The organism is Mycobacterium sp. HM-7 (assembly GCF_053852335.1).
Genome location: NZ_CM132657.1, coordinates 3794115 through 3849305 on the forward strand (window position 1 = coordinate 3794115; position 55191 = coordinate 3849305).

Genomic DNA, 55191 nt, shown 5'->3' on the forward strand with positions numbered 1-55191 from the left:
CGCCGGATGGACGAGTGCGTCGGCGCCGGCGATGTCCATCGCGAGCTCGGATGCGGTCTGTACCGCTTCCGAGCCCAGGAGTTTCAGCACCGACATCCGCGCCACATCTTCCTCGCCCCGTGCGGCGCGCGCCAGCGCCGCGGATCCGAGCAGGCGCAGTGACTGGTTGTCCATGATCAGGGTGGCGAACCGGGAGCGATCCCGCTCGGTCTCCGGCGCGAGGTCCTCGACGAAGTCCTGCAGCCGGTCGGCGAATCCCATCCACAACATCGTGCGCTCGTGACCGAGTGAGCCATTGGCGACCCGCCAGCCCTCGTTCAGCGGCCCGAGAAGGTTCTCGACGGGGACCCGAGCGTCGGTGAAGAACACTTCGTTGAAGTCGAGATCGTCGACGTCGCAAGCGGAGGCGAACGGCCGCCGCACCACACCCTCGGTGTCGGTCGGTACCAGCAGCACGCTGATGCCCTTGTGCTTGGGTGCGTCCGGGTCGGTACGGACGAAGGCCAAGATGACGTCCGCATCGTGCGCGCCGGAGGTCCACACCTTCTGCCCGTTGAGCACGAAGTGGTCCCCGTCGCGGACCGCACGCGTGGAAACGGACGCGAGATCGGACCCCGCGCCGGGCTCGCTCATCCCCAGCGCGGCCGTCATCTCGGCACGAAGAATCGGTACAGCCCAACGCTGTTTTTGTTCCGGAGTGCCGAACGTCAACAGCGACGCCGCGATGATGCCGACGCCCTGCGGGTTGAAGCTGTGATGGATCCGGCGCTTGGACATCTCCTCCTGGTGCACGTACTGCTGCAGCAGGGTGGCGTTGCGTCCGCCGAACTCGGGCGGATTGCCGGGTAGCAGCCAGCCGTTGTCGAACAGCAGGCATTGCCACCGGCGCGCCCAGTCCGGGATGTGCGCGGTCGACCGTGGCCGTTCGACGGACTCCGCCTCCGAAGGCAGATTCGCTTCCAGAAAGCCGATGAACTCCGATCGGAAGGCCTCGACATCCGCATCGAACGTCAACTGCATCTCAGCAAACCCCTTCCAGCAACCAGCACTTGAGAATACCATTCTCTTCATGGGACAGTTACAATCTCTGACACGGAGCATGAGAAGGCCCGTGGCGAGCAGTTACCAGGCCCTTCTCAGGTACAGTTCATGCATGTTCTCCGCTGATGACATGGGTGCGCTGTGACCAGCCCGACGGAAGATCCGGCCTGGAAGCAGCGCGCCGTCGAACGCTCCATCAAGACGGCGAAACTCCGGGCGGCCCAGCGAGTCCAACGATTCCTGGACGCGGCTCAGTCGATCATCATCGAAAAGGGCAGCACGGACTTCACCGTCCAGGAGGTCGTCGACCGCTCGCGACAGTCATTGCGGAGCTTCTACCTGCAGTTCGACGGCAAGCATGAACTCCTCCTGGCGCTGTTCGAAGACGCGCTGAGCCGTTCGGCCGACCAGATCCGGGCCGCCACCGAGGGCGAGACCGACCCGCTGCAGCGGCTGAAGGTCGCCATCGAACTGCTCTACGAACTGTGCCGACCGGACCCGGCGGCGAAGCGCCCGTTGTTCACCGACTTCGCGCCCCGCCTGCTCGTCACCCACCCGGCCGAGGTGAAGATCGCCCATGCACCATTGCTGGCGCTGCTCACCGAATTGATGGAAAGTGCCAGCGCCGCAGGCGAACTGCGCTCGACCGTCAACCCTCGACGCATGGCGGCGATGGCCATGCAGACGGTGATGTTCATCGCGCAGTCCAGCGGTGGCGCCGACGATGCAACCACGCACCCCATCGCCACCGACGAAGTCTGGGACTTCGTCGCGAACGGATTTGCGGCGCAAAAGTGAGAATAGGGTTCTCGCTTTCAAGAATTTGACTTACACTGCGTAGGTGCCCGACCTGTGGACCGATCTTCTCGATTGTCTGAATCTGGCTCCGCAGTCGCCTGACGACGCCGGCCACTTCACCGGACGTAACCAAACGCTGGAGTACCACCGGGTTTTCGGCGGCCAGCTACTCGGACAGTTCGTCCGCGCGGCCGGCCTGGCTACACCCGACAAGGCGATCAAATCCATCCATACGGTGTTTCCCCGTGAGGGTCGTGCCGACGAGCCGGTCACCTACCAGGTGACGCGCCACCACGAAGGCCGCTCGTTCGCGACGCTGTCGCTCGTCGCCTCGCAGAGCAAGGGCGCGATCGCGACCGCGTCGGTCTCGATGCACGCCCCTGAAGACGGACACGATCAGCAGTTCGTCGACGACGTCCCAACCGTTCTGGGACCCGAGTACGAGGCAACGATCGATCTGATCCCCTGGGAGACCCGCTCCGCCGACAGTCTCGACACGACCGCGGTCGGCCCGGCCGAGTACTCGCTCTGGATGCGCACCCCCGCCGTCGACACCGAACTCGCCCCGGCCCTGGCCGCGTACGCCACCGACCTGACGTTGATCGGCACCGCCATCCGGCCCCTGGACGGTGTGAGCCAGCGCGGCAACGGAACCGCCTTCACGTCCGCGGTGACATCACACACCCTGTGGTTCCATCGCCCGTTCCGCACCGATGACTGGCTGCTGCTGCGTCAGCACAGCCCGCTGGCAGCGCAGGGTCGCTGCTTCGGTCGCGGCGACATCCTGACTGCCGGGGGCACTCTGGTCGCCTCCTATGCGCAGGAAGCTCTACTCCGGCTCTAGTGCCGGTCCCGACAAACGGTAAATATCCACTGCAAGTGAGGAATTGAGGCATCACATGACCGGAAGAGTCGAAGGCAAGGTCGCGTTCATCACCGGAGCGGCCCGCGGCCAGGGTCGCGCGCACGCGCTCTTGCAAGCCTCGGAGGGCGCCGACATCATCGCGGTCGACATCTGCGGGCCGATCAGGCCGGGCGAAGAGTCCGCCATCCCGCCGTCGTCGCCCGAAGATCTCGCCCAGACCGCAGAGTTGGTCAAGGGCCTCGGCCGCCGGGTTTTCACCGCACAGGTCGATGTGCGCGATTACGACGCGCTGAAGTCCGCGGTGGATGCAGGAGTCGAAGAACTCGGACGTCTCGACACCATCATCGCCAACGCCGGCATCGGCAACGGTGGCAACCTGTTGCACGAAACCAGCATGCTGGACTGGGATGAGATGATCGACACCAACCTCTCAGGCGTCTGGAAGACCGTGAAAGCGGCTGTGCCACATATCATCGCCGGCGGACGTGGCGGATCCATCGTGCTCACCAGTTCGGTCGGAGGATTGAAGGCATACCCGATGTGCGGCAACTACGTGGCCGCCAAACACGGAGTCGTCGGCCTCATGCGGGGATTCGCGGTCGAATTGGGATCCCACAACATCCGCGTCAACTCCGTGCACCCCACCCACGTCGCGACCGACATGTTGCACAACGAGGGCACCTTCAAGATGTTCCGGCCCGACCTGGAGAACCCGGGTGCCGACGACATGGCGCCCATCTGCCAGATGTTCCACACCCTGCCGATTCCGTGGGTCTACGCCGAGGACATCGCCAATGCGGCGCTCTTCCTGACTTCCGACGACGCCCGCTACATCACCGGTGTCACGCTGCCGGTCGATGCCGGTAGCTGCCTGAAGTAGGCATTCGCGAGGGTCCGGACAATGACGTCCGACGCCGTACTGGTCACCGGCGCCTTCGGCCTGGTGGGCGGGCAGACCGTACAGCGGGTCGCGGCGTGTGGCCGGCCGGTGGTGGCAACCAGCCGCGACTCGAAGGCCAATCGCAAAGCGGCACGGCACTTTCCGCCCAACGTCACGGTCTATTGGGCCGACCTGACCGATGCCGAAGCCACCCGGCAGATGATCGTGGCGGTGGCACCTGCCGCCATCATCCATCTCGCGGCCGTCATCCCGCCCGACATCTACCGCAGCCCAGGACTGGCCCGTCGCGTCAACGTCGAGGCCACCGGCACCGTCGTCCGCTCCGCGGAAGAACTGCCGCACCGCCCACGTTTCGTCCACGCGTCGAGCATGGGCGTGTACGGCCCACGCAATCCACATCGCTGTCACGAGTTGCTGCGTACCGACACTCCCCTGCGGCCGTTCGAAACCTACGGGCGCCAGAAGGCCGAAGCCGAACAGATCGTGCGCTCCTCGCAGCTGCACTGGACCATACTGCGACTCGGGGGCGTACTGAGCCACGAGCCCGGCGCGATGGGGAGGGGACCGGACAATGCCTACTTTTCGAGTCTGCTACCCACCGACAGCCGACTGCACACCATCGACGCGCGTGATGCGGCGTGGGCGCTGGCCGCAGCCACGACGGCGGACGTCGTCGGTGAGACCTTGTTGGTCGCAGGCGACGAATCCCACAAGATCCTCAATGGCGAAGTCAGTGCGGCGATGATGCGAGCCGCAGGGCTGGGCGGCACGCCGCCGCCAGGCCGGCCCGGCAATCCCGACAGCGATGACGACTGGTATCCGGCCGCCGACTGGATGGACACCAGCAGAGCGCAAGAAGCCCTCGGCTTCCAACATATTTCGTGGGAGCAGATGATCGCCGACTACCGGCGGGAAGTCGGCTGGGCCCACTATCCCCTGCGCTTGGCCGCACCTCTGGCTCGAGCGGTCATGAAGCGCAACGACGCGTTTCGTGGCCAACCTGGCCGATATACCGACCGTGGACTGCCATTCGCGCCAGATGGGGCGAACCGCTGGTCGACGGCTAACGGCCCCGAAGCCACCGGCCCGCGGCATCACGGATACGCGGCGAGATCCGTAACGAGAAAACACCATTGAAGACATCTTCACGCAGCCGGGTCAGCTTCGACGTCTTGATCCGCCACTGACCGTCGGACTTCTCATACGTCTCGTGATAGTGGCCGTAACCCTGCAGGTTCACTCCCGGCGCCAGCCGCACCACGTCGTTCAGCGCCCAGATCCCCGTCGCGGTCGACGGTGATGTCAGTTCGATCTCCGGAGTGTGGACCTGATGCACGGTCGGTTGCGATGGCTTGCCCAGCGTACGCTGCAGGAAGGCCACGAATTCGTCTGCACCGCTGATGATCTTGCCGCCCGCCTGGCTGGTGTCACTGACGAAGTCGTCGGCGAAAAGGCCCCGCCAGGCCACCCAGTCCTTGGTATCCAGCAAGCGGCAGTACCGGGCTTTCAACTGCTTGATGGCTTCGACGTCGGCCCAGGCGGCCGGGTCGGTGACGCATTCACCAGACATAGCTGACAACGATCGCACCGAACAGCGCCACGAGCCAGCCGTCGGTGGCCAGCCGGAGCCACAATGGTGCGGTCCGCACCTCCATGAACTCCTGAATGATGAGGCGGGTCTTGATGACCGCCAGCGCCAGCACCCCGAGGGTTATCGGTGTGCTCGCCGCGACCGGCTGGGCGTGATGAGCAGGGGCCAGGAACCAGGACACCACCGTGATCGCCGATAGTCCGGCCCAGACGGCGGTGGTGCGTACGGCAGCAGTCATCTCACCTCATCACGTAGAGCAGCGCGAAGATGACGACCCAGAGCAGGTCGACCATGTGCCAGTAGGTCGCTCCGGTCTCGACCGGTCCGACTCGTCTGCGATGGCGCAGTTCGAAGTAGGACACACCGAGGAACACCAGGCCGATGGCGACGTGAAACAGGTGCACGCCGGTGAGCATGTAGTAGTACATGAAGAAGTTGTTGCTCGGAAAGGTTTGTCCCTGAGCGATTTTCGCTGACCACTCGTAGGCCTTGATAACCATGAACACGAGCCCGCACAACCCACCGCCGACGATCATCGTCCGGGCCCGCTCGAATTCGCCGGCGCGGGTCAGCTGCACGGCCCGCGCCACGAACCACGAACTGGCCAGCAGCACCAGGGTGTTCACGACACCGATGTTCAGGCTCAGATGCCGCTGCGACTCGATGAACAGGTCCCGCTCCTGGTGGCGGGAGACCATGAAGATGACGAAGTAGCTGCCGAAGATCACGAAGTCGCCCAGAACGAAGACCCAGAGGTCCTTGTTGGCGGGCAGGTGCCTCGGCACCGAGGGAGCCGAGGTAGCCGACCTAGCAGTCATGGTTCAGTCCTGGATCTGTTCATTCGGGGACTGCTTCTCGATGGCTGTGTAAAGCAGGCGGATCATGCAGAACTCCCACACCACGAAAACCACCGTGCCGAGATAGAAGCTGATGGAACCGTTCCAGGCCAGGGGCCCGGACCGGAAGACGAACACCGGGCTGGCGAGCAATTCGGTGACGATCATCCAAATGGACATATAGGCAAGCCATTTCGGCAAGATGTCGTTACGGTCGAGGAAGATCGCCAGCGCCAGCACCATGTTCTGAGTGCAGAAGCACCCGAGCGAGCCGACGAACGACAGCAGGCACCAGTCGTACAGCATGACCATGATCTGCGGGTCGCGGTCGGGTCGTAGCGCCGCCGCCACGAACGCGAACGCCGGAATCAGACAGCCCGGCAGGCCGCCGACCACCAGTGCGCCGATATACGCATACGCGAACACGGGACTGACCGACATCCGCTTCATCTGCAGCGCGATCAGTCCATTCGCAACGCTGGCGAAACCGATGAAGAACATCAGCAAGGCGAAGCCGATCCGGATGGTCAGCGAGTGATCGACGAAGAACTGCACGATCTGGGTCTGCGTGATGTCGGGCCGCGGCGGTGGCATCACGCGGGTCAGCACCACGAAGATGAGCCCGAAGATGTTGTAGAAGACCGGGATGGTCCACCACGCGATCCATTGGTCGATTTTCGGCTTCCGCGTCCACGCCGGCGCCGTCCACACCGGGGCCACCGTCATGGTTCCCTGGCCTGGGCACTGATTGCCGACCGCACCACCGCGAACATGACGACGAGATAGAGGACGAAAGCGCCCAGCCGCAGCCAGAACGACACGGCACCGTTCCAGGCCAGTGGACCGTCAGTGACGAGCACCGCGCACACCGCAGGTGTCATGGCCGCCGCGGTGAGTACGTTGAAGCCGGCGACCCAGCGTGGGAAGACCGGTACCGGTCGACGATCGAGATAAACCGCCAGTCCCAGAGCGAGATTCATCACGACGACCGCACCCACCGGCGCGGTGAACACGAGCCAGGCCATGTCGTTGAGCAGCAGGATCAGCTGCGGGTCCCGCCCGGGCCGGTAGGCCGCGATCAGCCAGAAGATGTCGGCGATGGCGAACAGCGTCGCGCCGGTCGCGGCGGCTCCGAGGTAGCTGTACGCCAAGACGTGGCTGGGCAACGACATTCGCTTCATCTGCACGGCGATCGTCATGAAGAACGGGATCAGCATGATCGCGCACAGGTTGAACGTCACCATCGAGAACCGGATGGCCGCCGTGTGTTGCGCGTAGAAGTCGGCGACCTGCACGGCGGTCATGCTCGGCGGCATCGGCGGCAGGAAACCGGGAAAGGCGACGAACGCCATCGCCATGATGGCGCCGAAAAGCGGCACCAGCCATAGGCTTATCCATTGGGGCCGTAAGTCCACCCGGACTCCCTCCATCCACCAACCGGTTGCCGATCGGCTACTTCGGACGGTAGCCGATCGGCAACCTTGCGGTCAATGCTCCGCTACGCTTTGACGTGTGGGGAGATTCAGCGACATCACACGCAGCGCGGCACAGACCCGTGTGCTCGATGCCGCGCTGGCCCTGATCGCAGAGCACGGCGTCAGCGGCACGTCGCTGCAGATGATCGCCGACGCCATGGGCGTGACCAAAGCCGCTGTCTACAAGCAGTTCAAGACCAAGGAAGAGATCGTCGTCGCCATCACCGAGCGCGAACTCGGCAAGTTGGAGGACGCGCTGGACGCCGCCGAGGCCACCGGCCAGGCCACCCAGGCCCGGGACGTGTTGTTGGGCAGGGTCATCGACCTGGCCATCGACCGCCGTGGCGCGCTCAACGTGCTGGAATTCGACCCGGTGATCATCCGCCTGCAGGCCGAACACGAACCGTTTCAGCGGTTCGTCGAGCGCCTCTACGGCGCACTCCTGGGCACCGACGACAGTGTCGCAGCCAGGCTGCACGCCGCGATGTTGTCGAGCGCGATCAGCGTGGCGGTGATGCACCCGTTGGTCGCGGACATCGACGACGACACCCTGCGCACGCAACTCCTGGAGATGACGCGACGAATGCTCGGTCTCTAGGGTTCGCCGCCGAACAGTCGTTCCGCGGCCGAGTACGGGTCGTCGTCGCCGTTCGCGACCGCGGCGGCGAGCCGATCGAGGTCGGCGTGGTTGTGCAGACGGGTCAGCGCCAGCGACAGAATCTGCGCGCGGGCACGGGCGGCCCGCCGGCCCGGGCTGTCGGCGCGGTGATGCGCATCGATCGCTTCGACCAGCTCGGGCAATCCTTTACCCTGCGCGGCAACGAGTTTGAGGATCGGCGCCGCGGTCTCGGCATGTAGATCACGCACCGTCTGATCGGCGCCGTCCCGATCAGCCTTGTTCACGACGACGATGTCGGCGACTTCGAGCAACCCGGCCTTGGCAGCCTGGACCGCATCGCCGGCACCGGGGTTGAGGATCACGATCGTCGGGTCCGCGATGGCGGCGACCTCGACTTCCGATTGCCCCACGCCCACGGTTTCGAGCACGATCAGGTCATAGGCCAACGCCGCGAGCACCCGGATGGCCGCCGGCACCGCGGCGGCCAGACCGCCGAGATGACCGCGGGTGGCGACCGACCGGATCAACACGTCCGGATCGTTGATGTGGGCGGCCATCCGGATCCGGTCACCCAGCAATGCGCCACCGCTGTAGGGCGAAGACGGGTCGACGGCCAGCACCGCCACCCGCATCCCCTGCTCTCGGTACGCACCGACGAGCGCTCCGACGGTCGTCGACTTGCCGGCGCCGGGGGGCCCGGTGATACCCAGCACCCGTGGCGGGGACGCGGTGCCGAGGGCGTCGAGAACCTCACTCCGGCGCGGACTCTCGACCAGGCTCAGCAGCCGTCCGGCGGCGCGGAGGGAACCGCCGCGGGCCGCCGCGATGAGCTCATCGACCGTCATCGTCCGAACTCTATCCGACCCACCCCCTTGATTGAGAATGTTATTCTCCAATGAAGAGAGTATTCCTTGCACGAAGGGTAGGCGGTATGGAGATCAGCGGAAGTTCGGCCATCGTCGTCGGGGGCACCGGCGGACTCGGCGAAGCGACAGTGCGGCGCCTCGTCACCGCGGGCGCGAAGGTCGTGGTCGCCGACGTCGCCGACGACAAGGGCAAGGCGCTGCAGGACGAGTTGGGCATCCGCTACGTCCACACCGACGCCACCTCGGAGGAGTCGGTGCAAGCCGCCATTGCGGAAGCTGAATCGCTTGGCCCGCTCCGTATTTCGGTCGACACACACGGTGGTCCCGCGGCCGGCGGACGCCTGATCGGCAAGGACGGCTCGCCGCTCGGACTGGACGGCTTCGAGACGACCATCAAGTTCTATCTGACCGCGGTGTTCAATGTGATGCGCCTGGCGGCGGCCGCGATCGCCAAGACCGATCCGCTCGAGGAAGGCGCCCGCGGCGTCATCATCAACACCGCGTCCATCGCCGGCATGGAGGGCCAGATCGGCCAGCTGCCCTACTCCGCCGCCAAGGGCGGCGTGCTCGGCATGACGCTGGTCGCCGCGCGCGACCTGTCTCCGCTCGGCATCCGGGTCGTCAGCATCGCGCCCGGCACCATCAGCACGCCCGCCTACGGTCAGTCGGCCGACCAACTCGAGAAGTACTGGGCCCCGCAGATCCCGTTCCCCAAGCGTATGGGCCGCTCGACGGAGTACGCGCAGCTGGCCCAGAGCATCATCGAGAATGACTATCTCAACGGCGAGGTCATCCGGCTCGACGGCGCGCTGCGCTTCCCGCCGCGGTAGCCCGAGCACCACTTGCGCGAGCAGGCGCGAAACTGTCATCTCCCACGGGAGAATTCGACAGTTTTGCGCCTGCTCGCGGTGGTCGGTGACTAGTGTCCTGAGTCGTTAATTCACCTTCTCTTGTTAGGGTGGGTCATGCCCTCGCCCCACGCTGTCGAGATTGTGTTGACCGATGACGAGCGTGCGGAGTTGGTGGGCTGGACGCGTCGGCGCACCAGTGCCGCGGGTCTGGCGCTTCGGGCCAGGATTGTGCTGGCCGCTGCCGACGGCGGCACCAATGTGGAGTTGGCTGATCGCCTAGAGCTCGATCGGGGCACGATCCGTAAGTGGCGCAACAGGTTTGTCGAGCTGCGCTTGGACGGGCTGCTCGATGAGCCCCGGCCAGGTCGGCCACGGGTGGTCGGTGACGAGCAGATCAAGGAGTTGATCACCACGACCCTGGAGACCACTCCGCCGCAGGCCACGCACTGGTCGACCCGGTCGATGGCCGAGCATCTCGGACTGTCGCAATCGATGGTCTCGCGGGTGTGGCGGGCATTCGGGCTGGCGCCGCACAAGCAGGACTCGTGGAAGCTGTCCAAGGACCCGCTGTTCGTGGAAAAGGTCCGTGACGTGGTGGGCCTGTACCTGGATCCGCCCGAACGGGCGGTGGTGCTGTGCGTGGATGAGAAAACCCAGATCCAAGCCCTCAACCGCACCCAGCCGGTGTTCCCGATGCTGCCGGGAACCCCAGCGCGAGCCAGCCACGATTACGTCCGCCACGGCACCTCAAGCCTGTATGCGGCACTAGATCTGGCCTCGGGCAAGGTCATTGGGTCCTTACATGCCCGGCACCGGTCCCAGGAGTTTCTGGCGTTCCTGAAAAAGATCGATGCCAATGTCCCGGCAGACCTCGATTGTCACGTCGTGCTCGACAACGCCTCGACCCACAAAACCCCGGCCGTCAAACGCTGGCTGCTGGCCCATCCACGTTTCACGCTGCACTTCACCCCGACCAGCTCCTCATGGCTCAACCTCGTCGAGCGCTGGTTCGCCGAACTGACCACCAAGAAACTGCGCCGCGGCACCCACACCTCAGTACGTCAGCTCAACACCGACATCCGTGCCTGGATCGACACCTGGAACGACAACCCCCGCCCCTACGTGTGGACCAAGACCGCCGACCAAATCATCGAATCCATCGCCAACTACTGCAGACGAATTAACGACTCAGGACACTAGCCCTTGGCGATCAGCCCGTCGACGATCTTGTTGAAGTCGGCGGTGCCGAACGACACGTACTCGGCCAGATTCGCGTAGTCGAGCGACGCCATCACCGAACGTTCCAACTGGATGTTCATCAAGCGCTTGGTGGCCTCGACGGCCTGCTTCGGCAGCTCGGCGAGCTGCTTGGCACAGGCGATGGCCTCGGCCACCGGATCAGCGACGACGTGATTGGCCAAGCCGAGCTCCAGGGCACGGGCCGCCTTGATGCGCACGCCCGTCAAGGCAAACTCCTTGGCCTGCAACAGGCTTATCTGCGAACCCCAGACCAACGGGCCGCCGTCGGCCGCGACGAGCCCGATCTGCACGTGCGGGTCGGCGAAGAACGCGTTCTCGGCCATGTAGACGATGTCCGACAGCGCGGCCAGGCTGCACCCCAGGCCGACGGCCGGACCGTTCACCGCGGCGATCACCGGGATGCGGCAGCGGACCATCCCGATGACGAGGTCCCGGCCGTGCTTGATGGTCTTCTGCCGCAAGGCTTCATCGCTGCGCAGCTCGTCGAGATAGTTGAAGTCACCGCCCGCCGAGAAGGCGCGGCCGGCACCGGTGATCACCGCGGCGCGCGCGTCGGCGTCCTCGTTGAGTGCCTCCCAGATACTCGCCAGGCCGACGTGCAGCGCGTCGTTGACCGCGTTGAGCTCCTCCGGGCGGTTCAGTGTGATGATCCGCAGCGGACCCTCGGCGCGGACGTCGATTTCGGTTGGCATGCCGTACAAGTCAGTTCCTTCCGTTCTTCGCGCAAGCGCTCATCACAATCCCAAACCCAAGATGCGTTGCGCGATGATGTTCTTCTGTATCTGCGAGGTGCCGCCCATGACGCTCTGTGCGCGGCTGTACATGTAGGCGCCGAACAGCTCGGGATCGCTGGTCCCCACGGTCGCCAGTGCCGCGTGGCCGACGGACTGTTCGGTCCACGTCATGAGCAGCTTGTCGAGTGATCCGTTCGGGCCGTGAGTGATCCCGTCGAGCTGCTCGGACAACCGCCTACGCACGTGCAGACGCAGCATCTCGGTCTGCACCCAGGCCCAGGACAGCGCTTCCGGCGGTGTGCCGTCGACCCGGGCCGCCAACTGCCGCACCAATTTTCCATACCGCGCCGAGAACCCCAACGTCGAGGGCTCGCGCTCGTGGCTGACGACCGTCATCGCCAGCTTCCAGCCCTCCCCCGGCGCGCCGACCATGTTCTCCACGGGCACGCGCGCGCCGTCGAACAACACCTGGCCGAATTCCTTGGTGACACCGCTGATCATCTTCAACGGCCGCTGCTCGATGCCCGGCTGGTGCATCGACACGATGAACGCGGAGATGCCTTTATGTTTGGCCACGTCCTTGTCGGTGCGGGCCAGCACCAGACACCAGTCGGCCACATCGGAATAACTCGTCCAGACCTTGTGTCCGCGGATGACGTAGGTATTGGGGTCGTCGCCACACTGGGTGGCCGTGGTGGTCAGCGACGCGAGGTCAGAACCCGCACCGGGCTCCGAGAACCCCTGGCACCAGCGCTCGGTGCCGTTGATCATCCCCGGCAGAAACCGTTGCTGCAGTTCCTTACTGCCGTGATGGCCCAGGCCCACCACGAGGTAGCCAAGGCTCGGCCGCGCCGGCGCACCCGCCTTCGCGATCTCCTCGTCGACGATCACGTCGTACACCGGCGGCAGCTCCTGCCCTCCGAATTCCTTCGGCCACGACGTGCCGAAGAAGCCGGCGCCGTAGAGCGCGCGGTGCCAATCACCTTGGGCGGCCCAGTATTCGTCGCCCGAGGTCGGGAACTTACCCTTCTGCTCGGTCAGCCACGCGCGAAGCCGGTCCCGAAAGGCGGCTTCCTCCGGCGAATCACGAAAGTCCAATGGTCAGCTCCTCCAACTTGGCGGGCCACAGTTCGGTGGCCGTCAGTACACGGCGCAGATACACGTGCGCAAGGCATTCCCAGGTGTTGCCGATCCCGCCGTGCACCTGGATCGACGTCTCGCACACCGTCGATGCCGCACGCGCACAGTAGATCTTGGCGATGCGTGCCGCCTCGACCGCTTCCGCAGCGGGCAGCGCGTCGACGGCCCAGGCCGCGTGCCGCAGCACGCTGGTCGATCCCTCGATGAGCGCGAGGCTTTCCGCCAGCAGATGTGCGACGGCCTGGTAGGCACCGATGGCCGCACCGTATTGTTCGCGCACCTTGGCGTAGTCGACGGCCAGCGCGTGCGCCCCGCGCGCGGCACCGACGAGGTCGGCGCACGTGACGGTGAGGGCGAGTGCCTGCCAGCGGCCGGCATCCTCGGCGGACAGTTCGCTCAACTCGGGCGGCGATTCGGCCACCCCCGCAACGCATCCCGTCAGGTCGACCGAATCCGGCCGCCCGCCTGCCACCCCGGGCTCACGGCCGAGTACACGCCTGAGCTCATCGACGAGGACCGGACCCAGGAACGGCACGTCCACGAGTCCCCGGGCGAATTCCTCGGCGACGACGGCGACCTCGACGCCGGAGGCCCCGTCGGACCGCAGGGTGCGAAAGCCTGTGCTGTCGACGGCCTTCTCCAGTTGCGCAACACGATTCGCGTCGTCGAGATCGGCGACGGAGTGCAGGCCGAAGTCAGCGGCCAATTCAGCTGCTGATTCGGCGAGTTGCCGTTGTTCGGCGGTCAGACGGACGTCCACAGGCGCTCCTTGAGCACTCGGCGCAACACCTTCCCGGAAGGCAGCCGCGGGATTTCGGGTACGAACACAACACGGCTCGGCCGCTTGTAGGAGGCCAGCCTGCCGGCGACCAAGTCGATCAATTCGCCTTCGGAGACAGCGGCGTTCGTGGATACCGCAGCCACCACCGTCTCACCGTCGCGGGGGTCGGGCAGCCCGAACACCGCACAGTCGGCCACGGCCGGATGCGAGTGCAGGACCGTCTCGATCTCGGCGGGTGCCACCTGGAAACCGCGCACTTTGATCATCTCTTTGCGGCGGTCGGTGATCCGCAGCCGCCCTGCCGCATCGAGATGTCCGATATCGCCGGTGTGGAACCAGCCGTCGACGATGACCGTCGAAGTTTCCGCCGCGGGCAGGTAGCCGGCCATCACTGCCTCCGAGCGCACCTGAATCTCACCTGCCTCCCCGATGCGTACGTCGACGCCGGCGACCGGCCTGCCGACGGTGTCCAGCTGTCCGCCGCTGAGGTCATCGCAGGCAATGACAACCAATTCAGTTGCCCCATATGCGGTTACCCAGCCCACGCCGGTCCGGCGCGTCACCTCCTCGGCGACGGAGACGGTCACGGGCGTGGCGCACCACATGAGGTACCGCAGCGACGAGAGGTCGTAGGTTTCCAGCCGTGGGTGAGCCGCGAGGGCCAAAGCGATCGGCGCCACGGTCATTTCGATGGTGATCCGGTCGGATTCGATGTGGTGCAACATGGTGTCGACGTCGAATCGCGGGTGCAGTCGGAGCCAGGCACCGGTGTCCAGAACGGTCATGATGTTCAGCAGGCCGAGGATGTGCGACGGTGGAGTCATCACCTGCAGGCGGTCCGCGGCAGACAGCCCGAGCGCGGCACGCCACTGCCGCACTGCCGCGGCCAGCCCTCGGTGCGTGTGGCGAACCGCCTTGGGCATCCCGGTGGTGCCGGAGCTGAAGGCGAGCACGGCATCGGAATCCAGCGCGGGTGCGACGGCGGAAGGGTCCCCGGCGACGATGGGCTCGTCGAGATGCACCATCGGCATCAATTGCGCCAGCACCGTGTTGTCACCGATCGCGTACGACGGCCCCGTCAGCGCCAGCGCGTGCTCAACCTCGGCCTGGCGCCACGACGGGCTGAGCAGCACCGCGGCCGCGCCCAGGCGCCAGATCGCGTGCAGCGCGACCACGAATTCCGGGCGGGTCGAGGACATCAGCGCGACGCGGTCGCCGGCACCGACGCCACGAGCCGCCAAGACGGTGGCCAGCCCGCCGGCGAGAGCGTCGAGCTCCCCCCGGCTGTACTCCCGCTGATCGAAGGCGAGCACCGCACCGTCAGCCACGTCGCGCCCGCCCCTTTCTCGGTAGTGAGAGGATTTCCGGTTGATACCGAGAATCATATTCTCCTATAGTTAGAACGACAATACGCGACGATAGGACAACGATGGGGCCAGCCTCGACAACGGCTCAGACCGGCACGGACGCGGGCACGGGCACGATCACCATCTACCTGGACCGGCAGAAAGTCTCGGTCGACCGCGTCGGCGACGAGACACTCCTGGACAGCGCGCGGCGGGCCGGACTGGCCCCACCGTTCTCGTGCGAAGCCGGCAACTGCGGGACCTGCATCGCCAAGCTCACCGAGGGCAGCGCGACCATGCGCAACAACGAGGCCCTCGATGACGACGAAGTCGCAGAAGGCTACGTGTTGACCTGCCAGGCGGTCCCGGACACCGGCTCGGTGACCGTGGTCTACGACGATTGAGCCGGGGGAGGCCGGTACTGCGGCCGATAGCCGGCGATCCGGATCGGGCTGCCGACCAGACGGAAATCTCCTGCAGCCACGACCATTTCAGGTGTGGCCTCCAGCGCCTCGGGTAGCGTCCGGACCGCGGCCGCGGGAATCCCGAGTGACTGCAGCCGCTTCTCCCACCCTGCGGCGGTATCGGTGGACAGCGCCTTCTCGACCACCGCGAGCACCTCGTCCCGGCGTCCGGACCGTTCGGCCATGGTGGCGAACGGAATCGGATCGCCGCCGATACCCGCCTCCCCCACGAACGATTTCCAGAAACCATCGTGGGTGATGAACAACGCCAGGTAGCCGTCCGCGGTCGCAAAGAGCTGCGCCGGGACGTAGAACGAATGCGCGCCGTTCGGATGGCGGCGAGGATGCTTGCCGTCGTTGAGGTACGCAGCCCCATGGTAATTCAGCTGCGACAGCATCACATCGCGCAGGCACACCTCGACCTGACCGCCGCGACCGGACACGATCTGGGCCAGCAGGCCGAGTGCGGCGGCCAGACCCGTGGAATTGTCCGCGGACGAGTAGCCCGGCAACGTCGGCGGTCCGTCGGGGTCGCCGGTCATCGCCGCCACCCCGGTCGCCGCTTGGATGACGTAGTCGAACGCGGGGTCGTCGCCACCGTCCAGCCCGAAGCCCGTCATCGCCACGCAGACGATGCGCTCGTTGAATTCCTTCAGCGCCTCATAGGTCAGCCCCAGCCGGCGGATCACCGACGGCTTCATATTCACCAGCAGCGCATGGGATTCCGCGACAAGCTCGTGAAGCCGCACCTTACCGGCCTCCGACGTCAGGTCCAGATTGATACTGGTCTTGTTGCGGTTGAGGCTGGCGAAGTAGCTGTCGCTGACCTGCCGGGAGAGCTCGCCACCGGGCGGCTCGATCTTGATCACCTCGGCGCCCAGATCTGCCAGCAGCATCGTCGCGTACGGGCCGGCAAGCATGACGCCGACCTCGAGGATGCGGATACCCGCAAGCGGTCCGGTCATGACCGTCACCGTACCTGCTTTGCCAGCTCCGCGATCACGTCCCGCGTGCGATTCTTCGAAGCGATCAGCTCGTCGCGGTTCTCCCCGATCGGCAGCAGCCGTACCGACAGATCCGTGACGCCGGCATCGGCGAACTGCTTGAACCGCTTGAGAATCGACTCTTCGTCACCGGCCGCACACAGGTCGCCGACGCTGCGGGCTTCCCCGCGATCCAGCAGCTTCTGGTAGTTGGGCGACGTCTCCGCCTCGGCGAGGATCCGGTTGGCCCGGTCCTTGGCGGCGTCGATCTCGGAGTTGGCGCACAGCGTGACGGGGATGCCGGCAACGATGCGCGGCGCGGTCCTGCCGGCTTCGGCGGCGGCCTTGTTGATCTTCGGGGCGATGTGCTCGCCGATCGCCCTCTCGTCGGCCATCCACAGCGAGGTGCCGTCCGCCTGCTCGCCGGCGATCTGGAGCATCACGGGACCAAGCGCGGACACCAGCACCGGCATCGGGGTGTCGGCGGCGAGCACCGTCGGGTTGTGCACGGTGAACGAATCATTCTCCACGTCAACAGGTCCCGGTCCGGCGATCGCAGTGTTCAGCACCTGCAGGTAGTCGCGGGTGTAGGCGGCGGGCTTGTCGTAGGGCAGGCCCAGCATGTCGCGCACGATCCAATGGTGCGAGGGCCCGACGCCCAGCGCCAGCCGACCTCCCGACATGGCATGTACCGAAAGCGCCTGGCGGGCAAGGGCGACCGGGTGCTGCGCCTGCAGCGGTACCACCGCCGTGCCGAGCTCGATGCGCGCGGTGTTCGCTGCCATCAGGGCCACCATGGTCAGGCAATCGAAGTCGTTGGGGACCTGCGGCATCCACGCGCTGTCCAGCCCCGCGCTCTCCGCCCACTGGATATCGGAGACCAGCTTGGAGACCTTGCGCGCCATGTCGCCACGCTCGGCCCCGATCATCACACCGAGACGCATCTCAGCCCACCGCACTTTCCGACGTCAGCTTTCGCACTTCCGCCACCAGGGTGTCCAGGCCAGTACCGGTCGGAAATACCGCCGCCGCACCGACTTCCAGCAGTTTCGGCACATCCCCCAGTGGGATGGTGCCGCCCACCACCACGGCGATGTCACCGGCGTCCGCGGCGCGCAGGGCGTCCACGGTCCGGGCCGTCAACGCCAAATGCGCGCCGGACAGGATAGACAGCCCGACGAGGGCGACGTCCTCCTGCAAGGCGATCGACACGATGTCCTCGATCCGCTGCCGGATGCCGGTGTAGATCACCTCGAAGCCGGCGTCCCGCAAGGTTCGGGCGACGATCTTGGCGCCCCGGTCATGTCCGTCCAGGCCCGGCTTGGCCACAAGAACCCGAACTGCCATCAGTTTGCTCCTCGTGTGCGCAGCATCAGAACACCACCGGCTGCCGGAACTCGCCCCACACCGATTTCAACGTCGACACCATTTCTCCCACCGTGCAGTATGCGTTCGCGCAGTCGATGAGGCGATGCATCAGGTTGTCGTCCCCATCGGCCGAACGTGCCAGTGCCGCAAGGGTTTCCTTGACCGCGACGTCGTCGCGCTCGGCCTTGACCTTGGCCAGCCGTTTGAGCTGCTTGTCGCGGCCCTCGGCGTCGAGTTCGTAGGTGGCCAGATCCGGCGCCGGTTCCTCGACGACGAACTTGTTCACCCCGACCACGGGCCGCTCCCCCGACTCCGTTTCCTGGTGGATCTTGAATGCCTCGTCGGCGATCAGACCCTGCAGGTAGCCGTCCTCGATGCAGCGGACCATGCCGCCGTGGGACTCGAGATCGCGCATGATCTCGATGATCTTCTCCTCGGTGGCATCGGTGAGCGCTTCGACGAAATAGGAACCGCCCAACGGATCGGCCACCTTCGCGACGCCGGTCTCGTAGGCCAGGATCTGTTGGGTCCGCAGTGCGAGCGTCGCAGACTCCTCGCTGGGCAGCGCGAACGGCTCGTCCCATGCCGCGGTGAACATGGACTGCACGCCGCCCAATACCGATGCCAGCGCCTCGTAGGCGACGCGGACCAGGTTGTTCTGCGCTTGCGGCGCATACAGGGACGCACCACCGGAAACACAGCCGAAGCGGAACATCGAAGCCTTGTCCGAGCCGGCGCCGTACCGCTCACGCACGATAGTGGCCCAACGGCGCCGTCCGGCACGGTATTTGGCGATCTCCTCGAAGAAGTCGCCGTGGGTGTAGAAGAAGAACGAAATCTGCGGCGCGAACTTGTCGATGGTCATGCGCCCGCGCTCGACGACGGTGTCGCAGTAGGTGACGCCGTCGGCCAGCGTGAACGCCATCTCCTGTACGGCATTGGCGCCCGCATCGCGGAAGTGCGCACCCGCCACCGAGATCGCGTTGAACCTCGGTACCTCGGCGGCACAGAACTCGATGGTGTCGGCGATGAGACGCAGCGACGGCTCGGGCGGCCAGATCCAGGTGCCGCGCGAGGCGTACTCCTTGAGGATGTCGTTCTGGATTGTGCCGGTGAGCTTTTCGCGCGGCACACCCTTCTTCTCCGCAGCGGCGACATAGAAGGCCAGCAGGATGGCCGCGGTGCCGTTGATCGTGAAGCTCGTGCTGATCTTGTCCAGCGGGATGTCGTCGAACAGGACCTCGGCGTCAGCCAAGGTGTCGACGGCGACACCGACACGGCCGACCTCCTCGCCGTATTCCTCGTCGTCGGAGTCGTAGCCGCACTGGGTGGGCAGGTCCAGCGCCACCGAGAGCCCGGTCCCGCCCTGCCCCAGCAGATAGCGGTAGCGCTGATTCGACTCCTCAGCGGTGCCGAAGCCCGAGTACTGGCGGAAGGTCCACAGCTTGCCGCGGTACCCGGACGCGAAATTGCCCCGGGTGAAGGGGAACTCACCCGGCTGGGGCGGATCGACCTGTCGATCCGCGGGTCCGTAGACCGATTTCAGCGGTATTCCGGACGGAGTCTGGCCATCGTTATCCATCAATGGATAACGTACTTGCAAAAAAAGAGAATGCCAATACCATTCCCGGTAACAGCTCCTGAGGAGGATGATGACGGACCGCGCACTCGCCGACAAGACCATGGTGATCTCCGGCGCAAGTAGGGGTATCGGACTCGCGATAGCCATCGCCGCCGCCGGACAGGGCGCCAACGTCGTGCTCCTCGCAAAGACCGCCGAGCCGCACCCCCGGCTGCCCGGCACCGTCTACACGGCCGCCGAAGACATCGAGGCCGCCGGCGGTAAAGCCGCGGCCGTGGTGGGCGACATCCGCTCAGAGGATGACGTCAATCGCGCCGTCGACGTGGCGGTCGAGCGGTTCGGCGGCGTCGACATCTGCGTCAACAACGCGAGTGCCATCGGCGTGGAGCCGACGGAGACGTTGTCCGCCAAGAAGTTCGACCTCATGCAACAGGTCAACATCCGGGGCAGCTTCCTCCTGACGAAGGCCGCCCTGCCACATCTGCGCAAGTCGGACAACGCCCACGTGCTGACCATCGCGCCGCCGTTGAACCTGAGCCCGCGCTGGCTGGGTGCGCACCCCTCGTACACGCTGTCGAAGTACGGGATGACACTGCTGTCCATGGGTTGGGCCGCCGAATACGCCGATGCCGGCATCGCGTTCAACTGCCTGTGGCCCGAGACCTATATCGCCACGTCAGCGGTGGCCAACATGGCCGATGGCACGGCGCTGCTGGACTCGTCGCGCAGCCCCGCGATCATGGGAGACGCGGCAGTCCAGATCGTGACCCGTCGGGCCACCGACTGCACAGGGGGCTGCTTCATCGACGCCGACGTACTCACCGCGGCGGGCCGGGACCTGGCCCCCTACGGCGGCGGAGCCAACCCGATCCCGGATCTGTTCCTCGGTTAGAAGTTCGAGTTGGGGTTGTCGTAGTTGTCGCCGCGAATCCACCGCGACGTCCCCGTGCCACTGCGATCCAGCTTGGGGCCGCAGAACAGGAACAGCCCGTCGGGCGCCTGGGCCATCTGGTTGAACGGCTGATCGCAGGGCGTGCCGAATTCGCGGATACCGACGACGGGCAGCGCCCGGAAGTAGCGCGGCGACAACCCGCGCGCCGAATCACAGAAGACGACCCGACCCCAGTCCGTCGTGGCGAACACGAAGTAGGTGACGTTGTCACAGTCGGCGCCCAGCCCGACAACACGATTGATTCCCGGTACGCACGACGGGTCATCACACCGAACCGGGTCGGCCGACGCAGCCGCCGGCCAGTGCAATCCGAGAAGGGCCAACGCACCCACCGCACACGAAAATCGCCGCATCAGGTGAGCGTACCCTGTCTCCACTCTCCGTTTTCGGTAATACCACTCTCAATAGCGCACAATGTGCATATCAAGACCAGGAGATTGCCCCTGTGAGTACCGTCGACGATGTATCACCCCGCCTGACGACGCTGAAGCAACTGTTCGATCACCTCGGCCTGGCCGAGGCGGATTCCCCCGAAGGCACACTGGCAATGGAACTTCCGGTGACGCAGGCTGTCGTCAACACCAACGGTGGACTACAAGGCGGACTGATCGCCACCATCGCCGACGTCGCCGGCGGCCTCCTGGTCTCGCGGACCTCGTCGTTCGGAAACGGCATCACCACCACGGATCTGCACATCCGCTACCTACGCCGGATCGACACCGGACCGGCTCGCGCGGTGGCCCGGATCGTGCACCAGGGGCGCCGCTCAGCTGTGGTTCAGGTCGAAATCCTCCGCGGCAACGGCGATCTCGCCGCGACGGCAACCGTCAACTTCGCCGCGTTGCAAGCGCCAGTGTGATCAGTCTCCGCCGCGCACCTGGTCCTTGACCGCAGGTACCACGGGCGGTGCGGTGCGCCAGTTCGGCAGACCGTCTTCCTCCAGGCCCACCGGGAATCCGTTCTCGTGCACCTGCGCCCAATGACTGTGATTGAGCTCGTGCAACGTGAAGCAGGCATTCAGGGAGTTGTAGAAGCCCATGTTGTCCTGCGTCTGATTCACCGATTCTTTGATCAGCAGCGCGGCCATGGTCGGCACGGCAGCGATGCGGCGGGCGAATTCCACTGTGCGGTCGGCGAGTTCGTCGGCAGGGAACACCTTGCTCACCATGCCCATGCGGTGAGCCTCGTCCACCGACAGGCTGTCGCCGGTCAGCATCAGCTCTTTCGTCTTGCGGGGACCGAATTCCCACGGGTGCGCGAAGTATTCGACGCCGCACATACCCAAGCGGGTGCCCACCACATCCGCGAAGGTGGTGTCGTCGGCCGCGACGATCAGGTCGCACGCCCACATCAGCATCAGCGAGGCGGCGTAGACATCACCGTGTACCTGGGCGACCGTGATCTTGCGGAGATTGCGCCACCGTCGGGTGTTCTCGAAGTAGTAGTGCCATTCCTGGAGCATCAGCATCTCCGCCCCCTGACGGGTGGCGCCGTTGATCCGGAAGCTCGGGTGCTGGTCGGGACCGGGCATGCGTTCCGCCCGGGACTGCGACGAGCCGAGATCGTGACCGGAGGAGAACATCGGACCCAGGCCGCCGAGAATGACGACCCGTACCGTGTCGTCGGCCTCGGCCTGCAGGAACGCCTCGTGCAGCTCGGTGAGCATGCCACGACTCTGCGCATTGCGGGTGTCCGGACGGTTCAACATGATCCGGGCGATGGTGCCCTCGTCGAGGGTTTCGTACGTGACGTACTTGTACTCGGTCACAGATGGCACCTTTCCTTACTCCGCGAGTAGACGCAAAACTGTCAAGAATTCGCAATATGCGACAGTTTTGCGTCTGCTCGCGAGAAAAACTAGAGAGACAGGATGGTCGCGGAGGCCGTGCCCGGCGCGCCGTACACCTGAGCGAGGCCGACGCGCGGATTACCCGGCACCTGCCGCTCCCCTGCCTCGCCGCGCAGCTGGCGCACCAACTCGTGCATCTGGCGCAGGCCCGATGCCCCGATCGGCTCCCCGTTGGCGATCAATCCGCCATCGGTGTTGATCGGCAGCGACCCGTGAATCTCGGTCGCCCCATCGGCCAGCAACTTCTCCTGCTCGCCGTCGGCGCACAATCCGGTTTCGGCCATGTGGATGACCTCGGCGCCGGCGTCGGTGTCCTGCAGCTGCGCGATGTCGACGTCTTCCGGTCCGATACCGGCGACTTCGTAAGCAGCTTTGGCCGCGTAGACGGTGGGTGAGACATCCTCGTCGAGCGGAGCGGACGTGGCGTGCACCTCGTAGGCACCGTAGGTGCGGGTACGAATCTCGCTGGCGCGCACGTAGACCGGCTTGTCGGTGTAACGGTGGGCGATGTCTGCCCGGCACATGATGACCGCGGCGGCACCCTCGTCGGGTGCGCAGAACATGTACTGGCGCAACGGATAGTTGAGCACCGGCGAGGCCATGATCTCTTCGACGGTGATCTCCTTGCGCCGGAACGCATTCGGGTTCAGGATGCCGTTGCGGAAGTTCTTGTTGGCGACACGCGCCAGCGTCTCCTCGGAGATGCCGTGCTTGTTGATGTAGTGGTTGGCCTTCATCCCGAAGAACTTCGTGGTGACGAACTGACCATTGTTGGCGTACCACTGCGGCAGCGCGAGCTTGGCGGGGTCGTCAGTGAAGGCGCCACGCGGGTGCTTGTCCAGACCGATGGCGATACCGATGTCGTACTTCCCCAGCCGGATGGTGTCGGCGGTCTGTTGTATCGCGCTGGCTGCGGTGGCACAGGCGTTGAACACGTTGGTGAACGTGATGCCCGTCAGCCCCACCAGACGGGTGACCGCATCGGGATTCGACACCTCATAGCTGCCGCCGAAGCCGAACTGGATGTCCTTCCACTCCAGCTTGGCGTCGGTCAGCGCACTCTGGATCGCTTCGGCACCCATCTCCATGGCGGTCTTGTCGAACCGGCCGAACGGGTGGATACCGACACCGATGATCGCTACGTCGTTGCTCATTGCGCCACCGGCTTGAACCAGAACGTGACCAGCTCATCGCCGTCGGCATCGGTGCCGAAGGGCGCCATCGTGAGCTCGACCTCCATGCCGAATTCCAGCTTGGCAGGGTCGTTTTCGGTGAGCCGCCCCTCGACGCGGATCACGTCACCGAGCTGCACGAGCCCGACGCCGAACGGCACGAAATCCTTGCCGGTGGGACCGGCGTACGGTGCGCCGGGCGGGAATCCTTGTGTGGTCCAGGCGATCACCGTGCCGCGGCGAGGCAACAGCACCTCGGACATCTCGGCCTTGCTGCACTTGGGGCACCGGTCCTGGCGCGGGAACGTCGTCGCCGAACAGGCACCGCACCGGCTACCGATCAGCTGCGGCTCCGCGTCCGGCCAGGTGGATATCTCGGGGGCAAGCGCCTTCTGCATCGTCACTCCTAATCGCTCGCTGGGAGGGGTTTGGCTTCTTTGAGCACCAGCGGGGTCGAACCCACACTGAGCGTGCCCGCGCCGGCCTTGGTGACCAGCACCTCCGCCGCGGTGTCGTCGACATAGCGCTTACCCATCACGGTGCCGCTGCACAGCGCGGGATCCGGAGCCACCGCATCGCCGACCTCGGCATCGAGCGCCACCATCGGGGCGCCTCCGCACCGCAGGTCGTCCAGGCTGTCACCGGTACGGACGACGATCACCTGGGTGTCGCACACCTGACTCCGCAGGCGACTACCTGTTTTGACCATGAGAAGCACATTATCAGATAGGAGAACGTCACTTCCCAGAAGTCAGTGAGTACCTTATCGGCAGGTGCTTGAGGCCGCCGACGAAGACGGTCGCGACGTGCTGTGGCGGGCCCGCCAACTCGATCGACCGCAGCCTCGGGATCAACTCCGAGAAAAAGCTGGTGACCTCCATGCGCGCGAGCGCCGCGCCGAGGCAGAAGTGGACGCCATAGCCGAACGCCACGTGCTTATTGGGTTCACGACCGACATCGAAGCGGAACGGATCGGCGAAGACATCTTCGTCGCGGTTGGCCGACACGTACGACAGCAACACCGACTCCCCCGCCGCGATCGGCATCCCGCGCACTGTGGTGTCCTCGCGCGCGGTGCGCATGAACTCCTTCACCGGCGTCACCCACCGGATCATCTCCTCGGTGGCCAGAGGCATCAGCTCGGGGTTCGCCCGCAGCCGCTCGAGCTGATCCGGATTCTCGATCAGCGCGTGCAGGCCACCGGAGACCACGGCGCTCGTGGTGTCATGGCCGGCGGTCGCGATGATGACGTAGTACGAGACGGTGTCGATGTCCCCCAACGGTTCGCCATCGAGTCGGGCGTTGGCGATGGCCGACGCCAGGTCGTCGGTGGGGTTCTCGCGCCGTGCGGCGGTCAACGCGGTGAAATAGTTGAACATCTCGAACAGCGCGGCCCCCTTCTCCTCGGGCGTCACGCCGCGCGAGAACTCCGAATCGTCGGCGCCGAACAGTTCCTGGGTGTACGCGAGCATCCGGGGAAAGTCGGATTCGGGCAGCCCGAGGAGTGACATGATCACGTACAACGGGTAATTCACCGCCACCTCTTGAACGAAGTCGCACTCGCCGCCCAACTCCATCATCCGGTCGACGTAACGCTTGGCGAGTTCATCGACACGAACACGCAAGTCTCGCATCGCCTTCGGCCGGAACCAGTCGGCGCCGATCGCCCGCACCAGCCGATGCTGTGGATCATCCATGTGGATCAGGGTGCTGATGCCGAGCGTGGCCTGATGCTCGTCCGCCTCCGCGGTCATCAGCACCGGCCGCGGCGAATTGGTGAACAGTGTGTTGGCACGTTCGATCGCCATGACATCGGCATGTCTGGTGATCGCCCAGAATGGTCGGTAACCGGCGACATCGACTTTCGAAACGGGTGCGTTGGCCCGCAGAAAAGACAGTGCCGCATGGAGTTTCGGCTCATCGGCATAGGCAGACGGGTCAGCGAACACACCGGCTGCGTCGGCGGTGGTCGGGGCACTCATGGGCGGCTCCTCACTGATGCAATTCTGCGAGTACGGCTTTGACGGTCTCCTCGGACAGCTGCGGCGGCAGACCGATGGTGACCCGGTCGATGACGCCGGCGCACCGTTCGCGGATCGCGGCGGCCAGCTCGGCCACCGGCGCGACGACGGCGATCTCGGCCAACATCGTTTCGTCGATGCGGTCCGCCATCGCATCCCACTCGCCGCGCAGAGACAGCTGACGCAGCTCGGGCTGCAGGTCGCCCCAGCCGTGCAGCTCGAGGACCCGGCGGTAGGCGGGAGTCGAAGCGTAGAAGGCGATCTGCTTGCGAGCCCGTACCGCAGCCGCGGCCATCTGATCGTCGTCACCGCCGGTGACCACCATGACAGGGAAGGCCAGCTCGAACTCGCCGCGGTCGCGGCCGGCCCGCTCCAGCCCACGCCGCACCGCCGGCTCGGTCACCTCCAGGAGGTAGCGCCGGGTGGTGAACGCATGACCGACCAGACCGGCGCACACCTCGGCGCTCAGCTCTGTCATCGCATCGCCGACGGCGGCGACGAACACCTTCGGAAATCCGTACTCGTGCGGTTCCGGGACGAACATCGGGGTCATCAGCTTGTGCGTGTAGAAATCACCTTCGAACCGGAGGGCACCACCGTCGCGCCAGCACGTCCAAATCGCTTGCAGCGCAGCAATGAACTCCCGCATGCGGCGGACCGGGTGGCTCCACGGCATGCTGAACCGGTTCTCGATGTGCGGCTGGATCTGCGACCCGAGACCGAGGAGAAACCGGCCCCGGGAATAGCCCTGCAGGTCCCACCCCACGTTGGCGACCGTCATGGGCGACCGGGCGAAAGCCACGGCGATGCCGGTGCCGAGCTCGATACTGGAGGTGTGTTCGGCGGCCAGTGCCAACGGCAGGAACGGATCGTGGTTCACCTCAGCGGTCCAGCAGCCGCCGTAACCACGCCGCTCCAGAGTGCTTGCCGCCTGCGGCACGTCGGCGAGAGCGCAGTTCACGCCCCCGTCGACCGTGAGGCCAACGCGGTCGCCAACCATGTTGTAGACGCTACAGTAAGCAATTCAGTATGGTCAACGTGACAAGCCATCAGTGAGGAACTGCGATGACGGATCGGCCCGACTGGAAGCAAACTCTCGAGGACCTCGAGGGACTGCGGGAACGGACCCGTGCGATGGGCGGCCCGGAGCGACTGGCCAAGCAACACGACAAGGGCAAGCTCGACGCCCGGGGACGACTGAAGCACCTCTTGGACCCCGGGACATTCCACGAATTCGGCACTCTGGTGGGCGGTGAGATCGCCGCCGACGGCATCGTCACCGGCTCGGGTCTCATCAACGGTGCACCGGTCATGGTGGGCGCAGAGGACTTCACCACGCTGGCGGGCAGCATCGGACCGGGCGGCAACGCAAAGCGGTACCGTCTCGCCGAACTTGCTCTGCACGACCGCATTCCGCTCGTGATGTTGTTGGAAGGCGCGGGATTCCGGCCCAGTGGCGAACATTACGGCCGCACGCCCACCGACCTGATCGCACAGGCCCGCTGCTCGGGCCGGGTACCGACCATCTCCGCGGTACTGGGCCCCTCCGCCGGACACGGCGCACTCGTCGCGCCGGTGTGCGACTGGACCGTCATGAGTCAGCAGGGCGCGATCTTCACCGCCGGTCCGCCCGTCGTGAAAGAGTCCACGGGCGAGGAGATTTCGAAAGAGGAGCTCGGCGGCCCCGGCGTCGCGCTCGCCAGTGGCGTCATCCACAACGGCGCCGCCGACGACGAGTCCGCCCTCGACGACATCCGGCGATACCTGTCCTACTTCCCCTCCAGCGCCTGGTCATATCCGCCGACGCTGCCGGCGAACGACGGATGCGCGCCACGGCCGACGCCTGAACTGCTCGATCTGGTGCCGCGCGACAACCGCCGCGCGTACAACATGCGCAGCGTGCTCGACGTCGTGTTCGACGCCCCTGATTGGTTCGAGGTGCAGCCCAAGTTCGGGCCGGCCATCATCTGCGCGCTGGCCCACCTCGGCGGTCATCCCGTCGCCGTTGTCGCAAACCAACCGAACGTGCTCGCCGGATCGATCGATGCCGATGCCGCCGACAAGGCAGCCCATTTCATCACGGTGGCCGATTCGTTCCACCTGCCGATCATCTTCCTGGCCGACAACCCTGGGATGCTGCCTGGCAGCCGCTCCGAGCGCACCGGGGTGCTGCGCAGCGGCGCCCGCATGTTCGCCGCCCAGACCGCGGCGACGACGTTGAAGCTGCACCTGACGTTGCGCAAGGCCTACGGCTTCGGCTCGATGGTGATGTCGCTGTTGGGTTTCGACAACCAGGGCGCGACATTCGCCTATCCGGGGGCGACCATGGGCGCGATGAGCGCGGCCGCACTCAGCCGGGCGTCCCACGCCCAGGAAGATGTCGAGGCCAAGTTACGCCGCATGGAACTGGAAGCGTCGTTCCGATCCGCAGGCCATCTCGGCTTCGACGAACTCATCTCGCCGGTCGAGACGCGAGATGCCCTGTTGCACGCACTCGAGCGCGGCGTGCGCGCCCGGCAGGCCGCACCCGAGCCGGTGTCGCGTACCACGATCATGCCGTAACAGACCTCCCAGGAGCTGGCAGCAGTGAAGTACACCCTCGAATATCCCCTCGAATCACCCACGGCCACAGATGATTTTCTGCACCCCGAAGCCATCCGGCAGGTATGCCGGCAAGCCGAGGCGTCGTGGTTCTCCGCTGTGGCACTCAGCGAACACCCGGCGCCCTCGGCCAAATGGCGCCGCCGCGGTGGGCACGACACCCTCGATCCGATCGCGGCGCTCGGGTTCATGGCGGGTGTGACGTCGACGATCCGGCTGTTGACCAACTTGTTCGTGCTGCCGTTTCGCAATCCGTATCTGTCCGCCAAGGCGCTCACTTCCCTGGACCTGGTGTCGGGCGGCCGGCTCATCGCCGGTGTCGGCGCCGGATACCTGCGGTCCGAATTCGCCGCCCTAGGGGTCGATTTCGATCGCCGCGCCGAGCTGCTCGACGATGCCCTCGCCGCGCTGTGGTCGATCTGGATGGACCCCGAGATTCCGGTGTCGGGCACGAATTTCGCTGCTGTCGATGAACTCTGGCTCCAACGCCCCGCGCAACGGCCACACCCGCCGCTCTGGATCGGCGGCAACGGTCGCGCCGCGATGCGCCGAGTCGTCGAGTACGGGTCCGGCTGGATGCCGGTGATCTCACCCCCGGAATACGCGGCGAGCATGCGCACCGTCGCCATCTGCGACGCGCGCCAGTTCGGCGCCGCGGTGGAGCAGTTGCGCGTCGGGCTCGAGGCCGCCGGGCGCGACCCGAACGACCTGGACGTCCAGATCCTGTGCCCCGAGGTCGATCTCGACGACGAGTTCTCGGTACGGCGCACGCGCGACCTGCTCGACGAACTGGCCGGCTACGGCGCCACCTGGGCCGTCGTCCACGTCGACGGATCGAGCGTCGGCGCTGCGGTCGACTACATCAAGGAGTTCGGCGAATCCGTCATTGCGGAGGCAACGTGAGAGTCCCGTTCACCTGGAAGGTCACCGGCTGGTTCATGATCGGCTGGTCGCCGGAGTTCGCCGTGGGAGAGGTCCGGCCGCTGCGGTATTTCGGCGAAGATCTGGTCGCATATCGCGACGAATCGGGTGCACTGCATCTGCTTTCGGCGCATTGCCGGCACCTCGGGGCCCACATCGGCCACGGCGGCAAGGTCGTCGGTGACTGCGTGGAGTGTCCCTTCCACGGGTGGCGGTGGGGCCCCGACGGTACCAATCGCTACATCCCGTACCAGCCGGACCGGCCCAACAAGGCGCTGCGGCTCCGGGTATTTCCGGTCCGTGAACAGTACGGCTGCGTGTTCGCCTGGTATCAGCCCGACGGCAGAGAGCCGCAATGGGATCTGCCTGACCTGTTCGGCAAATTCCCCCAGTTCCCCACCGACCGCGACGCGTATTACCGTCCGTACCCGGAGTTTTCGCGTCGCGCCGAACACGAGCCTGTGCACCCCCAGATCGTCGCCGAGAACGGACCGGACAGCGCGCACTTTCACTACGTGCACGGCGCCACCGTCACGCCCGTGTGCCTCAGCTGGGAGGTCGTCGAAGAAGAATGGCGATTCCTCACCGGCTGGCCGGATACCCGCAGCGACGATCCGGACAAGATGGCGCTCTACATCCACAGCCACTTCTCCGGTCTCGGCTTCGCGGTCAGCGCGTTCGAGGGCTCGTCCAACCACCGGCTGATCTTCGCCTGCACGCCCGTCGAGGACGGCTATTCGGACATGTTCTATTCGATCTGGTGGCCCCGCCGGCCCGATGACACATCAGACGTACCGCCGAACGAGGTGCGTGAGCATGTCGAGAAACGTTTCCTGCAGACCGTGTGGGAAGACCTCGACATCTGGCGCCACCAGGAGTACATCGAGCACCCGGCGCTGTCGAAGGCAGATGCGAAACCCTATATGGCCATGCGTAAATGGGCGACGCAGTTCTACGAGGCGCCGGCCTGACCCGGCCTGAGCCGGCGCCGGTTTCTCCGGTGCACCAGCCAGAGGGACAGGTCTGTGCCCGACCGCATCGGCTTTGTGAAGGGCGGCGCCGCACGGCCGGTGACGCTGAACGGCAGGTCGGTGCCCACCACCGAACGGTGATGACTGAAGGTGTCGAAACCAGCCTTGCCGTGGTAGGCGCCCATGCCACTGGTGCCGACACCGCCGAACGGCAGCGCCGACGGGATCATCTGGGCCGCAAAGTCATTTCGGGCCACTCCGCCGCTGCGCGTGGCACGCACGAAGGCCCGGAATTCATCGTCATCCGGTCCGAACCAGTACGTGACCAGCGGCGCGGGCTTCCCATTGAGATAGTCGACCACGTCGCTGACGGTCGAGTACGCCCGCACCACCAGCACCGGACCGAAGATCTCCTCGGCACTGATGCGCATCCGGTCGTCGACATCGCGGACGATGGTCGGAGCGATCTTGCGGGTGTGCCGGTCGGGCAGTGCTTCACCGGGCGGAGCGACAGCCTCGACCACCGCGCCCTTTTCCTTTGCATCGTCGATCAGTGCCAGCACCCGGTCGAAGTTGGCGTCATTGACCGAGGAGCAGTAGTCACCGTTGCCGACGATCGATCCGAACATGGACCGCAACGTGTTTCGCGCCACCTCGATGAACTCGCCGAGCCGCTCGTCGGGGACGAAGACGTGATCCGGGCTGACGCATACCTGTCCCCCATTGATCATCCGTCCCTGCGCGATCCGGGCTGCCGCGCGGTGGAGGTCCGCCGCTCGCGACACCACCACGGGATTCTTGCCCCCGAGCTCGAGCGTCACGGGTACCAGGTTGCGGCCGGCGGCCTCCGCCACCTTGGCACCCACCGCGGGCGAGCCAGTGAAGAACAGATGGTCGAACGGCAGCTCGGAGAAGGCTCCCGCCACCTCGGGTCCGCCGGTCACGACGGCCAGCTCCGCCTCATCGAAGTACTTCGGGGCGAGTGCCATCATCAACGCCGCGGTCTGGGCGGTGATCTCCGACATCTTGATCATCACCCGATTACCGGCAGCAAAGGCGGCCACCGCCGGTAGCACCACAAGATTGAGCGGGAAGTTCCACGGCCCGATGACGCCGACCACCCCCAACGGGCAGGGCGCCACCTCGGCACGCAGGCCCAGCACCCGCGCTGCGCGCATCGCCTTGGTCGATCGCATCCATTGCGGCACATGCGATCTGGTGTGCTCGATCACGGACATCATGCCGAGCACCTCGGTGAACAACGATCCGGCCCTGGCCCTGGTGCCGTAGTCGGCCGCCATCGCCTCGGCGAAGGTATCGGCGTTGTCCAGTACGAGCGCCACCAGTCGGTCGATGCGGTTGCGGCGCAGCGCGGCCTCGGGGTATCCGTCAGACAGGAAGGCCTGCCGCTGCCGGTCCAGAATCGCCCGCAACTGCTCCGGCTCGCCACCGTCACCCATGGGCGGACAGTAGCACTTCAGGAAACCACCTCACGCCCTAACGACACCTACTGTAAGCTTTACGGTATTAGCAGCCGGATGCCCATCAGTTTGAGGTGGTGAGTCTCGTTCAGGACGCCGACGTCGACGAGGGTGTCGATCTCCTCCGTGACCCGTACGTCTTCTTCGCTCAGAAGCGCAAGGAGGGCGGTGCCTTTCAGGGCAGCGTCATGGACTGGTCCGGCACACCCGAGGCTTTCAAACCCCAGCACCTGTACGCCGCGGTGTCTTTCGACGCCGTCAACCGGGTGTTCCGGGACGGCCGCGTCTTCAATTCGCACATCTACGACAGCACCATCGGGCTGTTCATCGGGCCCACCATCCTGGCGATGGAAGGCAAGACCCACTGGCAACACCGCAATCTGGTGTCCGCCGCGTTCAAGTCGAAGTCGTTGGCGCGGTGGGAACCCGAGATCGTGCGGCCCGTCGTCAACGAGCTCGTCGATGAATTCATCAAAACCGGCACCGCTGACCTGGTCGCCGACTTCACGCTGGAATTCCCCACCCGCGTCATCTCGAAGTTGTTGGGGCTGCCCGAAGAAGACCTCCCCTGGTTCCGGCAGCGCGCGGTCGAACTGATCAGCTACTCGGTGAAATACCAGCGGGCGTTCGAGGCATCGGCCGCACTCAAGGACTATTTCCTGCAGCAGATCGACGCGCGGCGCAGCAATCCGACCGAAGACATCATCGGCGACCTCGTCACCGCGGAGATCGACGGCGAGAAGCTCACGGATGAAGCCATCTACTCGTTCCTGCGTCTCCTGCTGCCCGCGGGGCTCGAGACCACCTACCGCTCGTCGGGAAATCTGTTGTACCTGTTGCTCACTCACCGAGATCAGTTCCAGGCCGTGCAGAATGATCACGCCCTCATCGCCGATGCCATCGAGGAAGGCCTGCGGTTCGAGACACCGCTGACCACGGTGCAGCGGTATGCGGCCGAGGACGCCGAGCTCGAGGGCGTCGAGGTACCGGCGGGCGCCGTCATCGACGTGTGCATCGGCTCGGCGAACCGCGACGAACGCCGGTGGGAGCGCTCCGAGGAATTCGACATCTTCCGGAAACGCCTGCCGCACATCTCCTTTGCCGCGGGCGAGCATACCTGCATGGGCCTGCACCTGGCCCGGATGGAGACCCGGGTGGCGCTGGAATGCCTGCTCACCCGCCTTGACGACATCGAACTCGTGACCGCCGGCGACCCGCACATCTCCGGCAACCCGTTCCGTTCGCCCACGGCGCTGCCGGTCACGTTCAGCGCAGCGGAGTGATGACATGGTCAAGGTGATGCAGGGCGTCCGCGTCCTCGAAGTCGCGCAGTTCACGTTCGTGCCGGCCGCCGGCGCGATCCTCGCCGACTGGGGCGCCGACGTCATCAAGGTCGAGCACCCACTGCGCGGCGACACCCAGCGCGGCTTCATCAATATGGGCGGGTTCCAGCTCGACCCCGACCGGCACCCCCTGATCGAGCACCCCAACCGCGGCAAGCGCAGTGTCGGCATCGACGTGTCGACCGCCGGCGGCCAGGAGGTCCTCTACGAGATCGCCAAGACGGCCGATGTCTTCCTGACCAACTACCTTCCTGCGCAACGGCAGAAGAACAAGTTCGACATCGAACACATCCGCGCCGTGAACCCGAACATCATCTACGCCCGCGGCAGTGCCTACGGCGACAAGGGCCCCGAACGCGACGTCGGCGGATTCGACGGCACCGCGTTCTGGACCCGCAGCGGGGTCGGTCATTCGCTGACGCCCGAAGGTCTCGGTGGTGCGTTGTCACAAGGCATTCCGGCATTCGGTGACTCGATCGGCGGCGCCAACATCGCCGGCGGAATCTCGGCGGCGTTGTTCCACCGCGAACGCACCGGCGAGGCTGTCGAGCTCGATGTCTCCCTGCTGAGCACTGCCTGGTGGGCAGCCGGCGCGAGTATGACGCAAGGGATGGAGACGGGTGAGACGATGCGCTCGCTGATGCCGGACGCCACGGGTCCGAGTGTGAACCCCTTCATGGCCAACTATCTGACGTCGGACGGCGAAACGATCAATCTGTGCATCGTCAGCCCGACGGGGTACATCCGCGACGCTTTCGAGCACCTGGGACTGCCCGAGCTGGCCGACGACCCGCGATTCAACGACGTCCTGCCGCTCATCGAGAACGCCTCGGCCGCTGCAGAACTCATCGGTGCGTCGATCCGGAGCAAGCCGTTCGAATACTGGCGACGGCACCTCAAGACCATGAAAGGTCAATGGGCACCGTTCCAGAGCTTCCTCGACCTCGCGACGGACGAACAGGCCATCGCCAACGACATGATCGTCGAAGTCGAGGCCGGCGCCGGCGAGCAGCCGTTCCGGGTGGTCCGCGGGCCGGTGCAGTTCAACCACGAGCCGTTGCGGACGACCCGCGCCCCGCAGGCCTCGGAGCACACCGAGCTGGTCCTGTCCGAACTCGGGATCGGCTGGGACCGCATCGAAACGCTCAAGAAGGCGGGAGCCATCGCGTGAGGCACGACGTCGCGATCATCGGTGTCGGCTTGCACCCGTTCGGCCGGTTCGAGGGCAAGTCAGCGATGCAGATGGGCGTCGACGCGATCTTCGCCGCCGTCGCCGACGCCGGCGTCGAATGGCGCGACATCGGTGCGGCGACCGGCGGCAGCTGGACCGTCGCGAATCCCGATGCGATCGTCGGCATGGTGGGCTTGAGCGGCATTCCGTTCACCAACGTCTTCAACGCGTGCGCGACCGCGGCCAGCGCGGTCAAAGCCTGTGCTGACGGAATCCGGCTGGGCGACTACGAGATCGGCATCGCTGTCGGACTGGACAAGCATCCCCGGGGCGCCTTCACCGAAGACCCCGCCCTGGTCGGCATGCCGAGCTGGTACGCCGAGAACGGCCAGTATCTGACCACCCAGTTCTTCGGCATGAAGGCCAACCGGTATCTGCACGACCACGGGATTTCGCAACAGACGCTGGCCAGGGTGGCGGCCAAGAACTTTCGCAATGGTGCGCTGAATCCGAATGCGTTCCGGCGCAAGCCGATTTCAGAGGACGACATCCTGGGTTCGGCGATGCTGAACTACCCACTCACGCAATACATGTTCTGCGCACCCGACGAGGGTGCCGCGGCGGTGGTGATGTGTCGCGCCGAGATCGCCCACCGCTACACGGACAAGCCCGTCTACCTGCGCGCCGTCGAAATCCGGACGCGCACCTACGGCGCATACGAGGTGAACACCACCTGCGCGCCGGTAGCGGAAGACGTCGCACCTACCGTGTACGCGGCCCGCGCCGCCTTCGAAAAAGCCGATGTCGCGCCGGAAGACGTCGGCGTGATCCAGCTGCAGGACACCGATGCCGGCGCGGAGGTCATCCACATGGCCGAGTGCGGATTCTGCGGGCACGGCGACCAGGAGAAGCTCCTCGCCGACGGTGCCACCGAGATCGGCGGCCGCATGCCGGTCAACACCGACGGTGGGCTGATCGCCAACGGTGAGCCCATCGGCGCATCGGGGCTGCGGCAGATCCACGAATTGGTCCGCCAGCTACGCGGACAGGCCGGGGACCGCCAGGTACCCGGAGAACCGAAAGTCGGCTTCGCGCAGCTGTACGGTGCGCCGGGCACCGCCGCCGCCACGATCCTCACGAGGTGACCATGATGTCGAGAACCGTAGTGATCGGCGCGTCGAGCGGGCTGGGCCGCTGTATCGGCGTCGGCCTGGCGCAGCGCGGCGCCCAGGTCGCGCTACTGGCGCGGCGGCTGGCGCGACTGGAGAACGCCGCGAAAGAGGCTGGCGCCCAGGCGGTCGCCCTCGAATGCGACGTCACCGACGAAGCTTCCGTCCGATCGGCCATCGACGCCGCCGCCGATGCCCTGGGCGGCATCGACAACCTCATCTACACCCCCGCGATCGGCCCGGTGGTGCGACTCGTCGACACCGACGCCGACGTGTGGCGGCGCATCTTCGACACCAACGTGATCGGCGCGTCGCTCGCCACGACGGCGGCCATCCCGCACCTCACGGCCGCGAGCGGCAAGGCCGTGTACCTGTCTTCGGACGCAGGCACTTTCGGGCCGCCGTGGCCCGGGCTCGGCGCCTACGGCGTGAGCAAGGCGGCGCTCGAGCGGCTCGTCGAGGCCTGGCGGGCCGAGCATCCCGACATCGGCTTCACCTGTCTGGTCGTCGGCGAATGCGGTGGCGGCACGGGCGACGGCCAGACCGGGATGAACGCCGGCTGGGACATGGAACTGGCCGCGAAGGCGGTGCCGCTGTGGATGTCCGGCGGCTGTCTGCCCGGAAAGTTGATGCCGGTCGAAGATCTGGTCAACGTGGTGCAGACAATCCTGAGCACCAGTTCGTCGACGTCGATGCCGAAGGTGATCGCCCGCGGTGCGTCCAAGGGGACGGCAACGCTGCCATGACGCGCTTCACCGCGTCGCCGATCTTCGACGCCGACCAGCACATGTACGAAACGGCCGAGGCGCTGACCAAGTACCTGCCCGAAAAATACTCACGGGCCGTGCAATTCGCGAAGTTCGGGAAGCAGACCCGCATCGTGATCAACGGGCGGGTCAACGACTTCATCCCCAACCCGACCTTCGAGCGCGTCGCCGCACCCGGGGCCCACGAGAAATTCTTCGCCGGCGAGAACACGGAGGGCCTCACGCTGCGCGAATTGCAGGGCGCCGCAATCGAAGCACCCGAGGCCACCCGCAATCCCGCCGACCGCGTCCAGGAACTCGATCGGCAGGGCGTGGTCGAGGCCTTGAACTACCCGACGCTGGCCAGCCTCATCGAACACGCCACCGCCGACGATCCCGAACTGTCGCTGGCGGTGATCCACGCGCTGAACCAATGGATGCTCGAGCACTGGACCTACAACTACGAGGACCGGGTCTATTCCACACCGATCATCAACCTGTCCGAGGTGGACGGCGCGCAACGCGAACTCGAATATCTGCTGACGGGCGGCGTCCGCGTCGCGCTCATCAAACCGGGTCCGGTCAACGGTATTCGCGGCTGGCGCTCCCCCGCACTCCCCGAGTTCGACCCGTTCTGGCGCGACCTGGAGGCCGCCGGTCTGCCGGTGGTGCTGCACGCGAGCTACCCGCCGCTGGACGCGTACGTCAACCAGTGGGAGCCGCCGCACACCCAGAGCTTCATGGCGCAGAGCGCCTTCCGCTGGATGGTCCTGGGCCACCGCGAGATCGCGGACATGATCACCAGCCTGATCTGCCACGGCACCCTGACCCGGTTCCCGAAACTGCGCATCGCCAGCGTCGAGAACGGCAGCGCGTGGATCTACCCGTTGTTCCACGATTTCGCGGACCTGTACAAGAAGATGCCGCAGAACTTTCCAGAACATCCGCACGACGTTTTCCGGCGCAACATCTGGGTGAGCCCCTTCTGGGAGGGCTGCGTGGCCGACGTCGTGAACACCGTCGGCTGGGACCGGGTGATGTTCGGGTCGGACTACCCCCATCCCGAAGGCCTTGCCGAACCGAAAGGCTTCTGGCGTTATGCCGAGGGCATGGATGAGCGCCGCACCTACGACTTCATGGGCGACAACGCACGCCGGTTCATGGGGCTACCCATCGCCAACCCTGATCCCGCCGCAACGCAGCCGCCGAAGCTAGCGGAGATCACCCGCCCCTGATCTGGCCTGACCGGTCGCCAAAGCCCCCGGGCCGTAGTTCTTCTCGATCAGCGACCACGGGTCGGCATACCGTCCGCGGTGCTCGACCTTGCGCTGGACGGCGAGGACGGTCCGCAGCACCGGACGTATCAACGGTCCGAGCAACCGCAGCACCGGGCGGAGCCGTCCCAGGGAGTCCGCCACCCAGGCCAGCGTCTCGGACCACGAATGCTCCTGGAACTCCAGTAACGCCTGCGCTTCGCTCGTATCGAAGAAACCGGTGAAGCCCCAGCCCCGGTCGTCATCGGGGTCGCCGGGCAGACTCGCCGAGGGGCCGAGCCGCCCGAGGCCGACCGCCTGCATGATGTCGTCCTCGACGTCGCGGAAAGAATGCAGATGCGTGTCGTCGCCGCCGATCAGCAGCATCTTGCCGTTGACCGCATCGCGACGGTCGACGGCGTTGGCGAACGCGAGTGCCACGTCACGGGCGTCGACGGTATGCAGTTGGTTGTCCCGCGGTGTCGCGCGCATCAGCACCAGGTAGTCGGTGTTGAAGTTCATCGAAACGTCGGTCGAGATCACCCCGCCCAGCCGCAGCAGTGCATATGGCAATCCGCTGGCCCGTACCACCTCTTCGGCGAGCACCTTGTCTTCGCCGTACTGATCAATCGGGTTCACCGGAGTCTCCGCGGTGATGCGTTCGGGATGCGTGTGCCGATTGCGTGAGCCATAGACCGACGCGCTCGACGCGTCGACGAACAGTGGCGGTTCGGGAAGGGCACGCGCCGCGGCCACCAGGTTGTGGGTGCCCTCGACATTGATCTTGCGCGCCAGCACGGGGTTTCGGTAGGACGCAGGGGCCAGCATCGCCGCCAGGTGCACGATGGCCGCGGGCCGATGCCGGCTCACGCATTCGGCGATCGCGTCGGCGTCGAGCAGATCGGCGTACGCGACGACGAGGGTTCCGGCGTGGGATCGGGCCGCGAGCTCGTCGGCGACGGCGGTGGTCTTGTCGTTCTGCAGGTCCATCGCGATGACGGTTCGTCCTCGCCCGAGCAGAATGTCGGCGCAGCGCTTTCCGACTTGCCCGAAGGCTCCGGTGATCAATACAACGTGCGCCGTTCGGTCACTGGCAATCTGTTCTGTCACTTCATCCTTTCTGTGCACCCAGGGGTGCGTACGCCGGTTTTCCGAGCCCGAGAACGTGCTGGGCGATCATGTTGCGGAACACCTCGAGGGTGCCGCCGTAGATGCCGACCAGCGGTGCGAACCGGTACACGTATTCGGCCGCTCCGTCGTCGGCCGCGCCCTCGGTGCCGACGGGCAATGCCGACGCCGCACCGAGGATGTCCATGAGGTCCGGGGAGATGTCGCGCATCGCCTGCGCGAGTGCGACGCGGCCGAAGATGCTCGGGGCACTCAACGCCGCCTCCATGCGAGCGGCGCTGCGGCCCAGGCGGTATGCCACCGACGCGTCATCGATGAGCCGACGCCCGTCGGCACCCTCCGCCGCGGTCCGTGCGGCGGCTTTGTCGACGGCGGTGGCCATGAACCCGGCCTGGTGCATCATGATCGACACGTCCTGCAGGCCATCGGGATCGGTTGCGACGGCGCCGTGTTCGGTGTTGAGCGGTTCCCGCAGCACCGTCCAGCCGCCGTTCACCTCACCGAGCCGGTAGCGGTCGTCGACGCGCACGTCGCTGTAGTACACGATGTTGGTGCGGTCGCCGTCGACGGTCCGGATGCCCTGGATCTCGATGCCCGGAGTGTCCAGCGGCACCAGGAACATGGTCAGGCTCTTGTGTTTCGGTGCATCGGGGTCGGTGTTGGTGATGAGGAAGACATAGCGGCAGTTGTGCGCGCCGGTGGTGAACATCTTGGACCCGTTGATGATCCACCCGGAACCGTCGCGCACCGCACGCGTCTTGCACGTCGCCACGTCGGAGCCGCCCTCGGGTTCGGTGTATCCCAGACACAGCCGGACCTGACCGTTGAAGACGCCGGGCAGCACCTCGTCACGCAGTTCGGGCGAGCCGAACGTAGCCACGGAACGCGCCACCATGGCCGTCGTCCCCCAGGTCACCCAGGGCACGTGGTAGCGGCGCTTCTCCAGCTGCCAGATTCGGCGACGCACCGGGGTGAAACCGCCTTCGGCTTCCGACTTCCATTCGGCCTCGAGGTACCCGGCGGCGCCCAACGCCAGGTGGACTCCCTCGTCGAAGTTGTCGCCGGTTTCCCGGTCACGCCGGATCACCTCGTCGGTGACGATGGTGCGCAACAGCTTTCGGACATCGTCGCGGAACGTCCGGTCTTCGTCGGACAATTCCACCGTCGAGAAATCCATGTCAGTTCCGCCCTTTCCCGTCGCTGCGCTCGCCCCAGCGCCCTTCCCGCGCGGCGAGAATCTCACCGATGCGCTTGGCACTGGCGCCGGGATCGCCTGCGGCCAGCGCCCACCCGCGCGCCCGCACCAGATAGGCGGTGGCGGCAGCTTCATCGGATACCCCCAGTCCACCCTGCACATGCACAGCCATGGTCGCGGCGCGAGGAGCTTCATCAGCCATGAACACGAAGGCAGCCGGCGCCAACTCTGCTCTGGCGTCGGGTTCGTTGTCGAGGAACCACGCGGCGCGGCGTGCGAGGTTCCGGCCACTCTGGACGATGATCGCGATGTTGGCCAGTGGATGCGAAATCGCCTGCAACGACGCGATCGGAACTCCCAGGGTGAAGCGGGTCTTGGCGAACTCCGCCGCGATGGTCATGGTCGCCTCGACCAGTCCGGCGAGCGCGGCGGCGGTCAGCAGTCGCCATTCATCTAGTGCCCGTTGGTATTCCGCACAAGCGGTGGCGCCGCGCGCCACGACAGCTCTGGTGTCGGCGGCCTCGGGGTCGACCCAGGCCATCGGCAGCCGGCCGATGTTCTCGACCTTCTCGGGCCGGATGCCGTAGGTCAGCCGCACGATCTGCTCACCGTCACGCACCAGAACATGGTCGGCGATCGAACCACTCGGAATCAGCTTGGCGCCGGGCCTGTTCTCCTGGCCCGGGTCGAATGAGACGAGCTGCCGTCCGCTGACGATGTCGGCGTCCAGCGCGCCGAGCCGGCCGAGCAGACGCGCGGCGCAGACATGGTCGATCCACGGTACCGGCGCCACCACGCGCCCGATCTCCTCTGCCACCAGCGTCAGGTCGACCAGCGTCGCGCCGTCGCCGCCGGCAGATTCGGGCACGGCCATTGTCGTTGCGCCCATGGCGCACAGCCGTTCCCACAGACTTTTATCGAATCCCGACTCCTCGGCGGAGCGCACCACCCCGATGGGGCAATGAGCCGCGAAAAACTCGCGATACGCCCCCTGCAACGCCTGGTGATCCGGCGACAGGCTGTAGTCCAGCCTGCGCAACTCGTGACGGTCCACGGCTTCAGCCCTCCCGGTTTCCGAAGAAGAAGTCATTCGCGTTGTCGTGGAGATAGCGCTCCAGCACGTCCGGCGGCAGGTCGAGCGCCCGCGCCTCGGGGATGACGCGACTCATCTTCAGCACCGGCCAGTCCGATGCGTAGATCACCTTGTCGCGACCGCGGGTGCGCATGTAGTGCAGCAGGCTGTCCGGCAACCGCTTCGGCGACCACGCCGACGTCATCAGGCGCAGGTTCTCATATTTGATGAGCAGTCGAATTGCGATGTCCCACCATGGATCCGCACCGTGAATCATGCACAACTTCAGTTCGGGGAAGCGCACACATACCCGGTCCAGGTGGATGGGGTTCTGCACCTCGCCAGGGATCGGCGGCCCGGGGAGCCCGGTGTTGACGCACAGCGGCAACTCGAGCTCGGCGCATTTGGTATAGAGCGGGTAATACACGGCGTCGCTGGGCGGGTACTGTCCATCGCCCCAAAAGCTCGGTCCGACTACCGCATACGCGACCGGCAGGTTCGCCGCAGCGGCGGCCAGTTCACGCAGCGACGGCATCGGACGCAGCAGGTTCACCCCACCCAGCGCCAGCGCGAACCGATCAGGCTGGGCTTCGACGAATTTGCGTGCGGTCACCGACGGCGTGGCCAGGTTGTCCATCAGGATGGCCTTGGCTACTCCCTGAGCGTCCATCTCGTCGAGGAGCTGGGAGAGCTCGACGGGCGCGAACATGGATTCGGGGCCCTTGAAGTAGTCGTCGCGCACCTTGACCATCCAGGAGGGCTGCCGTTCGGTCTCCCCGAAGTGCACGTTCACCAGGCAGTCGATAGCTCGTGTCATGTCAACACCCGCCCGTCGGCAACCCTTCTGGCCCAGCGGTAGTCGGCCTTGCCATTGCCCAGCCGGTGTACCTGTTCGACGAAGAGGAACGCCTTGGGGATCTTGAATCCCGCCAGACGCTCCGAGCACGACGCCTGCAAGGCCTGCGGCGTCACCTCGACGTGGTCCTGAACGGCGACGAGTGCGACGACCTCCTCACCCCACCGCTCACTGGGCCTGCCGACCACCACTGCGTCGACGACACCCGGTTGCGCCCGCAGCACCTCTTCGACTTCTTCGACGAACACCTTCTCCCCACCGGTGTTGACCACCAACGAGTCCCGGCCGAAGAGCTCGAGAGTGCCATCGGCGGCGAGTCGACCGCGGTCACCGGAGATCACCACGCGGCGACCGTCGACCTCGGGGAAGGTGGCGCGGGTGGCATCGGGATCGCGAAAGTACCCGAGGGGGATACGCCCCTCGCGGGCCACCCAGCCGATCTCCGCATCGCCGGGCTCGAGGAAGCGGCGCAGGTCGGCCGACACCACCGACGCCCCGGCCCGCAGTTCGAAGGTGTCCTTGGGATCGTCGCGCCGGCTGCGGCCGAATCCGACGTTCCCGGTCTCCGACGATCCGTACCCATTGACCATGGTGATCCCGGGCAGCAGTTCCAGCAGCGCCCGTTGGTGTTTCGGATTCGTTGCCGCGCCACCGCTCGCGACCACCGACAGCGACGACAGATCGTAAGGGCGCCGGCGGAGCTCCCCGACCAACGGCCCCACGTAGGCATCGCCGACCATCGTCATCAAGCCCACCTCTTCGCGCTCGGCGGCCTCCAGAACGGTGCGGGCATCGAACGCGGCCCGGTTGTCGTAGAGCACCACCGTCTGGCCACTGAGTACCGCGGCGAGCGTGGTCCACAGGCCGGCGGCGTGCATCAGCGGCGACACCGCGAACCAGGGCCGGCCACAGTGGCGCACCTTCTCGTGGATTTCCGCGACAGACGTATGGTCGCCGCCGTTCATCGACACGACGTAGGTGTCACCCTGTCGCCACATCACCCCCTTCGGCCGCCCGGTGGTGCCGCCGGTGCAGATCATCAGTACGTCGTCGGCGCGCGATTGGATGCCGGCGTCGGCATCTCCCTGGGAGAGTGCGTCATTCAGCGTGACGGCACCGGGAAGTTCGGGCGACGTGCTGCCGTCGTCGACCGAGATCAGTAGATCGGCGCCGACAACCGCGAGGATGTCGGCGAACTTGGCGCCCAGCGATCGGTGGTAGATGACCCCGCGCGGCTTCAGATAGTCGAGCAGTTCACGGACTTCTCCCGGCGTGTACTGGTGATTGACGTTCACCGGAACGACTCGCGCTTTCAGACAGCCGATGAGCATGTCGGGGTACATATCGTTGTGCATGATCAGCGCGACCCGATCCTGACCGCACTCCCAGCGCTGCAGGCTCTCCCGCTCCCGGTGCACGCCAAAGCCCCTGCCGGCCAAGAAGTTCGACAGCCGCCGCGTGCGGTCCGATACCTGCGCATACGTGCTGCGGCGGTCACCGCACACCGTCATCAGCCGGTCCGGTACCACATCGGCGATGGCGTCGAGCACGGCGCCGAGAGTCCATTCGCTCATCGGAAAGACGGCTACGCCGCCGCCTCCACGCTGACGCCGAGGAGGTTCAAGGCGTTGTCGCGCATCACTTTCCGGGTATCCTCGGCGCTGAACTCGGGAAACTGCGGAATGTCGGCGGTGAACGACATCGGGTCGGCGAGTCCCTCACCATGCGGCCAGTCGGAGCCGAACAGAATCCTGTCCACGCCGATGGTCTCGGCGAGCAGCTTGACGTCGTCCTCGTAGTAGGGCGCGATCCAGACGTTGTTGCGCAGCTGCTCGACCGGGTCCTCCTCGAAGTGGTACGGCGCATTGTTGGCCGCCTTCTTCAACCGCTTGATCAGGCGGTAGACGAAGTACGAACCGTTTTCGATGCTGGCCACCTTCAGCGTCGGGTGCCGGGTGAAGACCTGGTGGACGATCATCGACGCCATCGCATCGTGGATGGCCCGGTCGTCGAGCAGAATCTGGTCCAGCGGGTCCTTCTTGCCGAACCCCTCAAACGTCGCCTTACCGCCCCACAGGGCGGCGATCGCGAGGTAGCCGCTGTCGCTCAGGTGGAAGCCGACGGGTACGCCGGCTTCGGCGAGCCGCGCCCACACGGGGTCGTGCAGGGGGTCACCCAGTGACCGAGGTTTGGCCACCCCCGGCACCGGAGCCGGACGCACCAACACGAGTTTGGCGCCGCGACCGAGCACGTACTCGACCTCCGCGACCGCCGCGTCCGGGTCGGCGAGCGAGATGATCGGTGCCGAGATGATCCGGCCGTCGGGCCGGTTGAAGCCCCAGTCTTCGTCGAGCCAGAGATTGAACGCGTGCACCGTCGCCATCGTCGCCTCGATGTCGCCTTTGAGCGCCTCCTCGACGCCGCACGCGAAAGTGGGCAGCATGAAAACGGTTTCGAGGTTCTGCCGGTCGAGCACCTGGACCCGGGCATCGCGATTCTGGTACTCGGGATGGTCCGCCATCCGGTCGACCCTCATCAGCGACGCCGGGTCGACGCCGTCGGGAATCTCACCGCGGAACAACAGGTCCAGACATCCCGGTTCGATGATCGGGTCGAAGGTGGGATTCGGTATGAAGTGATTGACCTTCTCGCCCATCACGGCCAAGGTTCGCTTCCCGTCCTGGACCATCTGGACGCCGCGCCGCTTGAACTCCTTGGGCAGATACCGGGTGCAGGAATCCACGGGTTCGTAGTAGTGGTTGTCGACGTCGATTGCCTGGTAGTCCAGAGTCGGACGCGCGATCCGCTTCGCTTCTCGCTCCAAATCCATCAGCACTGCCCCTTCAACGGCGGAAATTGCGGTGGGCGCTTCTCGAAGAAGCTGGTGATGCCTTCGATGACGTCCGGGCGCTGCAATGACTCGTGCATGAGCGTCTCCGCGCGGCTGCTGGCGCTCACGACGTCGCGCACGAGATCCGAATAGACCTGCTGTTTGATCACCGCCAGCGAGCTCGGCGAGCAGTGCGCGGCAATGTCTTCGGCGTAGGCGATCGCATGCGACAACAGATCAGCGTCGGCGACAACCTCTTTCACGAACCCGAGTGCGACCGCTTCTTCGGCGCCCACCTTCCGGCCGCTCAAGAGCAGATCCAGCGCGGCACTGACGCCGATCAGTCGCGGCAGGATCCAGGAGATGCCGTACTCGGCGATCAGCCCCCGGCGGGCGAATGCGGTGGTGAACTTGGCACTTCGGGCGGCGAAGCGGACGTCGCACATCAACGCCTGCGTCATCCCGATGCCGGCGCAGGCTCCGTTGATGGCGGCGATGACGGGCTTGCGCAACGTGGTGACGAAAAGCGGGTGACGCTCCCCCACCAGCTCGTCGACATTCGTGTCACCGTTGAGGGTGGCACCGCTGATCGACGACAGGTCGCCCATGTCGGCGCCGGCACAGAACGCGCGCCCGCTGCCGGTCAGCACGATCACCCGCACCACAGAGTCAGCCTCCGCGGCGTCGAGAGCAGCGTAGAAGGCGGCGGCGAGACCGTCCCCCCAGGCGTTCATCCGCTCGGGCCGGTTGAGGGTCACCACCGCAACGCCGGTCTCGCGGACCTCGTAGAGCACCACCGCACTCGGAACGTCGGCCGTCACGCGGTCAGGAACCGTCACCGGCTGGGCCTCCTCGGTTACTCCGCCATTTGTATGGCCATACTGTACACCTATCAGTATCTCGCCGATACCGCTCAGATGAAGTCGCTGCCGCCGTCGACGTTGATGTTCGCGCCGGTCATGTAGGAATTGCGTCGAGATACCAAAAACGCAGCGACAGCGCCTATTTCGTCCGGCATGCCAGCGCGGGGCAGGTGCGCGGGATGCCCGAAGTGCTCGCCGACGGCCGCCATGAGCGCGTAGGGATCGGCACCGTCGACGCCGACCGATTGAGCCCAGCCGACGAGTGCCTCGGAGGCGATGCTTCCGGGCGAGACGACGTTGACCAGGATTTCGTCGGGCGCCAGCGACAACGACAGGTTCTTCGAGATGCTGGCCACCATCGCCTTCGCCGCGGTGTAGGCGGGCAGGATGACGCTCTGGCGCTGAGTCGAATGCGCCGAGAAGTTGACGATGCGGGCCCACGACGCCTTGCGCAGCAACGGAAGTGCCGCGCGCACGCATCGCACCATGCCCATGGCGCCGTCGTCGACGGCGGCACGCCACCGGTCGTCGGACAGATCTTCGAAGCTGCCCACCACTGTCGGTCCGGCGGCGTTGACGAGCATGTTGAGCTCGCCGCCCCACCGCAGGCTCAACTCCGTGAAGAGATCGCCGACCTGGGTGGGGTCGCACATGTCGGCGACCAGTCCGATCGCGTCCGGACTGCCGCGACGCGCGAGGTCCGCCGCAGCCGCGTCCAGTGCCTCCCGGGTACGGCCGACCACCGCGACGCGCGCGCCGTCGTCGGCCAGGCAGCGGGCCGTGGCCAGCCCCATGCCGCGACCGCCGCCGACGATCACCGCGGAAGCATCGCGAACGCCCAGGTCCATGAGGCGTTACGTGCCCGTCCAATTGGGGGCGCGCTTCTCGGCGAACGCGATGGACCCCTCTTTGGCATCATTGGACGTGACGACCGGAATGATCAGTTCGAGCTGCTTGGACCACATTTCGTCGTCGGTCCAGTTGGCACCCTTCACCAGCACCTCTTTGGTCGCCGCGACGGCCAGCGGCCCGTTGGCGGTGATCCGTTCCGCGAGCTTGATCGCCTCGGCCAGCGCTTCCCCAGGCTCGGCCAGCACGTTGACGAAACCCCACGCCTCCGCCTGTTCGGCCGTGAAGCTGTCCCCGGTGAGCGCCAGCTCGAGCGCCTTCTGGAACGGGATGCGCCGCGGCAGTCGCAACAGCCCGCCGCCGGCGGCGATCAGACCGCGCTTCACCTCAGGAATACCGAACTTCGCAGTGCGCGAAGCGACTACGAGGTCAGTGGCGAGTACGACCTCGGTTCCGCCCGCCAGGGCGTAGCCCTCGACAGCTGAGATCAGCGGCTTGCGCGGCGGCCGTTCGGTGAAACCGATCCCGCGACCGGGGATGTCGACCCGCTCACCGGCCACGAACGCCTTCAGATCCATTCCCGCGCAGAAGTTTCCACCCGCTCCGGTGATCACCGCGACCGACAGACCCGGGTCGGAGTCGAGTTCGTCGATCGCGTCGGCAAGCCCCTGACTCACCGCGTGGTTCACCGCGTTACGTGAATCCGGTCGGTTGATCGTGATGACGAGAATGCGGCCCCGCCGCTCAACGAGAACTTCGTCTGCCACCGCTTGCCCTCCATAGCCCACAGAAACACTTACTATATGTCTTACAGTAGACAGACGTGCCAGTCGAGAGAGCAGCACACGGTAGATTCAACAGTTGCGCAGCATCGATCGTGATGGAGGTGCCCACAGTGGCAAAGGTGGCAACCGCCGAAAAGCGCCAGCGGCGTGAACGGGGTTCGATCAACCCCGATGACATCATCAACGGTGCATTCGAACTCGCAGAACAGATTTCGATCGACAACCTCAGCATGCCGCTGCTGGGTAAACACCTCGGCGTCGGTGTCACGAGCATCTACTGGTACTTCCGCAAGAAGGACGACCTACTCAACGCCATGACGGACCGCGCCCTGCGCGAGTACGTGTTCGCCACGCCGTATGTCGAGGCCAAAGATTGGCGTTCGACGCTCCGCAATCACGCGCGCACGATGCGTGAGACATTCGTGGGCAACCCGATCCTGTGCGACCTGATCCTCATCCGCTCCGCACTGAGCCCGCGCGCCGCCCGACTGGGCGTGCAGGCAGTGGAGAAGGCGATCGCGAGCTTGGTGGAAGCCGGCCTGTCGCCCGAGCACGCCTTCGACATCTATTCGGCGGTGTCAGTGCACGTCCGTGGATCAGCTGTGCTGCAACGGCTCCGGGACAAGAAGCAGGCCGACGGCGAAGGGGCGGGCGACATCCAGGACGCCATGACGATCGATGCCGAGACCACGCCTCTGCTCGCCCGCGCCGTTCAGCAGGGCCACCACCTCGGCACCGCGGACGAGAACAATTTCGACTTCGGCCTCGAGTGCATCCTCGACCAGGCCGAACGCCTGATCGAGGCAGACAAGAAGCCGGCGCCCCGCGCACGCAAGGCGCCGCGCTCCTAGTTCAGGTCAGACCTCGACAACGACCGCGCCGCCCTGGCCACCGCCGGCACACATCGCGGCCACACCGATGCCACCGCCACGGCGCCGCAGTTCGTAGACCAGCGTCGTCACCATGCGGGCACCCGAGGCCGCGATGGGATGGCCCAGGCTGCAACCACTTCCGGAGAAGTTGACCAACTCCTCGTCGAGACCGAATTCCTTGCAGGCAGCGATCGGCACCGAGGCGAACGCCTCGTTGATCTCCCACAGCGCGACATCAGAAGGTTGCAATCCTGCCCGCTGCAACACCTTTCCGATGGCCCGCACCGCACCGAGGCCGGTGTCCCGCGGCGCGACGCCAGCGGCTGCCCACGCGCGCACCGTCGCCATCTTCGTCAGGTTCTCGGCCTCGGCGTACGCGGCATCGACGATCGCCACCGCCGCGCAGGCATCATTCGTGCCACTGCTGTTGCCGGCAGTGATCGAGAAGCCCTCGATCTCCGGGTGCAGCGGCTTCAACTGAGCGAGCTTCTCGGCGGTGGTGTCGCGACGGGGAAACTCGTCGACGCTGAAGTCGACCACGGAACCGTCGGGCAGCTGCACCTTCAGCGGCACGATCTCGTCGAGGAACTTGCCGGCGTCGATCGCGGCGACGGCCCGTTGATGCGAGCGCGCGGCCCAGGCGTCCATCTCTTCGCGGGTGATGCCCATGGCCTGCGCTGTGTTCCAGCCGACCGTGATCGACATGTCTTTTGCCGGCGCATCCGCGGTCTCGACGTGCGTCGGCGGCATCCACCGTTCCTCGAACTTCAGCTCCGGCCCCGGGATGCGCCAATTCACCAGCGGCGTCATCGACAGTGACTGCACGCCACCGGCGATCAGCACGCGCTCCATACCCGAGCCGATCTGAGCGGACGCATTGCCGATCGCGGTCAGGCTGCCCGCACAGTGCCGGTTCACCGACTGTCCGGGCACGTGCTGCAGGCCGGTCGCGTCAGCCGCGTACCGTGCGAGATCGCCACCGCCGTAGTGAGATTCGGCGAAGATGAGGTCGTCGATCACACCGGGGTCGACGCCGGCGCGGCGCACGACCTCGGGCAGCACCGTGGTGATCAGTGTCTCGGGCGGGGTGTTGACCAGGGTCCCCTTGAAGGACCGGCCGATGGCTGTCCGGACGGCACCGACGATGACGGGTGTGGGCATGCTCGACCTCGGCTTCTCGGGTTGTAACAGTTACTGTTGACTTCACAGTATACGAGACCGGTCAGCCGGGCTCATCGACCTGGAAGTGCTCGTCGCGTAGCCGGAATGCCTCCTTGGTGCCGTATTCGGCGCGCGTCTTGACGAAGTTGAACTCACCGGGCGCGAACTGCAGATTCGTCCCATAGGCGTGGAACAGGTAGCTCGCGACTTCCTCACCCTGGTAGGCCTGACTCTGCTCGACGAGACGGAACGCCTCCTTGGCGATGACGACGCCGTCGGCAGGCATCTTCGCGGCCTTGGCGGCCCAGTACCGGGCTCGCGCGGTAACCGCATCCGGCGCACAGGTCTCGGTGAAGATCCCAAGATGTTCGACCGCTCCCGCCTCGACGATGTCGCCGGTCAACAGGAGCCGGCGCGCCAGCACCGGGCCGAGGCGGTGGAAGAACATGTGCAGGCTGCCCAGTGCCGGCCCCAGGAACCGCGTCGCGGGCATCCCGATCCGGGTGTCGCGGGCGATGACCGAGATGTCGGTCATCAACGCCATCTCGAAGCCGCCGCCGAGCGCGTATCCACTGATCTCGCCGACCGTGACCTTCGGAAACCCCATGAGATTGTGATAGAAGCCGAATGACTTGCGGTCCACCGTGAGTCGCCGGCGTTGGCTCGGCCGGCGCTCGGCCTTCTCCTCACCCCGGCCATACCAGCCGTAGGCGTTGTTCATATCCGCCCCGGTACTGAAGACTCCCCCGTTTCCACGCAGCAGGACGACGGTGATGTCGTCGTCTTCTGCGGCCTGATCGAGGTACCGGGCCAACTGATCGCGCATGGCAGCGTCGTAGGAGTTGCGCTTGGCGGGGTCATTGAGGGTGATGGTGGCGACGCGATGGTCGTCAGCCAGCGAGAAGAGAACGCGGTCGTCTGCCATCATTCCTCGAATCCGTTGCGCCGCTTGCTGAATTGGAAGCCGCTGAGCTGAGCCGGCCGCGAGGCCACCGTGCTGAACTCACCGGTGCAGAGCACCTCCCCGTCACGAACCAATCGCGCCGTCGAGACGACCGTGCCGTCGGACTCCGCGCGCACGATGTCGAAGCGCAATTCGGTGAGGATGGGTGTCGGCCGCCGGAAGGTCAGCGTCAGCGCCCGAGTCTTGCCGGTCCGTTGCACGGCACAGCTCTGATGTTGCGTGACACAGTCGAAGAACACCGCCAGAAACCCGCCGTTGACCAGACCCGGCGGTCCTTCGTACACCAGAGGGAAGGTCACGCGGCCGCTCGCCGTTTCCGCGTCCAGGTGGTCGAAGGCGTATTCAGGGAAGCACGGATTGTAGGCGCCGATGTCGAAGGCGTGGTCCAGGTAGATGCGCTGGGCATCGCCAGCGTCCGCACCGATGCGGGGCGTCGGATCCGCCGGGCCCGCCGCGGCCAGCACACCCTCCCATTCCGCGAATCGGGCGAGCATGTCGTCCACCACCGGATGGTCCCGCTCCAGCGCCAGCAGCAGGCCGGCCAGGCGCCGCATCGCCCCGGCTGCCGCGACCGTCTGAGCGAGCGGGCGTTCGCCGTACCGGACCGTCGACATATGCCTCTTTTCCCGCTTGCCGAATGCAATCGTAGTACATACTGTTGGCATAACGGTACGGCATGAGAGAGGACTCCGACGGTGAGCGATGACGGTTCGATCACCGTGCATCGCAACGGCCCCGTCCTGAGCCTCATTCTCGACCGGCCGGCGCGTCGAAACGCGTTGAGCCACTCGATGATCGACCGGTTGGTCACCGTACTCACCGAGGCGGCGAGCGACGACTCCTTGCGCGCTGTGCACATCGGCGCGGTGGGCCCGGATTTCTGCAGCGGCGCGGACTGGGTCGCGACCAACGAAGCGGGGACGCGACCACGGGCAGGCCAGCTGCTGCGGCGCATTCCTCACACCGCGCACCGCCTCATCGAACTTGTTGCGACCATTCACCTTCCGGTGGTGTGCAGCGTCCGGGGCTGGGCCGTCGGACTCGGCTGCAACCTGGCGCTGGCGGCCGACTTCACCGTCGCCGCCGACGACGCGACGTTCTGGGAACCGTTCGCCGCGCGCGGCTTCACCCCGGACTCCGGTGCCACCTGGCTGTTGCCGCGCCTGATCGGGCTGGCCCGCGCCAGGGAGATGCTGCTGCTCGGCGAGAAGGTCGGTGCGACCGAAGCGGCGACCTGGGGCCTGATCCACCGCGCGGTCCCCCCCGACGACCTCGACGATACCGCTGCCACCCTCGTGGACCGGTTGGCCGCGGGCCCGACCGTGGCCATCGGTCTGGCCAAGCAAGCCATCCATCAAGCCCAGCACGCGACGCTGTCGCAGGCACTGAACCAGGAGCTGTACCACGTGGAACTGTCCTGTCGCACCGCTGATTTCAAGGAGGGCATGGCTGCGTTCCGCGAGCACCGGCCGCCTCAGTTCGGCGGACGGTAACCGTGTTCGACACCATCAAGTACGAGGTCGAAGGCCACAAGGCCATCATCACGCTGAACCGACCGGATGCGCTCAATGCGCTGAGTCCGCACATGGTCACCGAATTGCGTATCGCCTACGACCAGGCCGAGAACGATGACGCCGTGTGGCTGCTCATCGTCACCGCCACCGGCCGCGGATTCTGCACCGGCGCGGACGTGAAGGAGATTCCCGGCGACGGCAAGGTCGTCGCCGAACGCCCCTACCTGTCCACGTACGACCAGTGGGAAGCGCCGCAGGAGGGCACCCCACCGTTTCGGCGGATGGCGAAGCCCGTGCTGGCCGCCATCAACGGCATCTGCTGTGGCGCCGGCCTCGACTGGGTGACCACCGCCGACATCGTCATCGCCTCGGACCGAGCCACCTTCTTCGACCCCCACGTGAGCATCGGCCTGGTGGCCGGCCGGGAGGTCGTCAGACTGGCGCGGGTCCTGCCGAGGTCGGTGGCCCTGCGAATGGCGTTGCTGGGTAAGCACGAACGGCTGAACGCGGCCAGGGCATTCGAGCTCGGGATGATCAGCGAAGTGGTCGAACACGACCGGCTACTCGAGCGGGCCCACGAGATCGCCGACATCATCAACTCCAACGCGCCACTGGCCGTTCGCGGAACGCGACTGGCGATCCTCAAGGGTCTGGACCTGCCCCTCCACGAAGCCGAGATGCTCGCCGAAGCCTTCCGCGAACGCAACCTGCACACCGAGGATTCCCTCGAGGGACCCCGGGCGTTCGTCGAGAAACGTGCACCGGACTGGCAGTGCCGATGACGTTCCAAACCATCACCCTGGACGTGGAGCCGGACGCCCACGTCGCCACCATCACGCTGAATCGGCCCGAGGCGCTCAACGCGTTCAACCGCGCCATGTGCGAGGAGATGAGGCAGGCGTGGCAGGCAGTCAAACGCGACGACACCGTCCACGCCGTGGTGCTGCGGGCGGCCGGCGACCGGGCATTCAGCGCGGGCCTCGACGTGAAAACGCCGTATGGACAACCGGACAACGTGTGGAACCACGAGGACCCCGGCGAGGCACTCAGCCCGAAATGGCAGAAGATGTGGAAGCCCGTGGTCTGCGCGGTTAACGGCATCTGCACCGCCGGCGCGTTCTACTTCGTCAACGAAGCCGATGTGGTGATCTGCGCGGAAGACGCGACGTTCTTCGATTCCCATGTGAGCGCGGGTCTGGTGTGTGCGCTGGAGCCCGTTGGGCTGATGCGACGGATCGGCCTCGCCGAGGCCCTGCGAATCGCGTTGATGGGCAACGATGAACGCGTCGGAGCCGCGACCGCACTGCGCATCGGACTGGTGTCGGAGATCGTGCCCGCCGATCAACTCTGGGCCCGCGCCCACGCCATCGCCGCGGGTATCGCGGCGAAGCCGCCATCGGCGACCCAGGGCACCGTCAAGGCCATCTGGGAGTCACTCGACAAGCCCTACCGTGCCGCAATGGAACAGAATCTGATCTACACCCGCCTCGGAAATCCCTTGGGCACGGCCGAACTCGGCGCCGAGCCGGCCCGGCGCAACCCACCGAGGATCCGGTGACCCATCCGCTGAGCACGCGCATCGCCGAGGTGCTGCGCCTCGATCCGGGTGCGAATGCCATTGAATACGAGGACCGATGGCATTCATGGCGCCACATCACCGATATCGCCGAGGCGATCGCCGCCATCTCCCCCGGCGCCCAGATCGGGATGCTGCTGCGGAACCGGCCCGACCATGTCGCGGCGCTGCTCGGTGTCCTGCTGGCGGGTGGCACCATCGTCACCATCAACCCGTCCCGCGGCGAGGATCGGACCCGCGCCGATCTCGCCGCGCTCGACCTGTCGACCGTCATCGGCGAAGCACCCGACCTGGACACCGAGCCCACCGCATCGGTGGCCGCCTTGCGAATCTGGACAACCGACGGCACGGCCGAAACCCGGCCGACAGTGGCGGTGCGCATGCTGACCAGCGGAACAACGGGGCCGCCCAAGCGAATTGACCTCACCTACGACATGCTGGCCCGCAGTCTGATGGGTCCGGCGCCGACGTCGCTGCGAAGCGGGGTGGCGATCGTCAACGCGCCCTTGGTTCACATCGGCGGGGTGTTCCGGATCCTGCAGTGCGTCACCGCAGGACGGTCGTTCGCGCTGTTGGACCGGTTCGATCTGGACCGCTGGGCCGACGCGGTGCGACGGCACCGGCCGGGCGCGGTATCCCTGGTGCCGGCGGCGCTGCGGACCGTCCTGCATTCGGATCTGTGCGCCGACGACTTGGCCGGTATCCAAGCCGTGACGTCAGGCACGGCGCCCCTGTCCCCCGACGATGCCGACGCCTTCACCGCCAAGTTCGGCATCCCGGTGCTGACCTCCTATGCGGCAACGGAATTCGGCGGCGGTGTCGCAGGCTGGACGGTCACCGACTACCACCAGTTCTGGAAAGACAAGCGAGGCAGCGTCGGGCGCGCCACGCTCGGCGCGTCCCTGCGTGTCGTCGACGAACACGGCAACCCATTACCCGACGACGAGCCGGGGCTGCTCGAGGTCAAGCCGGGGCAGCTCGGACCATCCGCGAACTGGATGCGCACCACCGATCTGGCCCGCATCGATGCCGACGGATTCCTGTGGATCCTGGGACGCGCCGACCAGGCCATCATCCGGGGCGGGTTCAAGGTGCTGCCCGATGACGTCCGCGCCGCGCTGGAAGCTCACCCCGCGGTGGCCGGTGCCGCTGTCGTCGGCTCTCCCGATGCGCGATTGGGCGAAACCCCGGTCGCCATGGTCGAACTGCGGGCCGCTGCCGAGGTCGACGACATCGTCGGTTACCTCCGAACCCGGCTGGCGCGCTATGAGATTCCCAGCTCCATCGCGATCGTCGACCGGATTCCCCGCACGCCCTCCGGCAAGGCCGATCTCGGCGAGGTCCGCCGGTTCTTCGCCGACGAACATGCCCGATAACACCATCGACCGCCTGCTGCGGGAACGCGGTGCGGCATACCCCGACAAGCCGGCGGTGATCGACCCCGCCGACTCGATGACCTACCGCGAACTCGACGCGTCGAGCCGCCGCCTGGCCGCGGCTCTCATCGACGCCGGGATCGGCGTGGGTACCCGCGTCGGGCTGATCATGCCCAACAACGTCAGGTGGGTGCGGATCGCCGTTGCGGTGACACGTATCGGCGCGGTGCTGGTTCCGCTGAGCACTCTGCTGCGAGGGCCCGAACTGGTCGCACAACTGCGTGTCGCCGCAGTGCAGCATCTGATCACCGTCGACGAGTTCCGCGGCCACCGGTACCTCGACGAGCTGCGCGCCGAAAATGCGGAGCTCACGGAGCTGCTCCAGGTGTGGCCGGACACCGAACTGAATATCGGTTCAGATACCGACGCCGTCGATGCGATGGCCGAAACCGTCACACCGGCAGACACTCTGGCCATCATGTTCACCTCTGGCAGCAGCGGGCCGCCGAAGGGCGTCATCCACTCTCACGGCGGCGCGCTCGGCGCGGTGCGGGCGGGCTTGACCGCGCGGTGCGTCGACAGCGAGACCCGCCTGTACCTGCCGATGCCCTTCTTCTGGGTGGGCGGATTCGGCAGTGGCATCCTGACGGCGCTGTTGGCCGGCGCCACGCTGGTCACCGAAGAGACCCCGCAACCGGAGTCGACGCTGCGGCTGTTGCGGCGCGAGCGCGTGACGCTCTTTCGCGGCTGGCCGGACCAGGCTGAAGCGATTGCCCGCCATGCTGATTCGATAGGAGTTTCCCCGCCGGCCCTACGCGCGGGCAGTCTGCCCGCGCTCCTGCCGGACACGCAGCGCCCGGCACCAGGCGCCCGAGCGAGACTGTTCGGAATGACGGAGGCGTTCGGCCCGTACTGCGGGTATCCGGCGGACACCGACATGCCGCCCCCGAAATGGGGAAGCTGCGGCAAACCGTTCTCCGGCACCGAGGTTCGGATCGT

59 protein-coding genes (2 of these 59 running past the window's edge) are annotated in these 55191 nt (G+C 66.0%); 24 read left to right on the forward strand and 35 right to left on the reverse strand.

Translation table 11 applies throughout. The annotated features are described in order from the left end of the window. A protein-coding gene (locus tag ACWW1C_RS18260) for an acyl-CoA dehydrogenase family protein (protein WP_455979698.1) crosses the window boundary here: on the reverse strand, positions 1 to 1020 show its 5' portion. It extends 153 nt beyond the left edge of the window; only the first 1020 of its 1173 coding nucleotides appear in the window; it begins with the start codon at positions 1018 to 1020; its stop codon lies beyond the left edge, outside the window. Between the two features lie 162 nt (positions 1021 to 1182). On the opposite strand from ACWW1C_RS18260, the gene ACWW1C_RS18265 reads away from it, so the two are divergent. Genes ACWW1C_RS18265 through ACWW1C_RS18280 form a run of 4 tightly spaced genes read left to right on the forward strand, consistent with a single transcriptional unit; the run spans position 1183 to position 4742 of the window. Beyond that, complete coding sequence (locus ACWW1C_RS18265; protein WP_455979699.1) at positions 1183 to 1839, forward strand: TetR/AcrR family transcriptional regulator; 657 nt, start codon at positions 1183 to 1185, stop codon at positions 1837 to 1839. A gap of 43 nt (positions 1840 to 1882) precedes the next feature. Next, positions 1883 to 2683, forward strand: a complete 801-nt coding sequence (locus tag ACWW1C_RS18270) for an acyl-CoA thioesterase (RefSeq protein ID WP_455979700.1) — start codon at positions 1883 to 1885, stop codon at positions 2681 to 2683. 55 nt (positions 2684 to 2738) lie between these two features. Continuing rightward, complete coding sequence (locus ACWW1C_RS18275; protein ID WP_455979701.1) at positions 2739 to 3584, forward strand: mycofactocin-coupled SDR family oxidoreductase; 846 nt, start codon at positions 2739 to 2741, stop codon at positions 3582 to 3584. A 21-nt stretch (positions 3585 to 3605) separates the two neighbouring features. Continuing rightward, complete coding sequence (locus ACWW1C_RS18280; RefSeq protein WP_455979702.1) at positions 3606 to 4742, forward strand: NAD-dependent epimerase/dehydratase family protein; 1137 nt, start codon at positions 3606 to 3608, stop codon at positions 4740 to 4742. Here the strand turns inward: ACWW1C_RS18280 and ACWW1C_RS18285 are convergent. Genes ACWW1C_RS18285 through ACWW1C_RS18305 form a run of 5 tightly spaced genes read right to left on the reverse strand, consistent with a single transcriptional unit; the run spans position 4669 to position 7390 of the window. After that, a complete protein-coding gene (locus ACWW1C_RS18285; protein ID WP_455979703.1) occupies positions 4669 to 5184 on the reverse strand; it encodes a nuclear transport factor 2 family protein in 516 nt (171 codons plus the stop codon). The genes ACWW1C_RS18280 and ACWW1C_RS18285 overlap by 74 nt on opposite strands. After that, positions 5165 to 5434 carry a cytochrome C oxidase subunit IV family protein gene (locus ACWW1C_RS18290; RefSeq protein ID WP_455979704.1) on the reverse strand — a complete coding sequence of 90 codons (270 nt, stop codon included), beginning with the start codon at positions 5432 to 5434 and terminating at the stop codon, positions 5165 to 5167. Before ACWW1C_RS18290 ends, ACWW1C_RS18285 begins: the two co-directional genes overlap by 20 nt. 1 nt (position 5435) lies before the next feature. Then, positions 5436 to 6014: a cytochrome c oxidase subunit 3 family protein gene (locus ACWW1C_RS18295; RefSeq protein WP_455979705.1), complete on the reverse strand. Its 579-nt coding sequence runs from the start codon at positions 6012 to 6014 to the stop codon at positions 5436 to 5438. A 3-nt stretch (positions 6015 to 6017) separates the two neighbouring features. Continuing rightward, complete coding sequence (locus tag ACWW1C_RS18300; RefSeq protein WP_455979706.1) at positions 6018 to 6758, reverse strand: hypothetical protein; 741 nt, start codon at positions 6756 to 6758, stop codon at positions 6018 to 6020. Continuing rightward, positions 6755 to 7390 (reverse strand): hypothetical protein, encoded by a 636-nt coding sequence (locus ACWW1C_RS18305; protein WP_455984346.1) that lies wholly within the window; start codon positions 7388 to 7390, stop codon positions 6755 to 6757. The genes ACWW1C_RS18300 and ACWW1C_RS18305 overlap by 4 nt, the downstream gene beginning before the upstream one ends. A gap of 154 nt (positions 7391 to 7544) precedes the next feature. On the opposite strand from ACWW1C_RS18305, the gene ACWW1C_RS18310 reads away from it, so the two are divergent. Next, positions 7545 to 8105, forward strand: a complete 561-nt coding sequence (locus ACWW1C_RS18310; RefSeq protein WP_455979707.1) for a TetR/AcrR family transcriptional regulator — start codon at positions 7545 to 7547, stop codon at positions 8103 to 8105. Here ACWW1C_RS18310 and meaB read toward each other — a convergent pair. Further along, positions 8102 to 8971 carry a methylmalonyl Co-A mutase-associated GTPase MeaB gene (gene meaB, locus ACWW1C_RS18315; protein WP_455979708.1) on the reverse strand — a complete coding sequence of 290 codons (870 nt, stop codon included), beginning with the start codon at positions 8969 to 8971 and terminating at the stop codon, positions 8102 to 8104. The genes ACWW1C_RS18310 and meaB overlap by 4 nt on opposite strands. A gap of 86 nt (positions 8972 to 9057) precedes the next feature. Between meaB and ACWW1C_RS18320 the strand changes: the two genes are divergently transcribed. Together ACWW1C_RS18320 and ACWW1C_RS18325 are read left to right on the forward strand one after the other, a co-directional pair. Then, entirely contained in the window at positions 9058 to 9822 is a 765-nt protein-coding gene (locus tag ACWW1C_RS18320; RefSeq protein ID WP_455979709.1) for an SDR family NAD(P)-dependent oxidoreductase, read from the forward strand. 135 nt (positions 9823 to 9957) lie between these two features. Next, positions 9958 to 11043 carry an IS630 family transposase gene (locus ACWW1C_RS18325; protein ID WP_455979207.1) on the forward strand — a complete coding sequence of 362 codons (1086 nt, stop codon included), beginning with the start codon at positions 9958 to 9960 and terminating at the stop codon, positions 11041 to 11043. On the opposite strand, the gene ACWW1C_RS18330 is transcribed toward ACWW1C_RS18325, so the two are convergent. From ACWW1C_RS18330 to ACWW1C_RS18345, 4 genes are read right to left on the reverse strand one after another with little or no spacing between them, the layout of a single operon-like run. After that, positions 11040 to 11804: an enoyl-CoA hydratase/isomerase family protein gene (locus tag ACWW1C_RS18330; protein ID WP_455979710.1), complete on the reverse strand. Its 765-nt coding sequence runs from the start codon at positions 11802 to 11804 to the stop codon at positions 11040 to 11042. The two genes, ACWW1C_RS18325 and ACWW1C_RS18330, sit on opposite strands and share 4 nt — an antisense overlap. A gap of 33 nt (positions 11805 to 11837) precedes the next feature. Next, on the reverse strand, positions 11838 to 12935 hold the full coding sequence (locus tag ACWW1C_RS18335) for an acyl-CoA dehydrogenase family protein (protein ID WP_455979711.1): 1098 nt from the start codon (positions 12933 to 12935) through the stop codon (positions 11838 to 11840). After that, positions 12922 to 13737 (reverse strand): acyl-CoA dehydrogenase family protein, encoded by an 816-nt coding sequence (locus ACWW1C_RS18340; protein ID WP_455979712.1) that lies wholly within the window; start codon positions 13735 to 13737, stop codon positions 12922 to 12924. Before ACWW1C_RS18340 ends, ACWW1C_RS18335 begins: the two co-directional genes overlap by 14 nt. After that, complete coding sequence (locus ACWW1C_RS18345; RefSeq protein ID WP_455979713.1) at positions 13722 to 15086, reverse strand: class I adenylate-forming enzyme family protein; 1365 nt, start codon at positions 15084 to 15086, stop codon at positions 13722 to 13724. Before ACWW1C_RS18345 ends, ACWW1C_RS18340 begins: the two co-directional genes overlap by 16 nt. 101 nt (positions 15087 to 15187) lie before the next feature. Between ACWW1C_RS18345 and ACWW1C_RS18350 the strand changes: the two genes are divergently transcribed. Beyond that, positions 15188 to 15508 carry a 2Fe-2S iron-sulfur cluster-binding protein gene (locus tag ACWW1C_RS18350; protein ID WP_455979714.1) on the forward strand — a complete coding sequence of 107 codons (321 nt, stop codon included), beginning with the start codon at positions 15188 to 15190 and terminating at the stop codon, positions 15506 to 15508. Here ACWW1C_RS18350 and ACWW1C_RS18355 read toward each other — a convergent pair. The 4 genes from ACWW1C_RS18355 to ACWW1C_RS18370 are packed head-to-tail and all read right to left on the reverse strand — an operon-like array spanning position 15496 to position 19501. Further along, on the reverse strand, positions 15496 to 16533 hold the full coding sequence (locus ACWW1C_RS18355; RefSeq protein WP_455979715.1) for a CaiB/BaiF CoA transferase family protein: 1038 nt from the start codon (positions 16531 to 16533) through the stop codon (positions 15496 to 15498). The two genes, ACWW1C_RS18350 and ACWW1C_RS18355, sit on opposite strands and share 13 nt — an antisense overlap. A 5-nt stretch (positions 16534 to 16538) precedes the next feature. Continuing rightward, positions 16539 to 17495, reverse strand: coding sequence for an LLM class F420-dependent oxidoreductase (locus ACWW1C_RS18360; RefSeq protein ID WP_455979716.1), 957 nt, complete (start codon positions 17493 to 17495; stop codon positions 16539 to 16541). A gap of 1 nt (position 17496) precedes the next feature. Next, positions 17497 to 17898: a cobalamin B12-binding domain-containing protein gene (locus ACWW1C_RS18365; RefSeq protein ID WP_455979717.1), complete on the reverse strand. Its 402-nt coding sequence runs from the start codon at positions 17896 to 17898 to the stop codon at positions 17497 to 17499. 25 nt (positions 17899 to 17923) lie between these two features. Further along, positions 17924 to 19501 carry a methylmalonyl-CoA mutase family protein gene (locus ACWW1C_RS18370; protein ID WP_455979718.1) on the reverse strand — a complete coding sequence of 526 codons (1578 nt, stop codon included), beginning with the start codon at positions 19499 to 19501 and terminating at the stop codon, positions 17924 to 17926. 70 nt (positions 19502 to 19571) lie between these two features. Between ACWW1C_RS18370 and ACWW1C_RS18375 the strand changes: the two genes are divergently transcribed. Beyond that, on the forward strand, positions 19572 to 20393 hold the full coding sequence (locus ACWW1C_RS18375; protein ID WP_455979719.1) for an SDR family oxidoreductase: 822 nt from the start codon (positions 19572 to 19574) through the stop codon (positions 20391 to 20393). Here the strand turns inward: ACWW1C_RS18375 and ACWW1C_RS18380 are convergent. Continuing rightward, a complete protein-coding gene (locus tag ACWW1C_RS18380; RefSeq protein ID WP_455979720.1) occupies positions 20390 to 20806 on the reverse strand; it encodes a hypothetical protein in 417 nt (138 codons plus the stop codon). The genes ACWW1C_RS18375 and ACWW1C_RS18380 overlap by 4 nt on opposite strands. 92 nt (positions 20807 to 20898) lie before the next feature. Between ACWW1C_RS18380 and ACWW1C_RS18385 the strand changes: the two genes are divergently transcribed. Beyond that, entirely contained in the window at positions 20899 to 21312 is a 414-nt protein-coding gene (locus tag ACWW1C_RS18385) for a PaaI family thioesterase (protein ID WP_455979721.1), read from the forward strand. On the opposite strand, the gene ACWW1C_RS18390 is transcribed toward ACWW1C_RS18385, so the two are convergent. From ACWW1C_RS18390 to ACWW1C_RS18415, 6 genes are all read right to left on the reverse strand, one after another. Further along, positions 21313 to 22161 (reverse strand): enoyl-CoA hydratase, encoded by an 849-nt coding sequence (locus ACWW1C_RS18390; protein ID WP_455984347.1) that lies wholly within the window; start codon positions 22159 to 22161, stop codon positions 21313 to 21315. Positions 22162 to 22310: 149 nt separating this feature from the next. After that, the gene (locus ACWW1C_RS18395; RefSeq protein ID WP_455979722.1) at positions 22311 to 23456 is read right to left on the reverse strand and encodes a thiolase family protein; all 1146 of its coding nucleotides are present in this window, start codon (positions 23454 to 23456) and stop codon (positions 22311 to 22313) included. Further along, a complete protein-coding gene (locus ACWW1C_RS18400; RefSeq protein ID WP_455979723.1) occupies positions 23453 to 23872 on the reverse strand; it encodes a Zn-ribbon domain-containing OB-fold protein in 420 nt (139 codons plus the stop codon). Before ACWW1C_RS18400 ends, ACWW1C_RS18395 begins: the two co-directional genes overlap by 4 nt. An 8-nt stretch (positions 23873 to 23880) precedes the next feature. After that, on the reverse strand, positions 23881 to 24183 hold the full coding sequence (locus tag ACWW1C_RS18405) for a hypothetical protein (protein WP_455979724.1): 303 nt from the start codon (positions 24181 to 24183) through the stop codon (positions 23881 to 23883). Between the two features lie 28 nt (positions 24184 to 24211). After that, entirely contained in the window at positions 24212 to 25456 is a 1245-nt protein-coding gene (locus ACWW1C_RS18410; protein WP_455979725.1) for a cytochrome P450, read from the reverse strand. Between the two features lie 10 nt (positions 25457 to 25466). After that, positions 25467 to 26495 carry an LLM class F420-dependent oxidoreductase gene (locus ACWW1C_RS18415; protein ID WP_455979726.1) on the reverse strand — a complete coding sequence of 343 codons (1029 nt, stop codon included), beginning with the start codon at positions 26493 to 26495 and terminating at the stop codon, positions 25467 to 25469. A gap of 65 nt (positions 26496 to 26560) precedes the next feature. Between ACWW1C_RS18415 and ACWW1C_RS18420 the strand changes: the two genes are divergently transcribed. From ACWW1C_RS18420 to ACWW1C_RS18430, 3 genes are read left to right on the forward strand one after another with little or no spacing between them, the layout of a single operon-like run. Then, positions 26561 to 28057 carry an acyl-CoA carboxylase subunit beta gene (locus ACWW1C_RS18420; protein ID WP_455979727.1) on the forward strand — a complete coding sequence of 499 codons (1497 nt, stop codon included), beginning with the start codon at positions 26561 to 26563 and terminating at the stop codon, positions 28055 to 28057. A 24-nt stretch (positions 28058 to 28081) separates the two neighbouring features. Further along, the gene (locus tag ACWW1C_RS18425) at positions 28082 to 28999 is read left to right on the forward strand and encodes a TIGR03619 family F420-dependent LLM class oxidoreductase (RefSeq protein ID WP_455979728.1); all 918 of its coding nucleotides are present in this window, start codon (positions 28082 to 28084) and stop codon (positions 28997 to 28999) included. After that, on the forward strand, positions 28996 to 29988 hold the full coding sequence (locus ACWW1C_RS18430) for an aromatic ring-hydroxylating oxygenase subunit alpha (RefSeq protein ID WP_455979729.1): 993 nt from the start codon (positions 28996 to 28998) through the stop codon (positions 29986 to 29988). Before ACWW1C_RS18425 ends, ACWW1C_RS18430 begins: the two co-directional genes overlap by 4 nt. On the opposite strand, the gene ACWW1C_RS18435 is transcribed toward ACWW1C_RS18430, so the two are convergent. Further along, positions 29970 to 31448, reverse strand: a complete 1479-nt coding sequence (locus tag ACWW1C_RS18435; protein WP_455979730.1) for an aldehyde dehydrogenase family protein — start codon at positions 31446 to 31448, stop codon at positions 29970 to 29972. The two genes, ACWW1C_RS18430 and ACWW1C_RS18435, sit on opposite strands and share 19 nt — an antisense overlap. A gap of 95 nt (positions 31449 to 31543) precedes the next feature. Between ACWW1C_RS18435 and ACWW1C_RS18440 the strand changes: the two genes are divergently transcribed. From ACWW1C_RS18440 to ACWW1C_RS18460, 5 genes are read left to right on the forward strand one after another with little or no spacing between them, the layout of a single operon-like run. Beyond that, positions 31544 to 32752: a cytochrome P450 gene (locus ACWW1C_RS18440; protein ID WP_455979731.1), complete on the forward strand. Its 1209-nt coding sequence runs from the start codon at positions 31544 to 31546 to the stop codon at positions 32750 to 32752. A 4-nt stretch (positions 32753 to 32756) separates the two neighbouring features. Then, complete coding sequence (locus ACWW1C_RS18445) at positions 32757 to 33983, forward strand: CaiB/BaiF CoA transferase family protein (RefSeq protein WP_455979732.1); 1227 nt, start codon at positions 32757 to 32759, stop codon at positions 33981 to 33983. Beyond that, complete coding sequence (locus ACWW1C_RS18450; RefSeq protein WP_455979733.1) at positions 33980 to 35128, forward strand: thiolase family protein; 1149 nt, start codon at positions 33980 to 33982, stop codon at positions 35126 to 35128. The genes ACWW1C_RS18445 and ACWW1C_RS18450 overlap by 4 nt, the downstream gene beginning before the upstream one ends. Positions 35129 to 35133: 5 nt before the next feature. Next, positions 35134 to 35898 carry an SDR family oxidoreductase gene (locus ACWW1C_RS18455; protein ID WP_455979734.1) on the forward strand — a complete coding sequence of 255 codons (765 nt, stop codon included), beginning with the start codon at positions 35134 to 35136 and terminating at the stop codon, positions 35896 to 35898. Then, entirely contained in the window at positions 35895 to 37133 is a 1239-nt protein-coding gene (locus tag ACWW1C_RS18460; protein WP_455979735.1) for an amidohydrolase family protein, read from the forward strand. The genes ACWW1C_RS18455 and ACWW1C_RS18460 overlap by 4 nt, the downstream gene beginning before the upstream one ends. On the opposite strand, the gene ACWW1C_RS18465 is transcribed toward ACWW1C_RS18460, so the two are convergent. The 9 genes from ACWW1C_RS18465 to ACWW1C_RS18505 all read right to left on the reverse strand — a co-directional run bounded on the left by ACWW1C_RS18465 (position 37110) and on the right by ACWW1C_RS18505 (position 46711). Continuing rightward, on the reverse strand, positions 37110 to 38249 hold the full coding sequence (locus ACWW1C_RS18465) for an NAD-dependent epimerase/dehydratase family protein (RefSeq protein WP_455984348.1): 1140 nt from the start codon (positions 38247 to 38249) through the stop codon (positions 37110 to 37112). The genes ACWW1C_RS18460 and ACWW1C_RS18465 overlap by 24 nt on opposite strands. A gap of 13 nt (positions 38250 to 38262) precedes the next feature. Next, positions 38263 to 39456, reverse strand: a complete 1194-nt coding sequence (locus ACWW1C_RS18470; RefSeq protein WP_455979736.1) for an acyl-CoA dehydrogenase family protein — start codon at positions 39454 to 39456, stop codon at positions 38263 to 38265. A 1-nt stretch (position 39457) separates the two neighbouring features. After that, complete coding sequence (locus ACWW1C_RS18475) at positions 39458 to 40528, reverse strand: acyl-CoA dehydrogenase family protein (protein WP_455979737.1); 1071 nt, start codon at positions 40526 to 40528, stop codon at positions 39458 to 39460. A gap of 4 nt (positions 40529 to 40532) precedes the next feature. Next, positions 40533 to 41363: an amidohydrolase family protein gene (locus ACWW1C_RS18480; protein ID WP_455979738.1), complete on the reverse strand. Its 831-nt coding sequence runs from the start codon at positions 41361 to 41363 to the stop codon at positions 40533 to 40535. Further along, positions 41360 to 42976, reverse strand: a complete 1617-nt coding sequence (locus tag ACWW1C_RS18485) for an acyl-CoA synthetase (RefSeq protein WP_455979739.1) — start codon at positions 42974 to 42976, stop codon at positions 41360 to 41362. Before ACWW1C_RS18485 ends, ACWW1C_RS18480 begins: the two co-directional genes overlap by 4 nt. Before the next feature lie 11 nt (positions 42977 to 42987). Then, positions 42988 to 44232: an amidohydrolase family protein gene (locus tag ACWW1C_RS18490; protein WP_455979740.1), complete on the reverse strand. Its 1245-nt coding sequence runs from the start codon at positions 44230 to 44232 to the stop codon at positions 42988 to 42990. After that, positions 44232 to 45071: an enoyl-CoA hydratase gene (locus ACWW1C_RS18495; RefSeq protein ID WP_455979741.1), complete on the reverse strand. Its 840-nt coding sequence runs from the start codon at positions 45069 to 45071 to the stop codon at positions 44232 to 44234. Before ACWW1C_RS18495 ends, ACWW1C_RS18490 begins: the two co-directional genes overlap by 1 nt. Positions 45072 to 45145: 74 nt before the next feature. Beyond that, positions 45146 to 45943, reverse strand: coding sequence for an SDR family NAD(P)-dependent oxidoreductase (locus ACWW1C_RS18500; RefSeq protein ID WP_455979742.1), 798 nt, complete (start codon positions 45941 to 45943; stop codon positions 45146 to 45148). 6 nt (positions 45944 to 45949) lie between these two features. Continuing rightward, entirely contained in the window at positions 45950 to 46711 is a 762-nt protein-coding gene (locus ACWW1C_RS18505; protein ID WP_455979743.1) for a crotonase/enoyl-CoA hydratase family protein, read from the reverse strand. A 113-nt stretch (positions 46712 to 46824) separates the two neighbouring features. Here ACWW1C_RS18505 and ACWW1C_RS18510 point away from each other — a divergent pair, with 113 nt between their 5' ends. Further along, the gene (locus ACWW1C_RS18510; RefSeq protein ID WP_455984349.1) at positions 46825 to 47580 is read left to right on the forward strand and encodes a TetR/AcrR family transcriptional regulator C-terminal domain-containing protein; all 756 of its coding nucleotides are present in this window, start codon (positions 46825 to 46827) and stop codon (positions 47578 to 47580) included. Positions 47581 to 47586: 6 nt separating this feature from the next. Here the strand turns inward: ACWW1C_RS18510 and ACWW1C_RS18515 are convergent, their stop codons facing one another. The 3 genes from ACWW1C_RS18515 to ACWW1C_RS18525 all read right to left on the reverse strand — a co-directional run bounded on the left by ACWW1C_RS18515 (position 47587) and on the right by ACWW1C_RS18525 (position 50340). Continuing rightward, complete coding sequence (locus tag ACWW1C_RS18515) at positions 47587 to 48762, reverse strand: thiolase family protein (RefSeq protein WP_455979744.1); 1176 nt, start codon at positions 48760 to 48762, stop codon at positions 47587 to 47589. Positions 48763 to 48823: 61 nt separating this feature from the next. Continuing rightward, positions 48824 to 49687, reverse strand: coding sequence for an enoyl-CoA hydratase/isomerase family protein (locus ACWW1C_RS18520; protein ID WP_455979745.1), 864 nt, complete (start codon positions 49685 to 49687; stop codon positions 48824 to 48826). Then, a complete protein-coding gene (locus ACWW1C_RS18525; protein ID WP_455979746.1) occupies positions 49687 to 50340 on the reverse strand; it encodes a hypothetical protein in 654 nt (217 codons plus the stop codon). The genes ACWW1C_RS18520 and ACWW1C_RS18525 overlap by 1 nt, the downstream gene beginning before the upstream one ends. 81 nt (positions 50341 to 50421) lie before the next feature. Here ACWW1C_RS18525 and ACWW1C_RS18530 point away from each other — a divergent pair, with 81 nt between their 5' ends. The 5 genes in view from ACWW1C_RS18530 to ACWW1C_RS18550 are tightly spaced (at most 2 nt apart) and all read left to right on the forward strand, a layout consistent with a single transcriptional unit that may run on beyond the window. Continuing rightward, positions 50422 to 51219: an enoyl-CoA hydratase/isomerase family protein gene (locus ACWW1C_RS18530; RefSeq protein WP_455979747.1), complete on the forward strand. Its 798-nt coding sequence runs from the start codon at positions 50422 to 50424 to the stop codon at positions 51217 to 51219. A gap of 2 nt (positions 51220 to 51221) precedes the next feature. Next, positions 51222 to 52022: an enoyl-CoA hydratase/isomerase family protein gene (locus ACWW1C_RS18535; RefSeq protein ID WP_455979748.1), complete on the forward strand. Its 801-nt coding sequence runs from the start codon at positions 51222 to 51224 to the stop codon at positions 52020 to 52022. Then, positions 52019 to 52798: an enoyl-CoA hydratase/isomerase family protein gene (locus ACWW1C_RS18540; RefSeq protein ID WP_455979749.1), complete on the forward strand. Its 780-nt coding sequence runs from the start codon at positions 52019 to 52021 to the stop codon at positions 52796 to 52798. Before ACWW1C_RS18535 ends, ACWW1C_RS18540 begins: the two co-directional genes overlap by 4 nt. Then, a complete protein-coding gene (locus tag ACWW1C_RS18545; protein ID WP_455979750.1) occupies positions 52795 to 54192 on the forward strand; it encodes a class I adenylate-forming enzyme family protein in 1398 nt (465 codons plus the stop codon). The genes ACWW1C_RS18540 and ACWW1C_RS18545 overlap by 4 nt, the downstream gene beginning before the upstream one ends. After that, positions 54182 to 55191: the 5' portion of a class I adenylate-forming enzyme family protein gene (locus tag ACWW1C_RS18550; protein WP_455979751.1), read on the forward strand. Its footprint extends 484 nt past the window's final position; the window shows 1010 of its 1494 coding nt (coding positions 1–1010); the start codon lies at positions 54182 to 54184; its stop codon lies off the right edge, out of view. The genes ACWW1C_RS18545 and ACWW1C_RS18550 overlap by 11 nt, the downstream gene beginning before the upstream one ends.

Excerpts from the sequence above, each read along its gene's own strand:
- ACWW1C_RS18485 (WP_455979739.1), bottom strand. The coding sequence starts at position 42,976 with ATGAGCGAATGGACTCTCGGCGCCGTGCTCGACGCCATCGCCGATGTG.
- ACWW1C_RS18420 (WP_455979727.1), top strand. The coding sequence starts at position 26,561 with ATGACGGATCGGCCCGACTGGAAGCAAACTCTCGAGGACCTCGAGGGA.
- ACWW1C_RS18460 (WP_455979735.1), top strand. The coding sequence starts at position 35,895 with ATGACGCGCTTCACCGCGTCGCCGATCTTCGACGCCGACCAGCACATG.
- ACWW1C_RS18470 (WP_455979736.1), bottom strand. The coding sequence starts at position 39,456 with ATGGATTTCTCGACGGTGGAATTGTCCGACGAAGACCGGACGTTCCGC.
- ACWW1C_RS18435 (WP_455979730.1), bottom strand. The coding sequence starts at position 31,448 with ATGGGTGACGGTGGCGAGCCGGAGCAGTTGCGGGCGATTCTGGACCGG.
- ACWW1C_RS18515 (WP_455979744.1), bottom strand. The coding sequence starts at position 48,762 with ATGCCCACACCCGTCATCGTCGGTGCCGTCCGGACAGCCATCGGCCGG.
- ACWW1C_RS18320 (WP_455979709.1), top strand. The coding sequence starts at position 9,058 with ATGGAGATCAGCGGAAGTTCGGCCATCGTCGTCGGGGGCACCGGCGGA.
- ACWW1C_RS18510 (WP_455984349.1), top strand. The coding sequence starts at position 46,825 with ATGGAGGTGCCCACAGTGGCAAAGGTGGCAACCGCCGAAAAGCGCCAG.
- ACWW1C_RS18455 (WP_455979734.1), top strand. The coding sequence starts at position 35,134 with ATGTCGAGAACCGTAGTGATCGGCGCGTCGAGCGGGCTGGGCCGCTGT.
- ACWW1C_RS18295 (WP_455979705.1), bottom strand. The coding sequence starts at position 6,014 with ATGACTGCTAGGTCGGCTACCTCGGCTCCCTCGGTGCCGAGGCACCTG.
- ACWW1C_RS18355 (WP_455979715.1), bottom strand. The coding sequence starts at position 16,533 with ATGACCGGACCGCTTGCGGGTATCCGCATCCTCGAGGTCGGCGTCATG.
- ACWW1C_RS18290 (WP_455979704.1), bottom strand. The coding sequence starts at position 5,434 with ATGACTGCTGCCGTACGCACCACCGCCGTCTGGGCCGGACTATCGGCG.
- ACWW1C_RS18300 (WP_455979706.1), bottom strand. The coding sequence starts at position 6,758 with ATGACGGTGGCCCCGGTGTGGACGGCGCCGGCGTGGACGCGGAAGCCG.
- ACWW1C_RS18365 (WP_455979717.1), bottom strand. The coding sequence starts at position 17,898 with ATGGCAGTTCGGGTTCTTGTGGCCAAGCCGGGCCTGGACGGACATGAC.
- ACWW1C_RS18280 (WP_455979702.1), top strand. The coding sequence starts at position 3,606 with ATGACGTCCGACGCCGTACTGGTCACCGGCGCCTTCGGCCTGGTGGGC.
- ACWW1C_RS18500 (WP_455979742.1), bottom strand. The coding sequence starts at position 45,943 with ATGGACCTGGGCGTTCGCGATGCTTCCGCGGTGATCGTCGGCGGCGGT.
- ACWW1C_RS18525 (WP_455979746.1), bottom strand. The coding sequence starts at position 50,340 with ATGTCGACGGTCCGGTACGGCGAACGCCCGCTCGCTCAGACGGTCGCG.
- ACWW1C_RS18380 (WP_455979720.1), bottom strand. The coding sequence starts at position 20,806 with ATGCGGCGATTTTCGTGTGCGGTGGGTGCGTTGGCCCTTCTCGGATTG.
- ACWW1C_RS18400 (WP_455979723.1), bottom strand. The coding sequence starts at position 23,872 with ATGCAGAAGGCGCTTGCCCCCGAGATATCCACCTGGCCGGACGCGGAG.
- meaB (WP_455979708.1), bottom strand. The coding sequence starts at position 8,971 with ATGACGGTCGATGAGCTCATCGCGGCGGCCCGCGGCGGTTCCCTCCGC.
- ACWW1C_RS18390 (WP_455984347.1), bottom strand. The coding sequence starts at position 22,161 with ATGTTGAACCGTCCGGACACCCGCAATGCGCAGAGTCGTGGCATGCTC.
- ACWW1C_RS18480 (WP_455979738.1), bottom strand. The coding sequence starts at position 41,363 with ATGACACGAGCTATCGACTGCCTGGTGAACGTGCACTTCGGGGAGACC.
- ACWW1C_RS18520 (WP_455979745.1), bottom strand. The coding sequence starts at position 49,687 with ATGGCAGACGACCGCGTTCTCTTCTCGCTGGCTGACGACCATCGCGTC.
- ACWW1C_RS18540 (WP_455979749.1), top strand. The coding sequence starts at position 52,019 with ATGACGTTCCAAACCATCACCCTGGACGTGGAGCCGGACGCCCACGTC.
- ACWW1C_RS18350 (WP_455979714.1), top strand. The coding sequence starts at position 15,188 with ATGGGGCCAGCCTCGACAACGGCTCAGACCGGCACGGACGCGGGCACG.
- ACWW1C_RS18275 (WP_455979701.1), top strand. The coding sequence starts at position 2,739 with ATGACCGGAAGAGTCGAAGGCAAGGTCGCGTTCATCACCGGAGCGGCC.
- ACWW1C_RS18370 (WP_455979718.1), bottom strand. The coding sequence starts at position 19,501 with ATGGATAACGATGGCCAGACTCCGTCCGGAATACCGCTGAAATCGGTC.
- ACWW1C_RS18375 (WP_455979719.1), top strand. The coding sequence starts at position 19,572 with ATGACGGACCGCGCACTCGCCGACAAGACCATGGTGATCTCCGGCGCA.
- ACWW1C_RS18325 (WP_455979207.1), top strand. The coding sequence starts at position 9,958 with ATGCCCTCGCCCCACGCTGTCGAGATTGTGTTGACCGATGACGAGCGT.
- ACWW1C_RS18410 (WP_455979725.1), bottom strand. The coding sequence starts at position 25,456 with ATGAGTGCCCCGACCACCGCCGACGCAGCCGGTGTGTTCGCTGACCCG.
- ACWW1C_RS18395 (WP_455979722.1), bottom strand. The coding sequence starts at position 23,456 with ATGAGCAACGACGTAGCGATCATCGGTGTCGGTATCCACCCGTTCGGC.
- ACWW1C_RS18415 (WP_455979726.1), bottom strand. The coding sequence starts at position 26,495 with ATGGTTGGCGACCGCGTTGGCCTCACGGTCGACGGGGGCGTGAACTGC.
- ACWW1C_RS18405 (WP_455979724.1), bottom strand. The coding sequence starts at position 24,183 with ATGGTCAAAACAGGTAGTCGCCTGCGGAGTCAGGTGTGCGACACCCAG.
- ACWW1C_RS18305 (WP_455984346.1), bottom strand. The coding sequence starts at position 7,390 with ATGGCGATGGCGTTCGTCGCCTTTCCCGGTTTCCTGCCGCCGATGCCG.
- ACWW1C_RS18360 (WP_455979716.1), bottom strand. The coding sequence starts at position 17,495 with ATGCGTCTCGGTGTGATGATCGGGGCCGAGCGTGGCGACATGGCGCGC.
- ACWW1C_RS18445 (WP_455979732.1), top strand. The coding sequence starts at position 32,757 with ATGGTCAAGGTGATGCAGGGCGTCCGCGTCCTCGAAGTCGCGCAGTTC.
- ACWW1C_RS18490 (WP_455979740.1), bottom strand. The coding sequence starts at position 44,232 with ATGGATTTGGAGCGAGAAGCGAAGCGGATCGCGCGTCCGACTCTGGAC.